The 56389-nt window shown below is 71.5% G+C and carries 52 protein-coding genes, 1 tRNA gene and 1 riboswitch (2 of these 54 running past the window's edge); of the genes, 23 read left to right on the forward strand and 30 right to left on the reverse strand.

What is annotated here, in order from left to right:
• Nucleotides 1-194 carry the 5' end (the start) of an MATE family efflux transporter gene (locus SCK26_RS18925; protein ID WP_318202485.1) on the reverse strand. It extends 1144 nt beyond the left edge of the window, so the window shows 194 of its 1338 coding nt (coding positions 1-194); it begins with the start codon at nucleotides 192-194; the stop codon falls past the left edge of the window.
• 482 nt (nucleotides 195-676) lie between these two features.
• Between SCK26_RS18925 and dnaB the strand changes: the two genes are divergently transcribed.
• Together dnaB and SCK26_RS18935 are read left to right on the forward strand one after the other, a co-directional pair.
• Nucleotides 677-2155, forward strand: a complete 1479-nt coding sequence (gene dnaB, locus SCK26_RS18930; protein WP_249457384.1) for a replicative DNA helicase — start codon at nucleotides 677-679, stop codon at nucleotides 2153-2155.
• Nucleotides 2156-2307: 152 nt separating this feature from the next.
• Nucleotides 2308-3693, forward strand: a complete 1386-nt coding sequence (locus SCK26_RS18935; protein ID WP_318202486.1) for a serine hydrolase domain-containing protein — start codon at nucleotides 2308-2310, stop codon at nucleotides 3691-3693.
• Between the two features lie 72 nt (nucleotides 3694-3765).
• Here the strand turns inward: SCK26_RS18935 and SCK26_RS18940 are convergent, their stop codons facing one another.
• Together SCK26_RS18940 and SCK26_RS18945 are read right to left on the reverse strand one after the other, a co-directional pair.
• Nucleotides 3766-4218, reverse strand: coding sequence for a GNAT family N-acetyltransferase (locus SCK26_RS18940; RefSeq protein WP_318202487.1), 453 nt, complete (start codon nucleotides 4216-4218; stop codon nucleotides 3766-3768).
• 9 nt (nucleotides 4219-4227) lie between these two features.
• Nucleotides 4228-4686, reverse strand: a complete 459-nt coding sequence (locus SCK26_RS18945) for a MarR family winged helix-turn-helix transcriptional regulator (protein ID WP_318202488.1) — start codon at nucleotides 4684-4686, stop codon at nucleotides 4228-4230.
• 143 nt (nucleotides 4687-4829) lie between these two features.
• Between SCK26_RS18945 and SCK26_RS18950 the strand changes: the two genes are divergently transcribed.
• Complete coding sequence (locus SCK26_RS18950; RefSeq protein ID WP_318202489.1) at nucleotides 4830-6038, forward strand: MFS transporter; 1209 nt, start codon at nucleotides 4830-4832, stop codon at nucleotides 6036-6038.
• 108 nt (nucleotides 6039-6146) lie between these two features.
• Nucleotides 6147-6566 (forward strand): heme-binding protein, encoded by a 420-nt coding sequence (locus SCK26_RS18955; protein WP_318202490.1) that lies wholly within the window; start codon nucleotides 6147-6149, stop codon nucleotides 6564-6566.
• A 70-nt stretch (nucleotides 6567-6636) separates the two neighbouring features.
• On the opposite strand, the gene SCK26_RS18960 is transcribed toward SCK26_RS18955, so the two are convergent.
• Complete coding sequence (locus tag SCK26_RS18960) at nucleotides 6637-7503, reverse strand: GNAT family N-acetyltransferase (RefSeq protein ID WP_318202491.1); 867 nt, start codon at nucleotides 7501-7503, stop codon at nucleotides 6637-6639.
• Nucleotides 7504-7655: 152 nt separating this feature from the next.
• On the opposite strand from SCK26_RS18960, the gene SCK26_RS18965 reads away from it, so the two are divergent.
• Both SCK26_RS18965 and SCK26_RS18970 read left to right on the forward strand, forming a co-directional pair.
• Nucleotides 7656-8288 (forward strand): HAD-IB family phosphatase, encoded by a 633-nt coding sequence (locus SCK26_RS18965; RefSeq protein ID WP_318202492.1) that lies wholly within the window; start codon nucleotides 7656-7658, stop codon nucleotides 8286-8288.
• 45 nt (nucleotides 8289-8333) lie between these two features.
• A complete protein-coding gene (locus SCK26_RS18970) occupies nucleotides 8334-9551 on the forward strand; it encodes a globin domain-containing protein (RefSeq protein WP_318202493.1) in 1218 nt (405 codons plus the stop codon).
• Nucleotides 9552-9557: 6 nt separating this feature from the next.
• Here the strand turns inward: SCK26_RS18970 and SCK26_RS18975 are convergent, their stop codons facing one another.
• From SCK26_RS18975 to SCK26_RS18995, 5 genes are all read right to left on the reverse strand, one after another.
• Entirely contained in the window at nucleotides 9558-10040 is a 483-nt protein-coding gene (locus tag SCK26_RS18975; protein WP_318202494.1) for an NUDIX hydrolase, read from the reverse strand.
• An 87-nt stretch (nucleotides 10041-10127) separates the two neighbouring features.
• Nucleotides 10128-11033 carry a LysR family transcriptional regulator gene (locus SCK26_RS18980; RefSeq protein WP_318202495.1) on the reverse strand — a complete coding sequence of 302 codons (906 nt, stop codon included), beginning with the start codon at nucleotides 11031-11033 and terminating at the stop codon, nucleotides 10128-10130.
• Nucleotides 11034-11261: 228 nt separating this feature from the next.
• Nucleotides 11262-12410 carry a cystathionine gamma-lyase gene (locus SCK26_RS18985; RefSeq protein ID WP_318202496.1) on the reverse strand — a complete coding sequence of 383 codons (1149 nt, stop codon included), beginning with the start codon at nucleotides 12408-12410 and terminating at the stop codon, nucleotides 11262-11264.
• Nucleotides 12407-12898 carry a low molecular weight protein-tyrosine-phosphatase gene (locus tag SCK26_RS18990; RefSeq protein ID WP_318202497.1) on the reverse strand — a complete coding sequence of 164 codons (492 nt, stop codon included), beginning with the start codon at nucleotides 12896-12898 and terminating at the stop codon, nucleotides 12407-12409. Before SCK26_RS18990 ends, SCK26_RS18985 begins: the two co-directional genes overlap by 4 nt.
• Before the next feature lie 7 nt (nucleotides 12899-12905).
• The gene (locus SCK26_RS18995) at nucleotides 12906-13283 is read right to left on the reverse strand and encodes a phage holin family protein (protein WP_318202498.1); all 378 of its coding nucleotides are present in this window, start codon (nucleotides 13281-13283) and stop codon (nucleotides 12906-12908) included.
• A gap of 103 nt (nucleotides 13284-13386) precedes the next feature.
• Here SCK26_RS18995 and SCK26_RS19000 point away from each other — a divergent pair, with 103 nt between their 5' ends.
• From SCK26_RS19000 to SCK26_RS19015, 4 genes are all read left to right on the forward strand, one after another.
• Complete coding sequence (locus SCK26_RS19000; RefSeq protein ID WP_318206044.1) at nucleotides 13387-13704, forward strand: cupin domain-containing protein; 318 nt, start codon at nucleotides 13387-13389, stop codon at nucleotides 13702-13704.
• A 132-nt stretch (nucleotides 13705-13836) separates the two neighbouring features.
• A complete protein-coding gene (locus tag SCK26_RS19005; protein WP_318202499.1) occupies nucleotides 13837-14049 on the forward strand; it encodes a DUF5326 family protein in 213 nt (70 codons plus the stop codon).
• 194 nt (nucleotides 14050-14243) lie between these two features.
• Complete coding sequence (locus SCK26_RS19010) at nucleotides 14244-15182, forward strand: IclR family transcriptional regulator (RefSeq protein WP_412080759.1); 939 nt, start codon at nucleotides 14244-14246, stop codon at nucleotides 15180-15182.
• Between the two features lie 99 nt (nucleotides 15183-15281).
• Complete coding sequence (locus tag SCK26_RS19015; RefSeq protein WP_318202501.1) at nucleotides 15282-15719, forward strand: SsgA family sporulation/cell division regulator; 438 nt, start codon at nucleotides 15282-15284, stop codon at nucleotides 15717-15719.
• An 84-nt stretch (nucleotides 15720-15803) separates the two neighbouring features.
• Here SCK26_RS19015 and SCK26_RS19020 read toward each other — a convergent pair whose 3' ends face one another.
• A complete protein-coding gene (locus SCK26_RS19020) occupies nucleotides 15804-17234 on the reverse strand; it encodes a YibE/F family protein (RefSeq protein ID WP_412080859.1) in 1431 nt (476 codons plus the stop codon).
• An 81-nt stretch (nucleotides 17235-17315) separates the two neighbouring features.
• A riboswitch (TPP riboswitch) is annotated at nucleotides 17316-17493 on the forward strand.
• On the opposite strand from SCK26_RS19020, the gene thiC reads away from it, so the two are divergent.
• Nucleotides 17486-19270, forward strand: a complete 1785-nt coding sequence (thiC, locus tag SCK26_RS19025; RefSeq protein ID WP_318202503.1) for a phosphomethylpyrimidine synthase ThiC — start codon at nucleotides 17486-17488, stop codon at nucleotides 19268-19270. It overlaps the preceding riboswitch by 8 nt.
• Before the next feature lie 36 nt (nucleotides 19271-19306).
• Here the strand turns inward: thiC and SCK26_RS19030 are convergent, their stop codons facing one another.
• The 3 genes from SCK26_RS19030 to SCK26_RS19040 form a co-directional block, all read right to left on the reverse strand.
• Nucleotides 19307-20176: a DUF4126 domain-containing protein gene (locus SCK26_RS19030; RefSeq protein WP_318202504.1), complete on the reverse strand. Its 870-nt coding sequence runs from the start codon at nucleotides 20174-20176 to the stop codon at nucleotides 19307-19309.
• A gap of 182 nt (nucleotides 20177-20358) precedes the next feature.
• The gene (locus SCK26_RS19035) at nucleotides 20359-21438 is read right to left on the reverse strand and encodes a metallophosphoesterase (protein ID WP_318202505.1); all 1080 of its coding nucleotides are present in this window, start codon (nucleotides 21436-21438) and stop codon (nucleotides 20359-20361) included.
• A 340-nt stretch (nucleotides 21439-21778) separates the two neighbouring features.
• A complete protein-coding gene (locus SCK26_RS19040) occupies nucleotides 21779-22891 on the reverse strand; it encodes a LacI family DNA-binding transcriptional regulator (protein WP_318202506.1) in 1113 nt (370 codons plus the stop codon).
• A gap of 456 nt (nucleotides 22892-23347) precedes the next feature.
• Here SCK26_RS19040 and hisC point away from each other — a divergent pair, with 456 nt between their 5' ends.
• Nucleotides 23348-24427, forward strand: a complete 1080-nt coding sequence (hisC, locus tag SCK26_RS19045) for a histidinol-phosphate transaminase (RefSeq protein ID WP_318202507.1) — start codon at nucleotides 23348-23350, stop codon at nucleotides 24425-24427.
• 50 nt (nucleotides 24428-24477) lie between these two features.
• Here hisC and SCK26_RS19050 read toward each other — a convergent pair whose 3' ends face one another.
• Nucleotides 24478-24855: a cyclophilin-like fold protein gene (locus tag SCK26_RS19050; RefSeq protein ID WP_318202508.1), complete on the reverse strand. Its 378-nt coding sequence runs from the start codon at nucleotides 24853-24855 to the stop codon at nucleotides 24478-24480.
• Between the two features lie 209 nt (nucleotides 24856-25064).
• Between SCK26_RS19050 and SCK26_RS19055 the strand changes: the two genes are divergently transcribed.
• The 3 genes from SCK26_RS19055 to cydD are packed head-to-tail and all read left to right on the forward strand — an operon-like array spanning nucleotide 25065 to nucleotide 31174.
• Nucleotides 25065-26573 carry a cytochrome ubiquinol oxidase subunit I gene (locus SCK26_RS19055; RefSeq protein WP_318202509.1) on the forward strand — a complete coding sequence of 503 codons (1509 nt, stop codon included), beginning with the start codon at nucleotides 25065-25067 and terminating at the stop codon, nucleotides 26571-26573.
• Between the two features lie 15 nt (nucleotides 26574-26588).
• A complete protein-coding gene (cydB, locus tag SCK26_RS19060) occupies nucleotides 26589-27596 on the forward strand; it encodes a cytochrome d ubiquinol oxidase subunit II (RefSeq protein WP_318202510.1) in 1008 nt (335 codons plus the stop codon).
• Between the two features lie 59 nt (nucleotides 27597-27655).
• Nucleotides 27656-31174 carry a thiol reductant ABC exporter subunit CydD gene (cydD, locus tag SCK26_RS19065; protein ID WP_318202511.1) on the forward strand — a complete coding sequence of 1173 codons (3519 nt, stop codon included), beginning with the start codon at nucleotides 27656-27658 and terminating at the stop codon, nucleotides 31172-31174.
• 115 nt (nucleotides 31175-31289) lie between these two features.
• On the opposite strand, the gene SCK26_RS19070 is transcribed toward cydD, so the two are convergent.
• The 4 genes from SCK26_RS19070 to SCK26_RS19085 form a co-directional block, all read right to left on the reverse strand.
• A complete protein-coding gene (locus tag SCK26_RS19070; RefSeq protein ID WP_318206045.1) occupies nucleotides 31290-32177 on the reverse strand; it encodes an HAD-IIB family hydrolase in 888 nt (295 codons plus the stop codon).
• A gap of 78 nt (nucleotides 32178-32255) precedes the next feature.
• On the reverse strand, nucleotides 32256-33158 hold the full coding sequence (locus SCK26_RS19075; RefSeq protein WP_318202512.1) for an LLM class flavin-dependent oxidoreductase: 903 nt from the start codon (nucleotides 33156-33158) through the stop codon (nucleotides 32256-32258).
• Between the two features lie 210 nt (nucleotides 33159-33368).
• Nucleotides 33369-35123, reverse strand: coding sequence for an SDR family oxidoreductase (locus SCK26_RS19080; RefSeq protein ID WP_318202513.1), 1755 nt, complete (start codon nucleotides 35121-35123; stop codon nucleotides 33369-33371).
• Entirely contained in the window at nucleotides 35120-35962 is an 843-nt protein-coding gene (locus tag SCK26_RS19085) for a M24 family metallopeptidase (RefSeq protein WP_318202514.1), read from the reverse strand. The genes SCK26_RS19080 and SCK26_RS19085 overlap by 4 nt, the downstream gene beginning before the upstream one ends.
• A gap of 239 nt (nucleotides 35963-36201) precedes the next feature.
• On the opposite strand from SCK26_RS19085, the gene SCK26_RS19090 reads away from it, so the two are divergent.
• The 5 genes from SCK26_RS19090 to SCK26_RS19110 all read left to right on the forward strand — a co-directional run bounded on the left by SCK26_RS19090 (nucleotide 36202) and on the right by SCK26_RS19110 (nucleotide 40078).
• Nucleotides 36202-37167: an ABC transporter ATP-binding protein gene (locus tag SCK26_RS19090; RefSeq protein WP_318206046.1), complete on the forward strand. Its 966-nt coding sequence runs from the start codon at nucleotides 36202-36204 to the stop codon at nucleotides 37165-37167.
• The gene (locus SCK26_RS19095; RefSeq protein WP_318202515.1) at nucleotides 37157-38065 is read left to right on the forward strand and encodes an ABC transporter permease; all 909 of its coding nucleotides are present in this window, start codon (nucleotides 37157-37159) and stop codon (nucleotides 38063-38065) included. Before SCK26_RS19090 ends, SCK26_RS19095 begins: the two co-directional genes overlap by 11 nt.
• Nucleotides 38062-38973 (forward strand): ABC transporter ATP-binding protein, encoded by a 912-nt coding sequence (locus tag SCK26_RS19100; protein WP_318202516.1) that lies wholly within the window; start codon nucleotides 38062-38064, stop codon nucleotides 38971-38973. The genes SCK26_RS19095 and SCK26_RS19100 overlap by 4 nt, the downstream gene beginning before the upstream one ends.
• Nucleotides 38974-38983: 10 nt before the next feature.
• Nucleotides 38984-39703, forward strand: coding sequence for an ABC transporter permease (locus tag SCK26_RS19105; RefSeq protein WP_318202517.1), 720 nt, complete (start codon nucleotides 38984-38986; stop codon nucleotides 39701-39703).
• Nucleotides 39704-39991: 288 nt separating this feature from the next.
• Nucleotides 39992-40078, forward strand: a tRNA-Ser gene (locus tag SCK26_RS19110).
• Between the two features lie 160 nt (nucleotides 40079-40238).
• Here the strand turns inward: SCK26_RS19110 and SCK26_RS19115 are convergent.
• The 9 genes from SCK26_RS19115 to SCK26_RS19155 form a co-directional block, all read right to left on the reverse strand.
• Entirely contained in the window at nucleotides 40239-41036 is a 798-nt protein-coding gene (locus tag SCK26_RS19115; protein WP_318202518.1) for an HAD family hydrolase, read from the reverse strand.
• Nucleotides 41033-42310 (reverse strand): serine--tRNA ligase, encoded by a 1278-nt coding sequence (gene serS / locus SCK26_RS19120; RefSeq protein WP_318202519.1) that lies wholly within the window; start codon nucleotides 42308-42310, stop codon nucleotides 41033-41035. The genes SCK26_RS19115 and serS overlap by 4 nt, the downstream gene beginning before the upstream one ends.
• A gap of 552 nt (nucleotides 42311-42862) precedes the next feature.
• Nucleotides 42863-43795 carry a prephenate dehydratase gene (gene pheA / locus SCK26_RS19125; RefSeq protein ID WP_318202520.1) on the reverse strand — a complete coding sequence of 311 codons (933 nt, stop codon included), beginning with the start codon at nucleotides 43793-43795 and terminating at the stop codon, nucleotides 42863-42865.
• A gap of 100 nt (nucleotides 43796-43895) precedes the next feature.
• On the reverse strand, nucleotides 43896-45176 hold the full coding sequence (efeB, locus tag SCK26_RS19130) for an iron uptake transporter deferrochelatase/peroxidase subunit (RefSeq protein WP_318202521.1): 1281 nt from the start codon (nucleotides 45174-45176) through the stop codon (nucleotides 43896-43898).
• A gap of 8 nt (nucleotides 45177-45184) precedes the next feature.
• A complete protein-coding gene (locus tag SCK26_RS19135) occupies nucleotides 45185-47218 on the reverse strand; it encodes a copper resistance protein CopC (protein WP_318202522.1) in 2034 nt (677 codons plus the stop codon).
• Nucleotides 47219-47231: 13 nt separating this feature from the next.
• Nucleotides 47232-47696 carry a copper chaperone PCu(A)C gene (locus tag SCK26_RS19140; RefSeq protein ID WP_318202523.1) on the reverse strand — a complete coding sequence of 155 codons (465 nt, stop codon included), beginning with the start codon at nucleotides 47694-47696 and terminating at the stop codon, nucleotides 47232-47234.
• The gene (locus tag SCK26_RS19145) at nucleotides 47693-48349 is read right to left on the reverse strand and encodes an SCO family protein (protein ID WP_318202524.1); all 657 of its coding nucleotides are present in this window, start codon (nucleotides 48347-48349) and stop codon (nucleotides 47693-47695) included. The genes SCK26_RS19140 and SCK26_RS19145 overlap by 4 nt, the downstream gene beginning before the upstream one ends.
• A gap of 101 nt (nucleotides 48350-48450) precedes the next feature.
• Complete coding sequence (locus SCK26_RS19150) at nucleotides 48451-49179, reverse strand: YcnI family protein (protein WP_318202525.1); 729 nt, start codon at nucleotides 49177-49179, stop codon at nucleotides 48451-48453.
• Nucleotides 49180-49353: 174 nt separating this feature from the next.
• Nucleotides 49354-50196, reverse strand: a complete 843-nt coding sequence (locus tag SCK26_RS19155; protein ID WP_318202526.1) for a hypothetical protein — start codon at nucleotides 50194-50196, stop codon at nucleotides 49354-49356.
• Between the two features lie 206 nt (nucleotides 50197-50402).
• Between SCK26_RS19155 and SCK26_RS19160 the strand changes: the two genes are divergently transcribed.
• A complete protein-coding gene (locus tag SCK26_RS19160; RefSeq protein WP_318202527.1) occupies nucleotides 50403-50846 on the forward strand; it encodes an ATP-binding protein in 444 nt (147 codons plus the stop codon).
• 58 nt (nucleotides 50847-50904) lie between these two features.
• Here the strand turns inward: SCK26_RS19160 and SCK26_RS19165 are convergent, their stop codons facing one another.
• Both SCK26_RS19165 and SCK26_RS19170 read right to left on the reverse strand, forming a co-directional pair.
• Nucleotides 50905-52389 carry an aminopeptidase P family protein gene (locus tag SCK26_RS19165; protein ID WP_318202528.1) on the reverse strand — a complete coding sequence of 495 codons (1485 nt, stop codon included), beginning with the start codon at nucleotides 52387-52389 and terminating at the stop codon, nucleotides 50905-50907.
• 161 nt (nucleotides 52390-52550) lie between these two features.
• Nucleotides 52551-54068 carry a PP2C family protein-serine/threonine phosphatase gene (locus SCK26_RS19170; protein WP_318202529.1) on the reverse strand — a complete coding sequence of 506 codons (1518 nt, stop codon included), beginning with the start codon at nucleotides 54066-54068 and terminating at the stop codon, nucleotides 52551-52553.
• A 492-nt stretch (nucleotides 54069-54560) separates the two neighbouring features.
• On the opposite strand from SCK26_RS19170, the gene SCK26_RS19175 reads away from it, so the two are divergent.
• Nucleotides 54561-55226 carry a bifunctional DNA primase/polymerase gene (locus tag SCK26_RS19175; RefSeq protein WP_318202530.1) on the forward strand — a complete coding sequence of 222 codons (666 nt, stop codon included), beginning with the start codon at nucleotides 54561-54563 and terminating at the stop codon, nucleotides 55224-55226.
• Nucleotides 55227-55281: 55 nt separating this feature from the next.
• Complete coding sequence (locus SCK26_RS19180) at nucleotides 55282-55857, forward strand: hypothetical protein (RefSeq protein WP_318202531.1); 576 nt, start codon at nucleotides 55282-55284, stop codon at nucleotides 55855-55857.
• A gap of 289 nt (nucleotides 55858-56146) precedes the next feature.
• On the opposite strand, the gene SCK26_RS19185 is transcribed toward SCK26_RS19180, so the two are convergent.
• Nucleotides 56147-56389: the final stretch of a DUF5926 family protein gene (locus SCK26_RS19185; RefSeq protein ID WP_318202532.1), read on the reverse strand. 720 nt of this gene lie beyond the right edge of the window; the window shows 243 of its 963 coding nt (coding positions 721-963); its start codon lies off the right edge, out of view — the gene reads right to left on this strand; it ends in the stop codon at nucleotides 56147-56149.

Here is a 56389-nt window from a genome sequence, read left to right on the forward strand (position 1 = left end):
GCGGTCGTCAGGAGCGCCGAGGCGATGCCGAGACCGGCGAGCTGGGCGGTCCCGAGGTGACCGACGATCGCACTGTCGGCCATGACGAAGAGTGGCTCGGCGACCAGGGCACCGAAGGCCGGAACGGCCAGCGCGACGATCTCTCGGTCGTGCCGCCGCCGGGTGGCCTGGGGGATCACTGGAGCCTGTGTCATGCGCATCAATCTAATCGTCCACAGGTAAGAGATGCAACCGTATAGTGATCCTTACTTCTTGTCTCGGGGTGTGTCCTTTCGCGCACCGTTCGAAGCGATCTTGGCCCGACTGGGAAAGTTTTTCTTCTGCACAGCCGGTGGATCACAAAAACGCAGGTCAGAGGTGTGGTGTCAGGAAGATCGAGGGCTTGTTCACAGGGCTGTCCACCGGGTCGTGCACAGGTTTCGGCGAGTTCTCCACAGCATCGGGCCGGTCGTCCACATGGCCTGTGGATAACCAGATTGGCTGACGGTGCCGACGGGCCTACCGTGGTGCGGCGCCCACTCCTTTCCACGGCCCGGCGAGTGACCCTCTTCCGGCTCGGGAACCGCCACAAATCCGACGCGCGAGAACCGGAGCAGGGCTTCTCGATTTGTCAGTGTCGTGCCGTACAAAAGAGGCCACGGCGAGGTCCGCCGTGCGGACGGGAGGAGGTGGCTCGGTGAGCATTTCCGAGCCCTTGGACGATCCGTGGGCCGACAGCGGTCCCAGTGATCGTCTGCCGGCCTCCCGTCGGCGGGGTGACGGCGGCCGGGGGCGGGACGAGCAGCACGACCGGGGCCGGGAGAGCGGTGCCTGGGACGGCGGCGCCTCCGCCTTCGAGCGCGTTCCGCCGCAGGACCTGGACGCCGAGCAGTCCGTGCTGGGCGGCATGCTGCTGTCCAAGGACGCCATCGCCGACGTCGTGGAGATCCTCAAGGGCCACGACTTCTACAAGCCCGCGCACGAGACGATCTACCAGGCCATCCTGGACGTCTACGCCAAGGGCGAGCCCGCGGACCCGATCACCATCGCCGCCGAGCTGACCAAGCGCGGCGAGATCAACAAGGTCGGCGGCGCCGCGTATCTGCACAGCCTCGTCCAGACCGTCCCCACGGCGGCCAACGCCGAGTACTACGCGGAGATCGTTCACGAGCGGGCCGTCCTGCGCCGCCTGGTCGAGGCCGGTACGCGCATCACACAGATGGGTTACGCGGCCGACGGCGACGTGGACGAGATCGTCAACCGCGCCCAGGCCGAGATCTACGCCGTCACCGAGCAGCGCACCAGCGAGGACTACCTCCCGCTCGGCGACATCATGGAGGGCGCCCTCGACGAGATCGAGGCGATCGGCTCGCGCAGCGGCGAGATGACGGGCGTGCCCACCGGGTTCACCGACTTCGACTCCCTCACGAACGGCCTCCACCCCGGTCAGATGATCGTCATCGCGGCCCGTCCCGCCATGGGTAAGTCGACCCTCGCGCTGGACTTCGCGCGAGCCGCGTCGATCAAGCACAACCTGCCGAGCGTGATCTTCTCGCTCGAAATGGGGCGCAACGAGATCGCGATGCGTCTGCTGTCCGCCGAGGCCCGCGTCGCCCTGCACCACATGCGCTCCGGCACGATGACCGACGAGGACTGGACGCGCCTGGCCCGCCGGATGCCGGACGTCTCTGCCGCGCCGCTCTACATCGACGACTCCCCGAACCTGTCGATGATGGAGATCCGCGCCAAGTGCCGGCGCCTGAAGCAGCGCAACGACCTGAAGCTGGTCGTCATCGACTACCTCCAGCTGATGCAGTCCGGCGGCTCCAAGCGCGCCGAGAGCCGGCAGCAGGAGGTCTCGGACATGTCCCGTAACCTCAAGCTGCTCGCCAAGGAGCTGGAGATCCCGGTCATCGCGCTCTCCCAGCTCAACCGTGGCCCCGAGCAGCGCACCGACAAGAAGCCGATGGTCTCCGACCTGCGTGAGTCCGGCTCCATCGAGCAGGACGCCGACATGGTCATCCTGCTGCACCGCGAGGACGCGTACGAGAAGGAGTCCCCGCGCGCGGGCGAGGCCGACCTGATCGTCGCCAAGCACCGAAACGGCCCCACGGCCACCATCACGGTCGCCTTCCAGGGCCACTACTCCCGCTTCGTGGACATGGCCCAGACCTGACCGGCCGACGCGTAGGTTCCCGACTCCTGTGTCTTTTCCGGCGGGCAACGGTATAGACGGGCCGGCACGGAGGGCGACCTCGGCATGCGCGGTCGCCCGGACATGGGGAAATGGATTCGACGGCCGTCGCTGTCACCGGGTGGACTAGGGACATGACGACACATCAGGAAGCCCTGTTGCCGGGTACCCGGCGGGCGCTGCTGCATCGGATCGCTGTCGCACAGGCCGAAGGGCGGGCTCCGTCGCTGGTGGCCGCCGTGGTGCGGGACGGGCAGGCGGTGTGGCACGGGGCGCGGACCTGCGTGGGCGGGCACGCACCGGACGAGAGCGTGCAGTACCGGATCGGGTCCATCACCAAGACCTTCACCGCCGTGCTGGTGCTGCGGTTGCGCGACGAGGGGCTGCTCGACCTCGGTGATCCGCTGGAGAAGCATCTGCCGGGCACCGGCGTGGGAGAGGCGACCATCGCGGAGCTGCTCGCCCACACCGCGGGGCTGGCGGCCGAGACCCCCGCGCCCTGGTGGGAGCGGACACCCGGCTCGCTGCGGCCCGAGTTGAGCGATGTGCTGGGCGACCAGCCCCTGCTGCATCCCGCCGGCCGGCGGCACCACTACTCCAATACGGGCTACACCCTGCTCGGCGCCCTGGTGGAGGAGATGCGCGGTGCGCCTTGGGAGGACGTGCTGCGCGACGAAATTCTGGAGCCGCTCGGCCTGCGCCGGACGAGCACGCGGCCCCAGGCTCCGCACGCGGGCGGATGGGCCGTGCATCCGTGGGCCGACGCGCTGCTGCCGGAGCCGGCGGAGGACCTGGGCCGGATGGCGCCGGCCGGCCAGCTCTGGTCGACCACCGGGGATCTGGCGCGGTTCGCCGCGTTCCTGGCCCGGGGAGACGACCGGGTCCTCGGCGCGCGTTCGGTGGCGGAGATGCGGACCCCCGCGGCCCCGGCCGAGAGCGCGGACGTGGTCGACGGGGTCACGTACGGCCTCGGGATGCAGATCCAGCAGCGGGACGGCCGGCTGCTCGTCGGGCACTCCGGTTCGCTGCCGGGCTTCCTGGCGAACCTGACCATCAGCGTGGAGGACGACGTCGCCGCGGTGGTGCTCACCAACTGCACCAGCGGGCCGCTGCCGGGTGCCGTGGCGGCGGACCTGGTCCGGATCGTCGCCGAGGCGGAACCCCGTATCCCCGCACCCTGGCGGCCTCTGCGCGAGGTCGACCCGGCGGTGCTGGAGCTGGTGGGGCAGTGGTACTGGGGCACTCAGGCGTTCGGCCTGCGTGCGACCGCCGACGGTCTGCTCTCCCTGGCACCGCTGACCGAGGGCGGCCGCAAGGCGCGCTTCCGTGCGAACGGCGACGGCACCTGGACCGGACTGGAGGGCTACTACGCCGGTGAGCCACTGCGGCCCGTACGGCGTCCGGACGGCTCCCTGAGCCATCTCGACCTCGGCTCGTTTGTGTTCACCCGGCAGCCGTACGACCCCGAGGCCCCGGTGCCCGGTGGCGTGGACCCGGAGGGGTGGCGGGGCATCGGCTAGCCCTCGACCGGGCAGGGGGTGTGTTTCACGTGAAACACACCCCCTGGGTCGTTCTGGCGTCGTGCGGCATGGTCAGAGCGGCAGCTTGAAGCCCTCGTGCGAGGCCGTGAACCCCAGCCGTTCGTAGAAGCGGTGCGCGTCGGTGCGCGTCTTGTCGGACGTGAGCTGCACCATCCGGCAATCCAGCCGCCGGGAGGTGCCGATCGCCCACTCGATCAGCCGACTGCCCAGTCCACTGCCCCGCTCGTCGGCGTGGATGCGGACGGCCTCGATCAGCGCGCGGGTCGCGCCCCGGTGCGAGAGCCCCGGGATGATCGTGAGTTGGAGGGTCCCGATCACACGGCCTTCGCGCACGGCGACGACGAGGTGCTGGTTAGGGTCGGCGGCGAGCCGTTCCAGCGCGGTCCGGTACGGCGTCAGGTCGTCGGGCGACTCGCGCTGGGCACCGAGCGGATCGTCGGCGAGCATCCCGACGATCGCCGGGAGGTCGTCGGCGGTCGCGGCGCGTATTTCAAGATCTCCCATGCGCGCACCCTATGCGGGCACGTTCAGCGACTCCACCACCCGGACCAGTGGGGCCAGTTCGGGGTTCTGCGCGGCGGCGTCCAGAGCCTCGCGCAGAGCGGCGTCGTTGGTGGGCCGCGCCTCCTCCAGCAGGCGCAGGCCGGCCTCCGTGACGTTGGTGTAGATGCCGCGCCGATCGGTGGGGCAGAGGTAGCGCTCCAGCAGGCCGCGGTTCTCCAGCCGGGTCACCAGACGGGTGGTGGCGCTCTGGCTGAGGACGACCGCGTCGGCGACCTGCTTCATCTGCAGATGCCCGCCTTCACCGGTGTGCTGCCTGCTGAGCACGTCCAGCAGTGAGTACTCGCGCACGCTGAGGTCGTGCTTGGCCTGCAGGGCGCGCTCGATGTGCGCCTCGATCCTTCCGTGCAGAGCGGAAAGGGCGCACCAGCCTTGCGCGAGGGCGGTGAGCGCGGGGTCCGTCGCTGTCATTGGCGTTTCCTCCGTCCCGGAGCGGCTCCACCACAAGAGTAGAGCACCGCCGCAATAGTCGGCAGTTGCATATAGCCAGCGTCTGCAATTATTGTGAAGACACGAAAAGCGCTCCTGCAATCATTTGGGAAGGTGTACCCCACATGCCTCTCGCGCTCCTGGCCCTCGCGATCGGGGCCTTCGGAATCGGAACGACCGAGTTCGTGATCATGGGCCTGCTGCCCGAGGTCGCGGGCGACTTCGGGGTCTCCATCCCCACGGCGGGCCTGCTCGTGACCGGCTACGCCCTCGGCGTGGTCATCGGTGCCCCGATCATGACCGTGCTCGGTACCAAGGTCCCGCGCAAGCGCATGCTGATGCTGCTGATGGGCCTGTTCATCGCCGGAAACCTGCTGTCCGCCATCGCCCCGGCCTTCGCGGTCATGCTCCTCGGACGAGTGATCGCCTCCCTCGCCCACGGCGCCTTCTTCGGCATCGGCTCGGTCGTCGCGTCGGAACTGGTCGCACCACACAAGAAGGCCGGCGCCATCGCCATGATGTTCACCGGCCTGACCGTCGCCAATGTCGTCGGCGTCCCGCTGGGCACGCTCATCGGGCAGAGCATCGGGTGGCGCGTCACCTTCGGCATCGTCGCCGGCCTCGGCGGCATCGGGCTCGCCGGCATCGCCAAGCTCGTACCCGAACTGCCCAGCCCTGAGGGCGTGCGGCTGCGCCACGAGCTGGCCGCCTTCAAGAACGCCCAGGTCCTGCTGGCCATGGCGATGACCGTCCTCGGCTTCGGAGGCGTCTTCGCGGCCATCACCTACATCGCGCCGATGATGACCCGCATCGCCGGGTTCTCCGACGGCTCGGTGACCTGGCTGCTGGTCCTGTTCGGCCTCGGCATGGTCGGCGGCAACCTCGTCGGCGGCAAGTTCGCCGACCGCGCCCTGATGCCGATGCTGTACGTCTCCCTGGGCGCCCTCGCCGTCGTCCTGGCGCTGTTCACGCTCACCGCGCACAACAAGATCGCGGCCGCGGTGACCATCGCGCTGATCGGCGCCCTGGGCTTCGCCACCGTGCCGCCGCTGCAGAAGCGCGTCCTCGACCAGGCGCACGGTGCCCCGACGCTCGCGTCGGCCGTGAACATCGGTGCCTTCAACCTGGGCAACGCCCTGTCCGCCTGGCTCGGTGGCGTGGTGATCTCGGCCGGCTTCGGTTACACCTCCCCCAACTGGGTCGGCGCCGTCCTCGCCGCCGCCGCCCTGCTCCTCGCCGTGCTCTCCGCCGGCCTGGAGCGCCGCGACGGCGCGCGCCGCAACGTGGCCGCCTCCGCGACGCCGACGGACCACCGGACCCCCGTCCACCACTGAGCCGCCCGGCTGCGCAGGCACCTCACCCCGTAACCCCCACAGACGTCCGTGCCGGGCTCCCCTGCTCCGGTACGGCCACATCCCAGCACCCTCCAAGGAGACAGTTCCATGAGCACCACCGCCGTCGCCCCGCTCACCACCGAGGACGCCGAACTGCTCGTCGCCACGGCCCGTCGGGCGGCCGAGGACGCCGGAGTCACCGTCAGCGTCACCGTCCTGGACGCGGGCGGCCATCCGCTCGCCTTCCGCCGGGACGACCGGGCCGTGCTGATCTCCGGCGAGACCAGCACCCGCAAGGCCTACACGGCGCTCCAGCTGGACGCGCCCACCGCCGACCTCGTCGACGCCGTCCAGCCCGGCGGCCTGTTCCACACCCTGCCCACGGCCCTCGACCGGCCCCTGCTGTTCATCGCGGGCGGCCTTCCCGTCCGCCGGGACGGCCGGCTGATCGGCGCCATCGGTGTCGGCGGTGGTGCGCCGGAACAGGACCACGGCTTCGCCGCCGCGGCCGTACAGGCACTCGCCTGACCCGTCGGCCGGACCCGGTGACACCGGCCCCGTCACTCCCGAGCGGCGGGGCCGGCGCGCGTCGTACGGCTCAGCCGGCGGCGACCGTCAGCGGGGCGAACCGCCGGGTCCAGTCCCCCGGCAACTCGGTGATGCCGTAGGTCATCACCGAGTTGAAGGCCACCGATGCCAGCCCCCGTTCCTTCGTCCAGTCCAGCAGCTCCTCGTGACGCACGTCGATGTCGGTGCGCAGCGGACGCTCGGTACGGGCCGCCAGCGAGGTGATCAGCGCCTTGGCGGTCTCCGTGTCCCGGGCGATCAGCGGGCCGACGACATGGGTGTCCATGTTGGGCCACGCGGCGGTGTAGCCGATGAGCCGGCCGTCTTCCTCGGCGACCCGCAGCTGATCGGCGAAGGCGGGCAGCCGGGTGATGAGAGGCGTGCGATCGGTGCCGAACACCTCCTCGTCGAGGCGCACGATCGCCGGGAGGTCATCCGCGGTGGCGGCGCGCGTGACGACCTCGGACTTCGGGCCGCCGGGAGTGAAGCGGCCCCTCAGCATTTCGGCCCGGCCCGTCACCTTGAAGCCCAGTTCCTCGTAGAGAGGCCGGCCGTCGGGAGTGGCGTGCAGGGTCAGCGGGGTGCTCCCCATGACGGAGACGACGTGCCGCATCAAGCGGCGGCCGACCCCTTGGCGCGCATGACGCCCGGCCACCAGGACCATGCCGATGGCGCCGAGTTCCGGCCGCCCCCACCCGCCGTATTCCGTGACGACGCACGCGGCGACCAGACCGCCCTCGGGGTCGTCGATGCCGTATCCCTTCCCGGCGGTGAGGAGGAAGCCCCACTTGTGTTCCTCGCGTGGCCACCCCCGGTCTTCGGACAGGTCGGCGCAGGCGATGAGATCGCGGTGCGTCAGGCGACGGATGGGCAGAGTGGTGAGGGAAGGAGTTGGCACGCAGGTCAGGCTGTCCGAACGGCGCCCTCGCCGTCCACCTGTTTCGATGCAGACGCACGTTCTTTTGGCCATCTCATGGGCATCCGTACAGCCGTCGGACAGCTGTGCGGTGTTTCACGTGAAACATCACCCGGCCCACTAGCCTCGGCGCCATGACGAGACTTCATCTCTTCGATTTGGACGGCACTTTGCTGCACGGGACCACCGCTCCCCTGGAGATATCGCGTCAGTTGGGCCTGGAGACCGAGACGATGGCGCTGGAGCGGGCGATCGCGGCCGGACGGATCGGTCCGCCGGAATACGCCGCGCGGGTATACGACCTGTGGTCCGGTCTGACCGAGGAGCATGTGCGGGCCGCGTTCGAGGCGGCGCCCTGGCTGGCACGGATCCGCGAGGTCTGGGCGGAGATCAGGAGCGCGGGCGAATACTGCGCGGTGGTGTCCCTCTCGCCCTCCTTCTTCGTCGAACGCCTGCTGGACTGGGGTGCCCACGCAACCCATGGCTCCCGTTTCCCGGCCGTGCCGTTCGCCGAGCCCGTCGACCCGACCGGGGTGCTCAACGCCGCGGCCAAGGTGACCATCGCGGAGCGGCTCTGCGCGGAGTTCGGAGTGACCCGGGCGGACTGCGTGGCGTACGGCGACTCGTCGTCGGACAAGGATCTGTTCGCCGCCGTACCGGTGTCCGTGGCGGTCAACGCCGATGCCCACCTGGCGGGTCTCGCCACCCACTCCTACAGCGGACGAGACCTGTGGGGAGCCTATGAACTGGTGGGACTGACACGGTAGTCGCCGTACTTACCGACCAGACGACGTTCGAGGCGAGGGCACACCATGGACGCTGTGAGCAGCACGCCGGGGGAGAACGGCAAGCCGGACGGGGACGGCTGGTTCACGCCGCGCACGGCACCTCCGTCGCCGCCGCCGGACGCTCAGCAGAGCGCGGACGCCCGTCTCGTCCGTCGCACCCTGACCGAGATCACCCCCGTCGCCGACCAGGTCACCTCCTACTTCTACGCGCTCCTCTTCGTCCGACACCCGGAACTGCGCTCCCTGTTCCCGGCCGCGATGGACATCCAGCGGGAGCGTCTGCTGAAGGCGCTGCTCACCGCGGCCGAGCACCTGGACGACACCCCGGTCCTCCTCGGTCACCTGCGCACCCTGGGGCGCGGACACCGCAAGTACGGGGCGCGTGCCGAGCACTATCCGGCCCTGGGCGAGTGCCTCATCGACGCGCTGGGCAGGTATGCCACCGCGGTCTGGAGTCCCGAGACCGAAGCCGCCTGGGTACGGGCCTACACCCGGTTCTCCCAGGTCATGATCGACGCGGCGGCGGAGGACGAGCTGCGCGGCCCGGCCTGGTGGCAGGCCGAGATCGTCGGCCACGAGCTGCGCGGCCCCGACATCGCGGTCCTCACCGTCCGCCCCGACCAGCCCTATCCCTTCCTCGCCGGCCAGTACACCGGCGTGGAGACCCCCTGGTGGCCCCGGGTGTGGCGGCACTACTCCATCGCCTGTGCGCCCCGCTCGGACGGGCTGCTCATGTTCCACGTGAAGGCCGTCCCGGCGGGCTGGGTGTCCAATGCCCTGGTGCGCCGGGCCAGGCCCGGAAACGTGATCCGCCTCGGGCCGCCGACCGGCTCGATGACCGTCGACCACACCTCCGACAGCGGCCTGCTCTGCCTGGGCGGTGGCACCGGGATAGCCCCCATCAAAGCCTTGGTGGAGGACGTGGCCGAGCACGGCGAACGCCGGCCGGTCGAGGTGTTCTACGGCGCTCGCACCGACCACGGCCTGTACGACCTGGACACGCTGCTCAGGCTCCGGCGGATCCACCCCTGGCTGTCGGTCCGGACCGTCACGGACCAGCAGACCCGCGGCCGGCTCCCCGATGCCGTCCGGGCGTACGGACCGTGGCCCGGGTACGACGCCTATCTCTCGGGGCCGCCCGCGATGATCCGCAGCGGTGTCGACACGCTCCGAGACATCGGCATCCCGCCGGGCCGCATACGGCACGACTCGGTGGAGGATCTGCTCGTCGGTGCGTACTGAGGCCGCTCAGCCGAGATCGGGGGCGTGCATGGCACGTACGCCCTCGATGTTCCCGTCCAGATAGTGGCGCAGGGACAGCGGGACGAGATGGACGGAGGCGATGCCGACCCGCGTGAACGGGACGCGGACGATCTCGTACTCCCCGGCCGGCTCCTCCACTTCGGGGCCGTGCCGCAGGGCCGGGTCCATCGACTCCAGCCGGCAGACGAAGAAGTGCTGCACCTTCACGCCGGTCGTGCCGCAGTCCTCGCCGATGTGCTCCACCGTGTCCACGAAACACGGCACCACGTCGGTGATCTTGGCGCCGAGTTCCTCGTACACCTCCCGGTGCAGGGCGTCCACGACGGTCGAGTCTCCGGGTTCGACCCCGCCACCGGGAGTGACCCAGTAGGGATCGACGCCGGGCTTGGTGCGCTTGATCAGGATCAGGTCGTCACCGTCCAGGAGAACGGCGCGGGCGGTGCGCTTGACCACGGGTCGGACGGTCATGGGAGAAATGTGGCCCCGCTGGTTCCACGTGAAACATCGCGAAGCGCCACCTGCCGACCGCTGTGCGTGCACCCCACCCGAGCGGCGTCAGCACCAGGCTACGGCCGCGCGCTGGAGCCACTCGTGGGCCCGCGCGACAGCGGGCAGGGAGAGGGCGCCCGTCCGCACCACCAGGAAGTACGTGCGCAGCGGCGGTACCACCGGGTCGAACAGGGTGACGATCGTGGCCCGCTCCAGGGCCGGCGCGCACAGATAGCGGGGCAATACCGCGAGCCCGGCACCGGCGATCACACAGGAGAGCACGGCCCGCAGATCGGGGGCGATCACCGTGCCCGTGGTGGCCGGACGGCAGTCGAAGACCGAGGCCCAGTAGCGCGAGACCAGCGGCAGCGACTCGTGGACCTCCACGACAGGCAGGTCGTCCAGGGCCGGCGCGCCCTTCAGCCGCACGCTGTCCGGCCCGATGCGCTCCGCCCAGTGCGGGGCCGCCACCAGGACATGCTCCTCGTCGCACAGCGGAGTGGCGGCGAGCAGGTCCCCGCGCGGCCGGGCCGTGCTGACGGCCAGGTCGTGCCGGCCGCAGGCCAGTCCCTCGAGCGTCTCCTCGGCGGTGCCGAAGGAGACGCGCAGCGCGAGGGCACGGCCGTCGTCGCCGGTCAGCCCGGTGAGGGCGGGCAGCACGCGTTCGGCGGTGAACTCCGGCGGGCCCGCCAGATGCAGCGTCCGCGACGCCGAGACGTCGTCCAGCCCGCCTTCGGCTATCTCCACCAGGGCGTCGAGATGCGGCGCGGCCCGGTGCGCCAGCTCGTCGCCGAACGTGGTCGGGGTCACCCCGCGCGCCTGACGGAGGAAGAGAGGCCTGCCGAGCTGGCGCTCCAGCGTGCGGATCTGCGAGGTGACGGCGGGCTGGGAGAGGCCGAGCAGGGCGGCGGCGCGGGTGAAGGAACCAGCCCGGTGCACGGTGACGAAGGTCCGCAGCAAGGCCAGATCCATGGCGTGCCCTCCCCTGTACCTGCCTCCCCGCCCCTCCGCCGGCCGCCGGGCAGGCACCAACTATAAATATGCCGATAGGCCCCTGTCGCTACCGTGATTGGACACTGACGCAGAGTCAACTAGCCTGGTTCGGGCGGTCTTGCCACCCGAGAACCGCAGACGGTCCGAGCCACGAGGGGGGGAGGCTCGGACCGTCCCGGCAGCCGCGGCGGACCGCGGTGCCCGGGGTCAACCGGCGGACTCGTCCAGGGCGCGCAGAACGTCGGCCACCAAGTCCTCCGGGTCCTCCGCACCGACGGACATCCGGACGAAGCCCTCCGGGACGTCGTCCCCGCCCCAGCGGCGGCGCCGCTCGGCCGTGGACCGCACCCCGCCGAAGCTCGTCGCGTCCTCCACCAGGCGCAGGGCCGCGAGGAAGCGCTCGGCATGGGCACGCGTGGGCAGCGTGAAGGAGACGACACAGCCGTAGCGGCGCATCTGCCGCGCCGCGACCGGGTGCGAGGGGTCGTCGGGCAGGCCCGGGTAACGCAGTCCGGAGACCTCGGGCCGCTGCCGCAGTGCCTCGGCGACCGCGAGAGCGGTGGCGTTCTGCCGGTCGACGCGCAGCTGGAGCGTGGCGATGGACCGGTGCGCGAGCCAGGCCTCCATGGGACCGGAGATCGCGCCGACGATCTTGCGCCAGCGGCGTACGGCGGCCATCGCCTCGGCGTCGCGGCCGGCGACATAGCCCAGCAGCACGTCACCGTGTCCGGTGAGCTGCTTGGTCCCGCTGGCCACGGAGAAGTCCGCACCCAGCTCCAGCGGGCGCTGCCCGAGCGGGGTGGCGAGGGTGTTGTCCACGGCGACCAGCGCGCCACGCGCGTGTGCCGCCTCCGCCAGCCGCCGGATGTCGCAGACGTCGAGCCCGGGGTTCGACGGGGACTCGATCCACAGCAGCCGCGCCCCGTCGAGCGCCTCCAGCTGGCCGTCGCCGCCGGTCGGCGCGGTACGCACCTCGATGCCGTAGGCCTCCAGCTGCGCGCCGACCAGCGGCAGCACCTGGTAGCCGTCGGAGGGCAGCACGACCGCGTCACCGGCGCGCAGCTGGGAGAACAGGACGGAGGAGATCGCCGCCATGCCGGAGGCGAACACCAGCGTCTCGACGTCCTCCCGACCCGGCGCCTCCAGCTCGCCTATGGCGCGCTCCAGCAGGGTCCAGGTCGGATTGTCGTCACGGCCGTACAAGTACGGTCCCGACACCTCGCCGGGCAGGTGGAAGTGGGCCGCGAACACCGGTCCGGGCAGGGTCGGCTCGTGCTTGACCGGCTCGGGCAGCCCCGCCCGTACCGCGCGCGTGCCGTCGCCCGTGCGGTCCTCGCTCCTCGTGCCCTCGCTCATGCGGCCCGTCCTTCCAGTTCGTCCTGTACGGCGGCGAGCAGCCCCGTGCTCGCCGCCTCCACCATCTCAAGGCACTCCTCGAAGCCGTCCCGGCCCCCGTAGTACGGGTCCGGTACGTCGAGGTCGCGGCCGGCACCGGGGTCGTAGGAGCGCAGCAGGCGGATCTTGCGCGCGTCCTCCTCGGTGGGTGCGAGACGGCGCAGGGCCCTGAGGTGGGAAGCGTCGAGAGCTATCACGAGGTCGAGCCGGGCGAACCACGACGGCAGGAATCGGCGGGCCCGGTGCGCGCTGTCGTAGCCGTGCTCTTCCAGGACGGAGACGGTGCGCGGGTCGGCCGGCTCCCCCTCGTGCCAGCCGCCCGTGCCGGCGCTGTCGACCGCCACCAGGTCCTCCAGACCGGCCTCCGCCACGCGCGCGCGGAAGACGGACTCGGCCATCGGGGAACGGCAGATGTTGCCGGTGCACACGAAACACACGCGGTAGGTCATGACGCGCTCAGTCCTCGTCCGGCAGGACGACGTGCAGCGCCCAGGAGACGACGGAGATGATCAGACCACCGAGGACGGCCGTCCAGAAGCCCTCCACATGGAAGCTCAGATCGAGCTTTCCGCACACCCAGGAGGTCAGCAGCAGCATCAGCGCGTTCACGACCAGGGTGATCAGCCCCAGGGTCAGGATGAACAACGGGAAGGTGAGCACCTTCACGATCGGCTTGACCAGCCAGTTGACCAGGCCGAAGATCAACGCGACGACGACCAGCGTGCCGGCCTTCTTGGCGGTGCCGTCACCGGTCAGTGTGATCTTGTCGAGCGCCCATACCGCGACCGCCAGGGCACCGGCGTTGGCGATCGTCTTGACTAGGAAATTCCTCATGTGTCTGATCGTGGCAGACCGGACGGAACCCGGCCGGGTGACGGCGGACGCGGCCATGGGGCGCAGGGGAGCGGCGAGCAGTGAGGCGAGGACGGCGGCGGCGATGAAGGCATTCCGGCTGGACGACCTGGAGGCGGAACGCGCCGCCAACGAGGGCGCTTACCTGCAGTTCCTGCGCGAGCGGAACATGTCGGTCGGCCTGTACGCCCTCGACGCGGGCGGGCACGACCCGCAGAAGCCGCACAACCAGGACGAGGTGTACCTGGTGGTCAGCGGCCGGGCCTCGCTCACGGTCGGCCTGGAGACGACCCAGGTGGCGCGGGGCAGCGTCGTGTACGTGCCCGCCGGGGTCCCGCACAAGTTCCACCACATCAGCGAGGACCTCAGGGTGCTCGTCGTGTTCTCTCCACCCGAGGCGTGAGCCCGGCCCCCGTGTTCCCTAGGGGACGGGTCAGGGCAGGACAAGGGATGCGAAAGCCCCGCTCAGACCCCTCGCGGCCCTAGCATCGAGTGCGTACCACAGACAACGCACGAGAACGCAAAGGACGAGGCGATGCGAGAGATCTTCGCGGGGCTGCCGTGGTGGGTGAAGTGGGTCGCGGTGCCGGTCATCGCCCTGGTCGTGTTCGGGGGCCTGATAGCGAGCGTGGTCGGGTTCGTGATCGGCCTGCTGTTCAAGGCACTGGTCTTCGTCGCCCTCGTCGGCGGGCTGATCTACGTCGTGCGCCGGTTCTCGGGGAACTCCTCGTCGCGCAGCGGGTGGTGAGGCACCCGGCCGCCGGTCAGCGGTGACGAGGGCGGTTCCCTCGGGGGAGGGAAGTTTCGGTCCGGAGCGGTCCGGGCGCGGTGGCGGGCCCGTTAAAGTCCGGAACCCCCCGCGGACTCCGGCTCCGTGGGAGGCGCAGACCCCGTGCTCCACCCCTCGCACGGGTTCCCCCCTCGCGCTTCGGGAGTGACCCCTTGGCCATGGTTGACACCGCACCGGCAGCACCCCACGCACCCGCCGTCGCACCGCGCCCCCGCGCATCCGCCTACCAGCGACCACCGTCCCCACTCGTCCCCAGCCAGGCCGGCGCGCCCGCGGCCGGTGCCGGCCTCTGTGAGCCCGCGCCCTCCGCCGGCCGGCCGGCACCGCGACCCCCGGCCACGCCCGCCGCCACCCTCATCGGATCCGTCCAGCGCGCCATGCGCCTGCTGGAGACGGTCGCCTCGCACCCCTACGGCGCCCCCGCCAAACAACTCGCGCGCGAGACCGGCCTCGCGCTGCCCACCGCCTACCACCTGCTGCGCACACTGGTGCACGAGGGCTATCTGCACCGGGACAAGGGACTGTTCTTCCTCGGTGACGCCGCGGAGCGGCTGGCCCGCGGCGGAGCACAGCAGAAACGTCGCAGCATGGTGGCGGACATCCTCGCCCACTGGCGCGATTCCATCGGTGTGCCGGTGTACTACGCGAGATACCGGGAGGGCGAGATCGAGGTCATGTGCGTCTCCGCCTCGCCCCAGGCACCGGCGGTCGAGGAGTGGGCGGACTTCCGCGAGACCGGCCATGCGCACGCGATCGGGCAGTGCCTGCTCTCCCAGCTGGACGAGGACGCGCGCCGCGACCATCTCGCCCGCTACCCCGCGCGGCCCGTCACCCCGTACACCGTGCGGGACAACGACGCGCTGCTACGGCGGCTGGCCCGGACCGGCCGGATGGAACCGACGGTGGAGCGCCAGGAGTACGCCGTCGGGACGGTCTGCGCGGCGATTCCCATCACGGTCGGCGCCACCGCGGCCACCATGGCCATGTCGATGCCCGCCCACCAGGCCGACCGGCTGCTGCCCGCGGCCCGTCGGCTGCAGACGGAGATCGGGCGGCACCTGGGATCGCTCACGCTCTCTATCAGTATCTGAAAACTCACTCCTTGTGATCCACTGTGTACGTTCAGCAAGATTTGACCACGGTCAGAGGGATCGATCCCGGCCAGTCGACGTCATATGACGGGGTAGGCAATGCGCGAGTCCGTACAGGCAGAAGTCATGATGAGCTTTCTCGTGTCCGAGGAGCTCTCCTTCCGCATCCCGGTGGAGTTGCGCTACGAGACCAGTGATCCCTATGCCGTGCGGCTCACCTTTCATCTTCCAGGTGACGCACCCGTCACCTGGGCCTTCGGGCGCGAGCTGCTGATCGACGGGGTCGGCCGTCCGTGCGGGGAGGGAGACGTGCGTATCTCCCCCGTCGACTCGGAGGTGCTGGGAGAGGTGCTGATCCGGCTTCAGGTCGGTGGTGACCATGCCCTCTTCCGCTCGTCGGCGCCTCCGCTCGTGGCCTTCCTCGACCGCACGGACAAACTGGTGCCGCTCGGTCAGGAGGCGGCACTGGCCGATTTCGACGCGCATCTGGACGAGGCCCTGGACCGCATCCTGGCCGAGGAGCAGAGCGCCGGCTGAAGCGTCACGGCAAGGGGGCTCCGCCGTCGGGTGCGGGGTCGTGCAGGAACGCTTCTGCACAGCGGGCGGCGGTGCCGCCGGCGCTCACCGCTTCCGGCGCCGGCCCCGGCCGCCGCGCGCCGGGGCGGTCCGGGCACCGGCGGATGCCGTGGCCGCCGCGGCGGCCGGTCCGCCCCGGTCGGCCGACACCACCAGCGCGGCCAGCGCCGTGGTGACCGGGACCGAGGCGACCAGACCGATCGAGCCCACCAGCGTGCGCACGATCTCCTCGGCCACCAGCTCGCTGTTGGCCACGGTCCCCACGCTGCTCTGCGCGATCGAGAACAGCAGCAGCAACGGCAGCGCGGCACCGGCGTAGGCGAGCACCAGGGTGTTGACCACGGACGCGATGTGGTCGCGGCCGATCCGGATGCCCGCCCGGTACAGCCCGCGCCAGCCCATCGACGGGTTGGCCTCGTGCAGTTCCCAGACGGCCGACGTCTGGGTCACCGTCACATCGTCCAGCACGCCGAGCGATCCGATGATGACCCCGGCCAGCAGCAGACCGCTCATGTCGATCGACGGATACAGGCCGTGGATCAGACCCGTGTTGTCGTCCGTGTTGCCCGTCAGCGCGGCCCAGCCGATGAACAGCGACCCGAGCACACCGATCAGCGCCAGCGATATCAGCGTGCCGAGCACCGCCACCGACGTGCGGGCCGACAGACCGTGGCACAGGTACAGGGCGATCAGCATGATGGCACTCGATCCGACGACGGCCACCAGCAGCGGATTAGATCCCTGGAGGATCGCCGGCAGGATGAACAGCGTCAGCACCAGGAAGCTGACGGCCAGGGCGACCAGAGCCATGACCCCGCGCAGCCGGCCCACCACGACCACGGCCACCGCGAAGATTCCGGCGAGCAGTGTCATGGGGAACTTGCGGTTCACATCGGTCACCGCGTACTGCAGGTTCTTCGGTGCCGAGGGCTCGTAGGCGACCACGACCTTCTCGCCCTGGGAGAGCTGGCGCGACTGGTCCGGCTGCACGATCTCGGTGAAGGTACGGCCCTTGTCCTGACCGGTGTCGACCCGGATCGTGGCCTTCTTGCAGGTGCCGTCGGCCTGTTGCCGGGCCGAGCTGCCCTCGGCGGTGGAGGTGTCGCCGGTCGGGGGCACTCCGGAGGCGTTCGCCGACGCGCAGCTCAGCTCGACGACCTGGGTGACCGTGGCCTGCTGGGTCTGACGGTCGAAGCCGACGCCGGTGCGCTTGTGGGCCGGGGTCTGTCCGGGCCAGAGCACCACGAGGCCGACCAGGACCGCCGCGGTGAAGGGGACCAGGACCGCCGCGATGACTTTGCGCAGGTGCAGGGAGACGGGAGCGGCGGGGCCGTGACTGTGGCTGTGGCCGTGCGAGTGACCGTGCCCGGGAGCGGCGGCACGGCCGCCCTCGGAGGCTGCGTGGCCGTGCCCGGCGGCCTGCTCCGAGCCGTCTCGGCGGTGCGGCTCGGAAGGCTGATGGGGGTACTGCTCCATGCTGGTCACCGCCCGATCATCCCAAGAACGCGAGGGGGCCCACTGTTCACCGCGCCATACATGGCGCTAGCGTGGAGGCACCTTTGCACACGCGGGAGCTCGGAGCACCGGGCTGAGAGGGCGCTGACCTCCGTGGTGGCGATGTTTCACGTGGAACAAGCGATGTTCCGCGGGAAGCGTCGGCCTACGGGAACCGCTGCGTCGACCGCCGAACCTGTTACCGGGTAATGCCGGCGTAGGGAGTAGGTCTCATGACCAACAAGGACGCACGCACGCCTGCCTCCGCTCAGGACGACAAGTCCGCGGAGGCCGGGAAGTCCATCGGCTGGCACAAGGCATATGTCGAGGGCTCGCGCCCCGACCTACGGGTGCCGGTCCGTCAGGTGCATCTCACGAACGGGCAGTCGGTCACGCTGTACGACACATCGGGCCCGTACACCGATCCGCTCGCCGATACGGACGTCCGCAGGGGCCTGCCGCCGCTGCGGGAGAACTGGATCATCGCCCGCGGCGACACCGAGGAGTACACGGGCCGGCCGGTCCGTCCCGAGGACGACGGGATCAAGCACACCTCGCCGCGCGGCGGGCTGCGCAACCTGGACGCGGTCTTCCCCGGACGCCCGCGCCAGCCGCGGCGCGGACGTGACGGCCAGGCGGTGACCCAGCTCGCGTACGCCCGCCGGGGCGAAATCACGCCGGAGATGGAGTTCGTGGCCCTCCGGGAGAACGTCTCGCCCGAGGTGGTCCGCGAGGAGATCGCGGCGGGCCGGGCCGTGCTGCCGGCCAACGTCAACCACCCGGAGATCGAGCCGATGATCATCGGCAAACGGTTCCTGGTGAAGGTGAACGCCAACATCGGCAACTCGGCGGTGACGTCCTCCATCGAAGAGGAGGTCGAGAAGATGACCTGGGCGACCCGCTGGGGCGCCGACACGGTCATGGATCTGTCCACCGGCCGCAACATCCACACCACCCGCGAGTGGGTGCTGCGCAACTCGCCCGTTCCCATCGGCACGGTGCCGCTCTACCAGGCGCTGGAGAAGGTCGACGGCAAGGCCGAGGAACTGACCTGGGAGATCTACAAGGACACCGTCATCGAGCAGGCCGAGCAGGGCGTGGACTACATGACGGTCCACGCGGGCGTCCGGCTGCCGTACGTCCCGCTCACCGCCAACCGCAAGACCGGCATCGTCTCGCGCGGTGGCTCCATCATGGCCGCGTGGTGCCTGGCGCACCACAAGGAATCATTCCTGTACGAGAACTTCGAGGAGCTGTGCGAGATCCTCGCCGCCTACGACGTCACGTACTCGTTGGGTGACGGCCTGCGGCCCGGATCGATCGCGGACGCCAACGACGAGGCCCAGTTCGCGGAGCTGCGGACGCTCGGGGAACTCAACCGGATCGCCAGGCGCTTCGACGTACAGACGATGATCGAGGGCCCCGGGCACGTCCCGATGCACAAGATCAAGGAGAACATCGACCTCCAGCAGGAGATCTGCGATGAGGCTCCGTTCTATACGCTCGGCCCGCTGACCACGGATGTCGCGCCGGCGTACGACCACATCACCTCCGGCATCGGTGCCGCGATGATCGCCTGGTGGGGCACGGCGATGCTCTGCTACGTCACGCCCAAGGAGCACCTGGGCCTGCCCAACAGGGACGACGTCAAGACCGGCGTCATCACCTACAAGATCGCGGCGCACGCGGCGGACCTGGCCAAGGGGCATCCCGGTGCGCAGGAGTGGGACGACGCGCTGTCCGACGCCCGCTTCGAGTTCCGGTGGGAGGACCAGTTCAACCTCGCCCTGGACCCCGACACGGCACGGGAGTTCCACGACGAGACCCTGCCGGCCGAACCCGCCAAGACGGCCCACTTCTGCTCCATGTGCGGCCCGAAGTTCTGCAGCATGAAGATCTCCCAGGACATCCGGCGGGAGCACGGCGGCAGCCGGGCCGAGATCGAGGAGGGCATGGCCCAGAAGTCGAAGGAGTTCGCGGAGGCCGGCAACCGGGTGTATCTGCCCCTCGCCGACTGAGCCTTCGGAGGCCGGGTGGCCCGGCGTACGGCCGGGCTACTCGGGGCGGTGCTCCGGGCCTCCGAAGTCCGGGCTCGTGTAGTCGGGGCTGGTGTAGCTGGGGCGGCCGGACGCCGTGCCGTCGCCGGGACTGCTGAAGCCCGGCCGGTCGTAGCCCAGGCGCGGTATGCGGCCGGTCGGCGCGGGCGGGACCGGGTGCCGTGCGGCGGCCGGGCCGGACTCGGCCAGCGCCTCCCGGAGGAAAGGCAGGATGCCGCGCTCCAGCAGGGCGTCCCGCCAGGCCTCTCTGGCCCTCGCCAGTTCCTCCTCGCCCGCGGCGTCCCGGGCCCGGGTGTCCGCCGGGGTGCGGTTGCGCAGGGCGGCGAGCAGCAGTCCGACGGCGGCGACCAGGGTCGCCGCCGCGGTCAGCGCGCCGAACACCCAGCCGGTGGCGAGCAGGGTCCGGGCGAGGGTCTGCCCGGGGCTCAGCGCCCGCAGGACGTAGCCGGTGAGCAGGAAGATCACCGCCGCGGTGGCGGAGAGGACGGGGGCCAGCACGGCGATGACCGCGACGGCGCCCGCGCCGGTGTCCTCGGCGGTGGTGCCGCCGGGCGCGGCGGCCGGGACCGTGTCCGCCGAACCAGGTTCTGGTGAGGAGGAGTTGCCCGTGGGTACCCGGGCGGACAGCGCCGGTTGGCGCCGGGCGTCGCGGAGTTCGGCGTAGTGCCGGTACTCGGCCGCCGCGGCAGCCGTGATCAGGGCGGAGGCGTCGAGTGCCAGGGCGCGCAGTTGCGCGGTGGTGAGCCGCTGTGCGGCAGCGGCCGATTCCGGTCGGTGCGGGGCGGAGCGCAGCGCCTCGTCGAGCAGCCGCTCGAATTCCCGGAGATCCTCGCTCTTCAGTTGCTGCGGAACGCTGTTCATGTGCATCCCCCGATGCTCCGTAGGGCTTGTGGCTCCCACGTCGGCGGCCGTCGGGCTGAAACGGAGGGAAGCCTGCTACGGACAAGCCGATGGTAGAGCCGTGACGGCGCGCGGTGACAGGGGATTGCCGGAAATTGCCGTCCGGCCTGCGCGTACGCGGTCTGGAGGGATGCCTGCCCGGCGGACCGTCAGATATCCAGGGGGAGCTGTCGGACCAGCAGCTTTCCGGCCATGGTCACCCCGCCGTCCATGGCGATGGCGAGCCCGTCGGCGTAGACGTGCGGTCCTTCGACGGCCGGGCCGGTGTCCTCCTCGCTGTCCTCGGAGCCGACCTCGCCGAGGAGGTAGGGGATGGGGCTGTGCCCGTGAACGACTCGGGTGCCGCCGTACGTATCGAGCAGGGAGCGCACGGCGTCGGCGCCGCCCTCGTCGCGGAAGGAGAAGCGCTTGGTGAACTTGCGGAACAGGTCCCAGACCTCGTCGGCGTCGTTGCGGGTCAGGGTCTCGCGGACGGTGTCGTTGACGGCCTCGATGGAGTCGCCGTAGTCGAGGTAGGCGGTGGTGTCGGAGTGGACGAGCAGATAGCCGTCGACCATCTCCACGGCGTCGAGGCGGGCCATCCACTGCAGGTGGTGGTCCTGGAGGCGGTCCATGTCGGTCTTCTGGCCGCCGTTGAGCAGCCAGGCCGCCTGGAAGGTGGCGGTGCCCGCGCCGGAGTTGACGGGCGTGTCGCCGAACCGCTTGGCACCGAGCAGCAGCAGCTCGTGGTTGCCCATGAGGGCCTTGCAGTAGCCGCCTGCCGCGGCGGCCTCGGCGGACAGCCGCATGACCAGGTCGATGACGCCGATGCCGTCCGGGCCGCGGTCGGTGAAGTCACCGAGGAACCACAGCCGGGTGGTGCCGGCGCACCACTGGCCCGCGGCGTCGATCAGTCCCTGTTCCTGCAGGGCGGCCACCAGCTCGTCCAGATAGCCGTGGACGTCGCCGACGACGTAGAGCGGTCCGGGGCCGGTCGCGGGCTGCGGGACCGGCGCGGCGGGGACCGGTTCGACGGGGACCTGAAGGGTGTCGCCGCGGTTGATGACCGGCAGGTCGCGCTGAGTGGGGGTGTAGCCCTCGGGATACGCCTCGTCGGCGGCCGGGACGGCGTTGCCGGGGTGGACGCCGCCGACGTACGGACCGGTCTCGTGCACGTACGCGGGTACCCGGAAGTCGCGCAGCGTCGCCGTCCGCTCCGCCTCGGGTCCCTGACCGGCCCCCTGAGTCATCAGACCCCTCCACCATCGCGCCGCATCTGCACCGCTTCGGACTGCCTGGTCGCAGCGGTCCGCGGTGTCGTGGGGCCCATCATAGGAATGCGCGTCGCGCCGTGTGATGACCCAGGGGTGGTGAATCGGAACAAGACTCCAGTTCACCGCGGCTTTCGCCCCGTTTGGGCAGATGTTCGACCAGCTCTCGGCCGATTGATCCCTCGTCCGGCCGGTTCTCGTGCCGTACCGGGCGCCCGCGCCGGACGCGCCCCGTGACGCGCCCGCCGGGCCCCGTGCCCCGCCGGCCGGCCCCGTGCTGCCCCGTGCCGCTCCGTGTCGCCCGGGGCGGCACGGAGCGCTACCGGTCGTCCGGTGTCCGCGGCGGGCTGACCGTCGTGCGCGGGGAGCGCCGCTGCGAGGAGGTACGCACGATCAGCTCCGTCGGTATCACCTGCTCGACCGGCTGCTCGGACTCGACGCCCTCGATGGCGTCGATGAGGAGCTGGACGACGGCGGTGCCGATACGGCGCGGCTTCAGCGAGAGCGTGGTGATGGGCGGCTCGGTGCTGGCGTACATGGTCGACTCGCTGCAGCACACGAGCAGCAGGTCGTCGGGCACGCGCAGGCCGTAGCGGCGGGCGGCGGCGAGCAGATCGGTGCCGTTGGGATCGAACAGCCCGTACACCGCGTCGGGCCGGTCGGGGCGGGCGAGCAGCCGGTCGGCGGCGACGGCACCCGCGCACGGGTCGTGCGCCGGGTACGCCTCGTAGACCGGGTCCTGGCCGACCCGTTCGCACCAGCGCAGATAGGCGGTGGTCGACAGATGTGTGTAGGTGTCCGTCGAGGTGCCCGTCAGCAGGCCGATGCGGCGGGCGCCGGCGGCGGCGAGATGGTCGAGGATGCCGAGCACGGCGGCCTCGTGGTCGTTGTCGACCCAGGCGGTGACGGGAAGGGAGCCGGCCGGCCGTCCGTCGGAGACGACGGGCAGTCCCTGCCGGACGAGTTCGCTGACGACCGGGTCCTGGTCGGAGGGGTCGATGACGACCGTGCCGTCCAGGGCCACATTGGACCAGACGTCGTGGCGGGAGGTCGCGGGCAGGATGACCAGGGCGTAGCCGCGGGCCAACGCGGCCGAGGTCGCGGCCCGGGCCATCTCCGCGAAGTACGCGAACTCCGTGAAGGTGAAAGGTTCATCCCCGTATGTCGTCACGGTCAGGCCGATCAGGCCCGACTTGCCGGTACGGAGGGTCCGGGCGGCGGCCGAGGGCCGGTACCCGAGGCGGTCGGCCACCTCGCGGACATGGCGCCGGGTGGCATCCGGGAGCCGGCCCTTGCCGTTGAGGGCGTCGGACACGGTCGTGATGGAGACCCCGGCGGCGGCGGCTACGTCTCTGATGCCCGCCCGGCCCGGTCGGCTGCCTCGACGTGAGGTTTCCGCTCGGCTCACCTGGTGCTTCCCTGCTGCTGTCATGGCGAGCCGATAGTAGGGCTCATGCGGTGGGGTAGTGCGGACGCATATGCACTCCTCGGGAGGCACGTTTCTGCATGGCCATTTGGCGTCAAGTGCCTTAGAAACAAAGGCAGTTACGGCATCAAGTCGCAGGACGTGACCTGCCGGGGCGGATGGACCTGTCGAGGGTCCGATGTTTCGAAGAGGTCTCAACTCACCTGCACGGGCGACGCGCGCCAGGGCGCAAGCCACCGGCGCATAGATATATGTACGGCGCGCCCCCCGAAACGCACGCCTTCGTGCGGTGATGCCCCCGATGGCGGCGCGGGCCGCGGAATCCATGCCCTCACGGGACCGGTGCCCCGGGGCCGCCGGGCGTCCCGGACCTGTACGCAGCGGGGCCGAATCCTCTTAAGGTGTGGAGTATTGGAAGCCGGCGGTGTCGACGGTCCGCCGGTGGTCGCGAGGAGGACTGCGGTGAGCGAGACAAGCCCCAAGCTGCGCGCCGAGCTGGAGGGTATCCCCACCTACAAGCCGGGCAAGCCGGCCGCGGCCGGCGGGACGGTCGCCTACAAGCTGTCCTCCAACGAGAACCCCTATCCGCCGCTGCCGGGCGTGCTGGAGAGCGTGACCGCGGCGGCCTGCGACTTCAACCGCTACCCGGACATGGGCTGCACGGGGCTGATGAACGAGCTGTCCGATCGCTTCGGGGTGCCGCTGTCCCACCTGGCGACCGGGACCGGCTCGGTCGGGGTCGCCCAGCAGCTCATCCAGGCCACCAGCGGCCCCGGTGACGAGGTGATCTACGCCTGGCGGTCGTTCGAGGCCTACCCGATCATCACGCAGGTCAGCGGTGCCCGGTCGGTGCAGGTGCCGCTGACGCCGGGTGACGTGCACGACCTGGACGCGATGGCGGACGCGATCACGGACCGGACGCGCCTGATCTTCGTCTGCAACCCCAACAACCCGACCGGCACGGTGGTGCGGCGGGCCGAGCTGGAACGGTTCCTCGACCGGGTGCCCGGAGATGTGCTGGTGGTGCTGGACGAGGCCTACCGGGAGTTCATCCGCGACCCCGAGGTGCCCGACGGCGTCGAGCTGTACCGGGAGCGGCCCAACGTCTGTGTGCTGCGGACCTTCTCCAAGGCGTACGGGCTGGCCGGGCTGCGGGTCGGTTTCGCGATCGCTCACGAGCCGGTGGCGGCGGCGCTGCGCAAGACGGCGGTGCCGTTCGGTGTGAGCCAGCTCGCTCAGGAGGCGGCGATCGCCTCGTTGCGGGCCGAGGACGAGCTGCTGGGCCGGGTCGGCTCGCTGGTGTGTGAGCGCACGCGCGTGGTCGACGCGCTGCGGGACCAGGGCTGGACGGTGCCGGAGACGCAGGCCAACTTCGTGTGGCTGCGGCTGGGCGAGCGCACCATCGCGTTCGCGCAGGCCTGTGAGGAGCACGGGGTGGTGGTCCGGCCGTTCCCGGGCGAGGGTGTGCGGGTAACGGTCGGCGAGGCCGAGGCGAACGACATCTTCCTGAAGGTGGCGGAGGCGTTCCCCAAGGGGCAGTGATTCCGCGGTAGCGCCGGAGTGCCGCGAGGAGCTGTGACGCCGCGGTGGCGCTACTCCTCGACCAGTTCCACACGGATGGGGTCGCCGGCCCGTACGGTCGCCAGGAGGCCGGCGTCCCCGTCCAGGCTGCCGAGGATGTTGCACGGACTCGCGAGGCGGCACTCCCGGCCGCGCGAGATCGGCGTGGGGCCGTAGGGGAGGGCGAGGGCGTCGCCCTCTGTCCAGAAGGCCACCGTGCCCGGTTCCACGACCTGGCGGGCGTCCGTTTCACGTGAAACAGAGACGCCTGTGTCGAAATACACCTCCTCACCCCATGTGCGCGCGGTCGAGGCGAGCGGCAGTGCCTCGGCGAGGGCCTGTGCCGTCGGGGTGCCTCCGTCGAGGGTCGCGGTGATGTTGCCCGCGGGCCAGGAGATGCGTATCTGCATGGGGCGCAATTCAACAAGATGTTGAAGTCGCCGCCAAGGCCTTGACGTGTCGGCGGAGGAGGCACCCCCCTGCTTCGGCTGAAAATCAGTGCGTCATAATGGCTTGTGAATGTGAACGCGTTCACAAGCGCGTCCCGTTTGCTCCTGTATGTGGGCAACAAACAGGGGCAAACCGCCGCTGACCACGCCGTAGTAAGGAGAGTGACGACGTGGACCTGGCTTTGGCGCCGGAAACACTGGCGCGCTGGCAGTTCGGCATCACCACCGTCTACCACTTCCTGTTCGTGCCGTTGACGATCTCCCTGGCCGCGCTCACGGCCGGGCTGCAGACGGCCTGGGTGCGCACGGAGAAGGAGAAGTACCTCAGGGCGACCAAGTTCTGGGGCAAGCTCTTCCTGATCAACATCGCCATGGGCGTGGTCACCGGCATCGTGCAGGAGTTCCAGTTCGGCATGAACTGGTCGGACTACTCGCGCTTCGTCGGTGACATCTTCGGCGCCCCGCTCGCCTTCGAGGCGCTGATCGCGTTCTTCTTCGAGTCCACGTTCATCGGGCTGTGGATCTTCGGCTGGGACAGGCTGCCGAAGAAGATCCACCTGGCCTGCATCTGGATGGTCTCGATCGGGACGGTCCTGTCGGCGTACTTCATCCTCGCGGCCAACTCCTGGATGCAGCACCCGGTCGGTTACAAGATCGACAAGGCGAGGGGACGGGCCGAGCTGACCGACTTCTGGGCCGTCCTGACCCAGAACACCGCCCTCACCCAGGCGTTCCACACCCTGTCGGCGGCCTTCCTGACCGGCGGCGCCTTCATGGTGGGCATATCCGCCTACCACCTGGCCCGCAAGAAGCACATCCGGGAGATGAAGACCTCGCTGCGGCTCGGTCTGATCACCGTCGTCATCGCCGGTCTGCTCACCGCGATCAGTGGCGACACCCTCGGCAAGGTGATGTTCAAGCAGCAGCCGATGAAGATGGCCGCCGCGGAGGCGCTGTGGGACGGCCAGAAGCCGGCTCCGTTCTCGATCTTCGCCTACGGCGACGTGGACAAGGGCCACAACTCCGTGGCCATCGAGATCCCGGGCCTGTTGTCCTTCCTCGCCGACGACAACTTCAGCTCGTACGTCCCCGGCATCAACGACGTCAACAAGGCCGAGCAGCAGAAGTTCGGGCCCGGCGACTACCGGCCCAACATCCCGGTGGCCTTCTGGGGCTTCCGCTGGATGATCGGCTTCGGCATGGCCTCCTTCGCCATCGGGCTGGCAGGGCTGTGGCTGACCCGCAAGAAGTTCATGCTGCCGCAGCACCTCAGGGTCGGCGAGGACGAGGTGCCGCACCTGGTGCTGTTCAAGAACAAGGCGCTCAGCCCGAAGCTCACCCCCTGGTACTGGCGCATCGCGACCTGGACGATGGCCTTTCCGCTGATCGCCAACTCCTGGGGCTGGATCTTCACCGAGATGGGCCGCCAGCCGTGGGTCGTCTACGGCGTGCTGCGGACCCGGGACGCGGTCTCCCCCGGTGTCTCCCAGGGCGAGGTCGTCACCTCGATGGCCGTCTTCACCGCGCTCTACGCGATCCTCGCCGTGGTCGAGGTCAAGCTGCTCGCGAAGTACGTCAAGGCCGGCCCGCCCGAACTCACCGAGGCCGACCTCAACCCGCCCACGAAGATCGGCGGCGACACCCGTGACGCCGACAAGCCGATGGCCTTCTCGTACTAGGCCGGGGGAACAGTCATGCAACTTCACGACGTCTGGTTCGTCCTGATCGCCGTCCTGTGGACCGGCTACTTCTTCCTGGAGGGCTTCGACTTCGGAGTCGGCATCCTCACCAGGCTGCTGGCCCGGGGCCGGGCCGAGCGCCGGGTGCTGATCAACACCATCGGCCCGGTCTGGGACGGCAACGAGGTGTGGCTGCTCACCGCGGGCGGCGCGACCTTCGCCGCCTTCCCCGAGTGGTACGCCACCCTTTTCTCCGGCTTCTACCTGCCGCTGCTGCTCATCCTGGTCTGCCTGATCGTCCGGGGTGTCGCCTTCGAGTACCGGGTCAAGCGGCCCGAGGAGAACTGGCAGCGCAACTGGGAGACGGCGATCTTCTGGTGCTCGCTCCTCCCGGCGTTCCTGTGGGGGGTGGCCTTCGGGAACATCGTGCGGGGCGTGAAGATCGACCAGCACTTCGAGTACGTCGGCAATGTCTGGGACCTGCTCAACCCCTACGCCCTGCTCGGCGGTCTGGTGACGCTCACGCTGTTCACCTTCCACGGCGCGGTCTTCACCGCGCTCAAGACCGTCGGTGACATCCGGGTGCGGGCAAGGAAGCTGGCCCGCTGGGTCGGTCTGGCCGCGGCCCTCGTGGCGCTCGCCTTCCTGCTGTGGACGCAGGCCGACAGTGGAGACGGCAAGAGCCTGGTCGCCCTGGTCGTGGCCGTCGTCGCCCTGGTCGCCGCGCTGGTGGCCAACCAGGCCGGACGGGAGGGCTGGGCCTTCTCGCTGTCCGGCGTCACCATCGTGGCCGCCGTGGCGATGCTCTTCCTCTCGCTCTTCCCGAACGTCATGCCGTCCACGCTGAACGGGGACTGGAGCCTGACGGTCACCAACGCCTCGTCGAGCCCCTACACCCTCAAGATCATGACGTGGCTGGCGGCGATCGCCACCCCGCTCGTCGTGCTCTACCAGGGCTGGACCTACTGGGTGTTCCGCAAGCGGATCGGCACGCAGCACATCGCTCCCGACGCCGCTCACTGAGTCCGCCGAGGGTGTGTTTCACGTGAAACACACCCTCTGGGCCGAAGGGCATGTTTCACGTGAAACCAATCGATCCACGCCTGCTGCGGTACGCCCGCGCCACCCGGCTCTTCCTCGTGGCCGTCGTCGGTCTGGGGGCCGTGGGAGCCGGACTGGTCATCGCGCAGGCGATGCTCGTCGCCGAGATCGTCGTCGGCGCGTTCCAGCACGGCCACTCGGCCGGTGATCTGCGCACTCCGCTGCTGCTGTTGGCCGCCGTGGCCGTGGGGCGGTCGTCGGTCGCGTGGCTCACCGAACTCGCGGCCCATCGGGCCGGCGCGGCGGTGAAGTCGGAGCTGCGCGGGCGGCTGCTGGACCGGGCGGCGGCGCTCGGCCCGGACCGGCCGGCCGGGCAGCGGACCGGCTCGCTGGTCACCCTGGCCACGCGCGGGGTCGATGCCCTGGACGACTACTTCTCGCGCTACCTCCCGCAGCTGGGACTGGCCGTGGTCGTGCCGGTGGCGGTGCTGGCGCGAATCGTCACCGAGGACTGGGTGTCGGCGGCGATCATCGTCGGCACCCTGCCGCTGATTCCGCTCTTCATGATGCTGATCGGCTGGGCGACCCAGTCCCGGATGGATCGTCAGTGGCTGCTGTTGTCCCGGCTGTCCGGCCACTTCCTGGACGTGGTCGCGGGACTGCCGACGCTGAAGGTGTTCGGCCGGGCCAAGGCACAGGCCGCGTCGATCCGGCGGATCACCGGGGAGTACCGGCAGGCCACCCTGCGCACCCTGCGGATCGCCTTCCTCTCCTCCTTCGCGCTGGAGTTGCTGGCCACGCTGTCCGTCGCGCTGGTCGCCGTGACGATCGGGATGCGGCTCGTGCACGGGGACATGGACCTGTACGTCGGGCTGGTGATCCTGGTGCTGGCGCCCGAGGCGTATCTGCCGTTGCGGCAGGTGGGGGCGCAATACCACGCGGCGGCGGAAGGGCTGGCCGCCGCGGAGGAGATCTTCTCCGTGCTGGAGACGCCCGTGCCGGTAACGGGCACCGGCGCGGTGCCCGCGGGCGCCATGGCCTTCGAGGACGTCACCGTCCGCTACCCGGGGCGCTCTTCGGACGCGGTGACCGGAGTGTCGTTCCGCGTGGAGCCCGGTGAGACCGTCGCGCTGGTCGGGCCGAGCGGGGCGGGCAAGTCGACGCTGCTCAGCGTGTTGCTGGGCTTCGTACGGCCCGCCCAGGGGCGGGTGCGGATCGGGGACGCCGATCTCGCCGGCCTCGACCTGGAGGAGTGGCGGTCACGGATCGCGTGGGTGCCGCAACGGCCTCATCTGTACGCCGGGACCATCGCGGAGAACGTGCGGCTGGCCCGGCCCGGGGCCGACGACGACGCCGTGCGGCGTGCTCTGCGGGACGCGGGTGCGTGGGAGTTCGTGGCGGAGCTGCCGGAAGGGGCCGGCACCGTGCTCGGGGAGGACGGGGCGGGGCTGTCGGCGGGACAGCGGCAGCGGATCGCGCTGGCCCGGGCGTTCCTCGCGGACCGGCCCGTGCTGTTGCTGGACGAGCCGACGGCCGCGTTGGACGGGGCGACGGAGGGGGAGGTCGTGGCGGCGGTGCGGAGGCTGGCCGCCGGGCGGACCGTGCTCCTGGTCGTGCACCGGCCGGCGTTGCTGGCGCTGGCCGACAGGGTCGTACGGCTGGGTGGCGCGGATGTCGCGGAGCACCCGGGGGACGGCCGGACATCCGAGGCGCTCCGCACCCTGGATCCCCGGCCTCGTCCCTCCGCCGCCCGGCTCGATGGGCCGGAGGAGGAACCGCGTGGGGTCGGTCCGTCGGGCGGGGTCCGGAGGCGGAGTGTGCTGGCCCGGGTCCGAGAGCTGGGCGGAGGGGCGCGCGGGCGGCTGATCGGGGCCCTGGTGCTGGGGAGTCTGGCCCTGGGGAGTGCCGTCGGGCTGATGGCGACCTCCGGCTGGCTCATCTCGCGGGCCTCGCAGCAGCCGCCGGTGCTCTATCTGATGGTGGCCGTGACCGCCACCCGTGCCTTCGGGATCGGGCGGGCCGTCTTCCGCTATGCCGAACGGCTGGTCTCGCACGACGCCGTCCTGCGGATGCTGGCCGACACCCGGGTGGCGGTGTACCGGCGCCTGGAACGCCTCGCCCCCGCGGGTCTGCGCGGCGCCCGGCGCGGCGATCTGCTCACCCGGCTGGTCGCGGACGTGGACGCCTTCCAGGACTACTGGCTGCGCTGGCTGCTGCCCGCCGGAGCCGCCGTCGCCGTCTCGGCCGCCTCCGTCGCCTTCACGGCCTGGCTGCTGCCCGAGGCCGGTGCCGCGCTCGCGGCGGGCCTGCTGGCGGCGGGCGTCGGCGTGCCCCTGCTCACCGCGGCCGTGGCCCGGCGGACCGAGCGGCGGCTGGCGCCCGCCCGTGGTGTGCTCGCCACCCGGGTGACCGACCTGCTCACCGGCACCGCCGAGCTGACCGTCGCCGGCGCGCTGCCGGCCCGCATGGACGCTGCCCGGCGGGCGGACGGCACCCTCACCCGGATCGCCGCGCGCGCCGCAGCCGTCACCGGACTCGGTGACGGCCTCACCGCGCTGATCTCCGGGCTGACCGTCACGGCCACCGCGGTGTTCGGCGCCCAGGCGGTGGCGGCCGACCGGCTCGGCGGCGTGGCGATGGCCGTCGTCGTACTGACCCCGCTGGCCGCCTTCGAGGCCGTCCTCGGGCTGCCGCTCGCCGTGCGGTACCGGCAGCGGGTGCGGCGCAGCGCGGAGCGGGTGTACGAGGTCCTGGACGCCGCCGAGCCCGTACGTGAGCCGGAGCAGCCCCGGCCGGCACCCGTGTCGCCGTTCCCGGTGGTCCTCAAGGGCGTGGTCGCGCGCCATGAGGGGCAGCGGCGGGAGGCGCTCGCCGGAGTGGACCTGACGCTGGAGCGGGGGCGCCGGATCGCGGTGGTGGGGGCCTCCGGTTCCGGCAAGACGACGCTCGCGCACGTGCTGCTGCGGTTCCTGGACCCGCGGGCGGGCTCGTACACGCTCGCCGGTGTGGACGCGTGCGCGGTGGCGGGGGACGACGTACGGCGGCTGGTCGGGCTGTGTGCGCAGGACGCGCATCTCTTCGACAGCTCGGTGCGCGAGAACCTGGCCCTGGCCAGGAAGGACGCCTCCGAGGCCGAGCTGCGCGGCGCGCTGGCCCGGGCCCGGCTGCTGGACTGGGTGGAGTCGCTGCCCGACGGTCTGGACACGCTCGTCGGCGAGCACGGGGCCCGGCTCTCCGGCGGGCAGCGGCAGCGGCTGGCACTGGCCCGCGCGCTGCTGGCCGACTTCCCGGTGCTGGTCCTGGACGAGCCCGCGGAGCATCTGGACCTGGCGACGGCGGACGCGCTGACCGCCGATCTGCTGGCCGCCACCGAGGGCCGCACCACGCTGCTGATCACTCACCGGCTGGCGGGACTCGACGCGGTGGACGAGGTGATCGTCCTCGACGCGGGCCGGGTGGCGCAGCGCGGACCGTACCGGCGGCTGCTGGCCGAGGAGGGCCCGCTGCGGGAGATGGCGGCCCGGGAGGCCGAGGCGGGGGAGCCGGCGGGGGTGCGGTGAGGCCGGTGGGGTGAGGCGGGGGCCGACGGGGTGCGAGGAGCCTCGCCGGCCGCCGCTCCCAACCCGCGGCGCTCGCGCTCGCGTCACCCGTCCCATGCCGCGGGAGCCGCTCCCGCTATCCCCGGTCCGCCAGGAGCTGTTCGATCACCACCGCCACGCCGTCCTCGTTGTTGGCGACCGTGCGGCCCGAGGCGGCGGCGATGGCGTCCGGGTGGGCGTTGCCCATCGCGTACGACTGACCGGCCCAGGTCAGCATCTCCACGTCGTTGGGCATGTCCCCGAAGGCCACGACCTCCTCGTGCGAGATGCCGCGCTCGGCGCAGCACAGGGCGAGGGTGCTGGCCTTGGAGACGCCGGGCCCGCTCAGTTCCAGCAGGGCGCTGGGGCTGGAGCGGGTGACGTTGGCGTGGCCGTCGACCGTCAGGCGGGCCAGCGTGAGGAAGGCGTCGGGGTCGAGGGAGGGGTGGTAGGCGAGGATCTTGAGCACGGGCTGGTCGGCGGTCGGACCGTCGGGGGCGAGCAGTTCCTCGGCGGGCAGGAGGGTGTCCGGTATCTCCATGTGCAGCTTGGGATAGTCCGGCTCCTGGTGGAAGCCGTAGGTCTGCTCGATCGCGAACACCGTGCCGGGGGCCGCCTCGCGCAGCAGCCGTGCGGCGGCCAGGGCGTTCTCCCGGGCCAGCTCGCGGACCTTCACGAACCGGTGGGCGCCGGGGCCGCCGTGCAGGTCGACCACGGCGGCGCCGTTGCCGCAGATCGCCAGGCCGTGACCGTGGACGTGGTCGCTGACCACGTCCATCCAGCGGGCCGGCCGGCCGGTGACGAAGAAGACCTCGATGCCCGCCTCCTCGGCGGCGGCCAGCGCGGCCACGGTCCGCGCGGAGACCGACTTGTCGTCGCGCAGCAGGGTGCCGTCGAGGTCGGTGGCGATCAGCCGCGCCGGCAGGGCGGCGGCAGGGGTTCCGGACTGTCTGGTCGCTGAGGTCACCCGGCCATTCTCGCGCAGGCCCCGCACGGCCGTGCGGGGCCGTGCACGGATGAGACACAGGCGACGCGGACGAGGGACGGCCGGGACGGCGAGGAGTCAGTCCAGCTGGGGGAGCGCCTCCATGGCGATCCGCTCGAAGGTCTTCTCGTCCGCCGCGAAGCCGGAGTCCGGGACGGGCCAGTGGATCACGATCTCCGTGAAGCCCAGCTCACGGTGGCGGCCGGCGAAGTCCACGAAGGCGTCCAGGGACGACAGGGGCCGGCCGCGGTCGGGCGTGAAGCCGGTGAGCAGGATCTTGTCCAGCCCGGCCAGGTCCCGCCCGGCGGCCTCGCAGGCCTCGGACAGCTTGCCGATCTGTCCGCGCAGGGCCTCGACGGACTGCTCCGGCGTGCCGGTCTCGTACAGCTTCGGGTCACCGGTGGTCACCCACGCCTGGCCGTGGGCGGCGGCGAGCTTGAGACCGCGCGGGCCGGTGGCCGCCACGGCGAACGGCAGCCGGGGGCGCTGGACACAGCCCGGGATGTTCCGGGCCTCGTGGGCCGAGTAGAACCGTCCCTCGTGGGACACCGCGTCCTCGGTGAGCAGCCGGTCCAGCAGGGGGACGAACTCGGCGAACCGGTCCGCGCGCTCACGCGGGGTCCAGGGCTCCTGGCCGAGGGCGGTCGCGTCGAAACCGGTGCCGCCGGCGCCGATGCCGAGGGTGATCCGGCCGCCGGAGATGTCGTCCAGGGAGATCAGTTCCTTGGCGAGGGTCACCGGGTGGCGGAAGTTCGGCGAGGTGACCAGCGTGCCCAGGCGCAGTCGCTCGGTGACCGCCGCGGCGGCCGTCAGTGTCGGTACGGCGCCGAACCAGGGGCCGTCACGGAAGCTGCGCCAGGACAGGTGGTCGTAGGTGTACGCCGTGTGGAAGCCGAGTTGTTCGGCGCGCTCCCACGCCGAACGGGCGCCTTCGTGCCAGCGGCGGTACGGAAGGATCACGGTGCTCAGACGCAGACTCATGCGTCCGAGAGTAAGCGGCTCCGCCGACGGCCAGGGAAACGGTCACCGTGCGCACGCGCCCGGCCGCCGCACACGGAAGAGACGCGGATCACGCAGGTTTTTCCGTTCGGGGGTTTGATCCACAACGAAGTGGGGTTATCCACAGGCGAAGGAACGAAACTGTGGACAACCGGGGGGTGTGGTGCCCGCGGACACCACGTCCCCTCCTCCTCACAGCCGCGGTTCCAGCCGTGCGATCCGCCGCAGCAGACCCGGTGCGAGACGGGACAGCAGATGGGCGCCCTTGGCCTCCGGGGTCACCGGTGCCACCGGCTTGTCGCGGGCCACCGCGTCCAGGATCGCGTCGGCCACCTTCTCCGGCGGGTAGTTGCGCAGGCCGTACAGGCGGGCGGACCGCTGCCGGCGACGGCGCTGTTCGGCCTCGTCGACACCGGTGAAGCGGGCGGTGGCGGTGATGTTGGTGTTGACGATGCCCGGGCAGACCGCCGTGACACCGATCCCCTTCGGGGCCAGTTCGGCGCGCAGGCACTCGGAGAGCATCAGCACCGCCGCCTTGGAGGTGCTGTAGGCCGGCAGCAGGCGCGAGGGCTGGTAGGCCGCCGCGGAGGCCGTGTTGACGATGTGACCGCCCTGGCCGCGCTCGGCCATGCGGGCACCGAAGAGCCGGCAGCCGTGGATGACGCCCCACAGGTTCACGTCCAGCACCGTGCGCCAGTCGTCGGTCGTCGTGGTGAAGAAGGAGCCCGACAGGCCGATGCCCGCGTTGTTGACCAGCACGTCCAGCACGCCGCGCTCGCGGTGGACCTTCTCCGCGAGCTTCTCCATGGCCTGCTCGTCGGAGACGTCGGCCGGCTCGGCCCATGCCTCGGGCGCGCCGACCAGCCGGCACAGCTCGGCGGTGCGGGCCGCGGACTCGGCGTCGCGGTCGACGGCGATCACCCGCGCGCCGGCCTCCGCGAAGGCGAACGCCGTCGCCCGCCCGATGCCGCTGCCCGCGCCCGTGATCAGCACGAGCTGCCCGGCGAACCGTTCGGCGTGCCGGCCGGTGGGCCGCGGCGCGGGCCGGCCGCCCTCCACGGACGTGACGAACTCCGCGATCCACGCCGACAGCTGATCGGGCCGGGTACGCGGGACCCAGTGCCCGGCGGGCAGCGTGCGCCGGGTCAGCCGGGGCACCCACCGGTCCAGGTCGTCGTACAGCCGCTCCGAAAGGAACGCGTCCTCTTGGGGGGTGATGAGCTGCACGGGCGCGTGGGCGTACGCGTCCGGGCGGGGCCTGCGCAGCCGGGCACGGACGTTGTCCCGGTAGAGCCAGGCGCCGTGGGCCGCGTCCGAGGGGAGGGAGGCGGTCGGGTACTCGCCGGCCGGCACCCCTTCGGCCCGCTCCAGGATCCCCGGCCAGCGCTTGCCGAGCGGCCCGCGCCAGGCCAGCTCCGGCAGGGCCGGGGTGTGCAGCGCATAGACGTACCAGGACTTGGCGCCCTGGCCCAGCAGCTGGCCCACCCGCCGGGGCGTCGGACGCTTCACGCGCGCGTCGATCCAGTGCCCGAAGTGGTCCAGGGACGGGCCGGAGATCGAGGTGAACGAGGCGATGCGGCCCTCCGCGCGGCCGACCGTGACGAACTCCCAGGACTGCACCGAGCCCCAGTCGTGCCCGACGAGGTGCACCGGCCGGTCCGGGCTGACCGCGTCCGCCACGGCCAGGAAGTCGTCGGTGAGCTTGGCGAGCGTGAAGCCGCCGCGCAGGGGCCGCGGCGCCGTGGAGCGGCCGTGGCCCCGGACGTCGTAGAGCACGACGTGGAAGCGGCCGGCCAGCCGGACGGCGACCTCCGACCAGACCTCCTTGCTGTCCGGGTAGCCGTGCACCAGGACGACGGTCGGCTGTGCCGGGTCGCCCAGCTCGGCCACGCACAGCTCGATGCCGCCCGTGCGCACCCGGCGCTCGCGTGCACCCTTCAAGGTCACTTCTCCTCCGCCCAGCGCCGCACGTGCGGCAGATCGTCGTCCAGCCAGAACGCGCTCTCCTCGGCGTCCCGGGAGTCGGTGACCACCAGGATCTCCTCGAACTTCGCGCCCGTGCCCCGGAAACCGAGATGGGGTTCGACCGCCCACAGGCCCGGCCGCGGCGGGTGGTCCGAGAAGCGGTACGGCGACCACAGCGGCGACCAGCCCTCGCGGTGGCCGTGCAGCGCGTCGGAGGCCAGGCCCCTCAGGGACTGGGTGCCGAATCCGAACAGGTGGGGCGACCAGCGCCGCTGCCGTACCCGGTCCACCTTGTGGGCGATCACCCCGAAGGGGTAGGCGCGGTGCCGGTTGGCGTAGCCCTGGCGGACCATGAGCCGGTCCACGTCCTGGTAGATCTCCCGCAGCGGGCGCCGTTCGCGCACCTCGCGCAGGATCAGCTCCCGGTGAGCCTCCAGATCGGCCATCAGCCGGTCCTGCACCGGGTTCACGCCCAGCGAGCCGGAGTAGCCGACGTCCGCCGGACAGCCCTCGTACACCGGCGCCAGGTCCAGGATGAACGGCATCCCCGGCTCCAGGGCGCGGTCGGTGGGAAAGAACTGGAGCGGGACGCGGAAGTTCGTGAAGGCCGTGCGGTCCCCGAACCAGGCGAAGGGCAGATGGAACCAGTCCCGCACCCCGCGCCCGCGCAGCCACTCCCGCTGCATCCGCGCCGCCTCACGCTCGGTCACGCCCGGTTCGAGCCGGGCCGCGACCGCCTCCGCGCATTCGTAGGCCAGGCGCTGCACCCGTTTGAATCCCCGCAGGTCCACGGTGGCTCCGCTGCTCACTGCCGTCGTCATGCCGCCCCGTCCCGTCGAGCGCGCTACGCGTCCGTAACTTGACACAGGCGAATCTGGCACTTGTTAGAGGCAGCGTCAATAGGCGGGATCAAGGGCTGTGGACACGGCCCTCCGCCGCGCCCGGCCCTGCCCCTGGGTGGGAAACCCTTAGGGCCCCGTAATACCTGGGGCGGACGGCGAAACGGCTCTGAGGTCTGACGACGGACGTGGTCCGGATCACTACCGTCATAGGCGTGACTGTGATCGCGACCGAAAGCCTGAGCAAGCGGTTCCCCCGGGTGACCGCGCTCGACCGGCTGTCCGTGGACATCGGGCCCGGTGTGACCGGACTCGTCGGGGCCAATGGCGCCGGCAAGTCCACCCTGATCAAGATCCTGCTGGGGCTGTCCCCCGCCACGGAGGGCCGGGCCGAGGTGCTCGGCCTCGACGTCGCCGCCAAGGGCGCCGCCATCCGCGAGCGCGTGGGATACATGCCGGAGCACGACTGCCTGCCGCCGGACGTCTCGGCCACCGAGTTCGTCGTCCACATGGCCCGCATGTCCGGCCTGCCGCCCGCCGCCGCGCGCGAACGCACCGCCGACACCCTGCGCCACGTGGGGCTGTACGAGGAGCGCTACCGCCCCATCGGCGGCTACTCGACCGGCATGAAGCAGCGCGTGAAGCTCGCCCAGGCCCTGGTGCACGACCCGCAGCTGGTCTTCCTGGACGAGCCGACCAACGGCCTCGACCCGGTCGGCCGCGACGAGATGCTCGGCCTGATCCGCCGCATCCACACCGACTTCGGCATCTCGGTCCTGGTCACCTCGCACCTGCTCGGCGAGCTGGAGCGCACCTGCGACCACGTCGTCGTCATCGACGGCGGCAAACTGCTGCGCTCCAGCTCCACCACCGACTTCACCCAGACCACGACCACCCTCGCGATCGAGGTCACCGACAGCGACGCCCACCCCGACGGCACCCGCGCGGTCCGCGAGGCGCTGCACGGGCACGGCGTGGAGACCCACGCGGAGGCCGGCGGGCTGCCCGGCGCCGGACACATCCTGCTGCTGACCGCCACCGGCGAGGAGACGTACGACCTGGTCCGGGACGTGGTCGCCGGACTCGGCCTCGGCCTGGTGCGCATGGAACAGCGCCGGCACCACATCTCCGAGGTGTTCACCAGCAGCGACGAACAGCAGAAGGAGGCGGTCGGCCATGGCGGTTGAGCATCCCCTGGCAACGCCCACCGGCGACCAGAGCCGCATCCACGACATCGGCTACCGCGGCTACGACGGCCCCCGCCTCGGCCGCTCCTACGCCCGCCGCTCGCTGTACTCGCAGTCCCTGCGCGGCGCCTACGGCCTCGGCCGCTCGGTGAAGTCCAAGGTGCTGCCGATGCTGCTGTTCGCGGTGATGTGCGTGCCGGCCGCCATCATGGTGGCCGTCGCCGTCGTCACCAAGGCACACGAACTGCCGGTGTCCTACACCCGGTACGCGATCGTCACGCAGGCCGTGATCAGTCTGTACGTCGCCTCGCAGGCACCCCAGGCGGTCTCCCGCGACCTGCGCTTCAAGACCGTGCCGCTGTACTTCTCGCGGCCCATCGAGACCGCCGACTACGTCCGCGCCAAGTTCGCGGCGCTCGCCTCCGCGCTGTTCGTGCTCACCGGCGCACCACTGCTGGTGATGTACGCGGGCGCGCTCCTGTCCAAGATGGGCTTCGCCCACCAGACCAAGGAATTCGCCCAGGGACTGGTCTCCGTGGCTCTCCTCTCGCTGCTCTTCGCCGGCATCGGCCTGGTCATCGCCGCGTTCACCCCGCGTCGTGGCTTCGGCATCGCCGCCGTGATTGCCGTACTGACCATCTCCTACGGCGCGGTCTCCACCCTCCAGGCCATCGCCGACACCCAGGGCAGCAGCACCGCCGTGCCGTGGATCGGGCTGTTCTCGCCGATCACGCTGATCGACGGCGTGCAGTCCGCGTTCCTCGGCGGCACCTCCGCCTACCCCGGCGGCACCGGCCCGTCCGGCGCCCAGGGCGTGGTCCACGTCCTGTTCGTCCTGGGCCTGATCGCCGCCTGCTACGGCATCCTGATCCGCCGCTACCGGAAGGTGGGACTGTGACCACGCTGAACATCGACCACGTCTCCCGTTGGTTCGGCAACGTGGTCGCCGTCAACGACATCACCATGACCATCGGCCCCGGTGTCACCGGACTGCTCGGCCCCAACGGCGCCGGGAAGTCCACACTGATCAACATGATGGGCGGCTTCCTCGCCCCCTCCACCGGCACGGTCACCCTCGACGGCCGGCCGGTGTGGCGCAACGAGTCCATCTACAAGCACATCGGCATCGTCCCCGAGCGGGAGGCGATGTACGACTTCCTCACCGGCCGCGAGTTCGTCGTCGCCAACGCCGAACTGCACGGTCTCGGTGCCAAGGCCGCCCAGCGCGCCCTGGCCACGGTGGAGATGGAGTACGCCCAGGACCGGAAGATCGCCACGTACTCCAAGGGCATGCGGCAGCGCGTGAAGATGGCGAGTGCCCTGGTGCACGACCCGTCGCTGCTCCTGCTGGACGAGCCGTTCAACGGCATGGACCCGCGCCAGCGCATGCAGCTGATGGACCTGCTGCGCAGGATGGGCGACGAGGGCCGCACGGTGCTGTTCTCCTCGCACATCCTCGAAGAGGTCGAGCAGCTCGCCCGGCACATCGAGGTGGTCGTCGCCGGACGGCACGCGGCCAGCGGCGACTTCCGCCGCATCCGCCGCCTGATGACCGACCGCCCGCACCGCTATCTGGTGCGCTCCAGCGACGACCGCGCCCTCGCGGCCGCGCTGATCGCCGACCCCTCCACGGCCGGCATCGAGGTCGACCACACCGAGGGCGCCCTGCGCATCCAGGCCGTCGACTTCGGCCGCTTCACCGTCCTGCTGCCGAAGGTCGCCAAGGACCACGGCATCCGGCTGCTCACGGTCTCGCCGTCCGACGAGTCCCTGGAGTCCGTCTTCTCGTATCTGGTCGCGGCGTAGGAGGCCGAAGATGTACGACCCCACCGTCGCCCGACTCACCTACCGAGCCCTGCTCGGCCGTCGCCGGGCCCTCATCCTCGGCGCGCTGCCCCTGTTGCTGATCGTGATCTCCGTGGCCGTGCGCGCCCTGACCGGAGCCGACGACCAGACCGCGTCCGACGTCCTCGGCGGCTTCGCGCTCGCCACCATGGTGCCGATCGTCGGCGTGATCGCGGGCACGGGCGCCATCGGCCCGGAGATCGACGACGGCTCCGTCGTCTATCTGCTGTCCAAGCCGCTGAAGCGGCCCACGATCATCTTCACCAAGCTCATCGTCGCCATCGCCGTGACCATGGTCTTCTCGGCCGTGCCCACCCTGATCGCGGGCCTGATCCTGAACGGCAACGGCCAGCAGGTCGCCGTCGCCTACACGGTCGCCGCGCTGGTCTCCTCCATCGCCTACTCGGCGCTGTTCCTGCTGCTGGGCACGGTCTCCCGGCACGCGGTGGTCTTCGGGCTCGTCTACGCCCTGGTGTGGGAGGCGCTGTTCGGCTCGCTGGTGCCGGGCGCGCGCACGCTGAGCGTCCAGCAGTGGTCGCTGGCCGTGGCCCACAAGGTCGCCGACGGACAGCTGGTGACCTCCGACGTGAGCCTGCCGACGGCCACCGTGCTGCTGGTCGCGGTCACCGTCCTGGCCACCTGGTACGCCGGCCAGAAGCTGCGGTCGCTGACGCTCGCCGGCGAGGAGTGAGGAAGCCCGGTCCCTGTCTGGTACGGCCCGTCTCCACGCGCCTTTTATTCGGTGGCGTCCGATTCGGCGGCGGGGCACAGTGGTCGTGCCCCATCCGCCGGGATCGTCCCGGCGACACGAACCGGGAGTGGAGGCGGGCGATGTCCATGCACGGCAGTACGCCCGGCTCCCGTCAGGGCGGCCCGAGGCCGGCTCCGGAGTAGTCGCCATCTCTCCGTAGAGCCAGGGAACCGCCCGGGGCGGCCGCTTCGAGCACGCGAGCGCCATGCTCGCGTGGGCCGCCCACCCGGAGGATTGGCCGAGTGGCAAGGCACCGGCTTGCTGAGCCGTGGTCGGGTGTGAAAGCCCGCGCACGTTCGATCCGTGCATCCTCCGCGAGACATGGCCACGGGGACCTGGCCGTAACGGGCCGGGCCTCGTCGTCCAGCGCCGGTCCGGTGCGGCCGGTCGCGCCCGCGCGGCGGAACTGCAAGCCGGACACGGTCCCGGCGCCCCCTGGGGGCGCTCCCGCTGGGCGGCGGCGCGAGTGCGGCGGCTACGCCAGCAGGCGTTCCAGGACCACCGCGATGCCGTCCTCCTCGTGGGAGGCCGTGATCTCGTCGGCCACCGCCTTCAGTTCCGCGTGGGCGTTGGCCATGGCCACGCCCCGGGACGCCCAGGCGAACATCGGGATGTCGTTGGGCATGTCGCCGAAGGCGATCGTGTCGGCCGCCTTCAGGCCCAGCCGACGGGCCGCGAGCGACAGGCCCGTGGCCTTGGACAGGCCGAGCGGAAGCAGTTCGACGACGCCCGCGCCCGCCATGGCCACCGTGACGAAGCCGCCGGCCGCCTGCCGGGCCGCCTCCGCCAGCTCGTCGTCGCCGAGCGTCGGATGCTGTATGTAGATCTTGTTCAGCGGCGCCGCCCACAGGTCGGAGACGTCCGTGAACGGGGTGCCGGGCAGCCGGCCCGTGACCGCGTAGCCCGGGCCCACCAGCACCTCGCCGTCCAGGCCGTCCCGGCTGGCCGCCAGGTACAGCGGGCCCACTTCCGCCTCGATCTTGGCCAGGGCCACGCCCGCCAGCTGCCGGTCCAGGGTTACCGAGGTCAGCAGGCGGTGCGCGCCGGCGTCGTACACCTGGGCGCCCTGGCCGCAGACGGCGAGGCCGTCGTAGCCGAGGTCGTCCAGGATGTGCCGGGTCCACGGGACCGCGCGGCCGGTGACGACGATGTGGGCCGCGCCCGCCGCGACGGCCGCGGCGAGCGCGTCACGGGTGCGCTGCGAGATCGACTCGTCGGAGCGCAGCAGCGTTCCGTCGAGATCGGTGGCGATGAGCCCGTAGGGGAAGCTCACCGGGACACCGGCTCCAGCACCTCGCGGCCGCCCAGGTACGGGCGCAGCACCTCGGGGACGCGGACGGAGCCGTCGGCCTGCTGGTGGTTCTCCAGGATCGCCACGATGGTGCGCGGTACGGCGCACAGCGTGCCGTTGAGCGTGGCCAGCGGCTTGACCTGCTTGCCGTCGCGGACCCGGATAGACAGCCGGCGGGACTGGAACTCGGTGCAGTCCGAGGTCGAGGTCAGCTCGCGGTACTTGCCCTGGGTCGGGATCCACGCCTCGCAGTCGAACTTGCGGGCGGCCGAGGAGCCGAGGTCACCGGAGGCGACGTCGATGACGCGGAACGGCAGCTCCAGCGAGGTCAGCCACTGCTTCTCCCACTCCAGCAGGCGCTGGTGCTCGGCCTGGGAGTCCTCGGGCGCGACGTACGAGAACATCTCGACCTTGTCGAACTGGTGCACGCGGAAGATGCCCCGGGTGTCCTTGCCGTGCGAGCCGGCCTCGCGGCGGAAGCACGGGGAGAAGCCCGCGTACCGCAGCGGCAGCCGGTCCGCGTCGATGATCTCGTCCATGTGATAGGCCGCCAGCGCGACCTCGGAGGTGCCGACCAGGTAGAGGTCGTCCTTGTCGAGGTGGTAGACGTCCTGCGCGGCCTGGCCGAGGAAGCCGGTGCCGGCCATGGACTGCGGGCGGACCAGTGCCGGGGTCAGCATCGGGGTGAAACCGGCCGCGGTGGCCTGGGCGATCGCCGCGTTCACCAGGGCCAGCTCCAGCAGGGCGCCGACTCCGGTGAGGAAGTAGAAACGGGAGCCGGAGACCTTGGCGCCGCGCTCGACGTCGATCGCGCCCAGCAGCTGGCCCAGCTCCAGGTGGTCCTTGGGCTCGAAGCCCTCGGCGGCGAAGTCGCGGATCGCGCCGTGCGTCTCCAGCGTGACGAAGTCCTCCTCGCCGCCGACGGGCACGTCGGGGTGGACGAGGTTGCCGAGCCGGAGCAGCAGTTCCTGGGTCTCGGCGTCGGCCGCGTCGCGCTCGGCGTCGGCGGCCTTGACGTCGGCCTTCAACTGCTCGGCGCGCCCCAGCAGCTCGGCCTTCTCCTCGGCGGTGGCCTTGGGGATCAGCTTGCCGAGCTGCTTCTGCTCGGCGCGCAGCTCGTCGAAGCGGACGCCGGAGGACCTGCGCCGCTCGTCGGCAGACAGGAGGGAGTCGACGAGCGCGACGTCCTCTCCACGGGCGCGCTGGGACGCGCGCACACGGTCGGGGTCCTCACGAAGCAGGCGAAGGTCAATCACGAGGGCAAGGCTACCGGTGCCGGGTCGCGGCCCACGAATCACTATTACGGTGAGTTCCCATTCGCGGCCTACGTTCCGTTATGCGGTAATTGCCTGAGGTGTTCCCTCTCTCCCGCCGCAGGTCAAGGCGAAAGTGTCTCACTCCCTGGGACGGAGCAGACCCCGGGCGCCCGGTTGACCCGACTCCCTTGTGGGGAAGGGGATTTGGCGAGCCGGTTGTCCACAGGAATCCACATCCTCCGCAGAGTTATCCACAGGCTGTGTGGAAGATCTGTGGACTCTGGAATTGATCACCGCGGAAAGTCTCGGCGGGCCGAAGAATTCCCGGTCCAAACGCCGTCGACACCCACTTTCGGGTGGAAAACGGTCGCCCCAAAAGATGAACCAAAGGAGACGGGTGGACGAAGGGCGAGTCGGGGAACGGTGGCCGCGGCCAGGCGGCATAGGCCGATTTGTCGACCCTGTGCCTCCGCCCTGTCGACTTGTCCCCAGGTCGAGAAGGGCACCTGTGGATAACTTCTGTGGATAACGTTCGTCAGGCCGTATGACCGGTCAGAACCGGCCGTCCTGGCAGCGCGCCACCCAGTCCGCCGCCGCGATGAACTCCTCGTCCGACGTTCCCGGCGGGGTCGGCCGGGTCTCGCCCGGTGCGACGCCCGCCCGCGGATAGGAACCGAGGAAACGCACCTGGAGGCAGATCCGCCGCAGCCCCGTCAGCGCCTCCGCCATCCGCCGGTCGGCGATATGGCCCTCGGCGTCGATGCAGAAGCAGTAATTGCCGATGCCCGCACCGGTCGGCCGGGACTGGAGCAGCATCAGGTTGATGCCGCGCGAGGCGAACTCGCCGAGCAGATCGCGCAGCGCGCCGGGGTGGTCGTCCCGCTGCCACAGCACCACCGAGGTCTTGTCGGCACCGGTGGGCGCGGCCGGCCGGGCCGGGCGGCCGACCAGCACGAACCGGGTCTGGGCGTTCTCCGCGTCGTGGATCCCGGTCTCCAGCGCCTCCAGGCCGTACCGGGCGGCGGCGAACTCGCCCGCGAAGGCGGCGTCGTAACGGCCCTCCTGGACCAAGCGGGCGGCGTCCGCGTTCGAGGCGGCCGACTCCCAGACCGCGTCCGGGAGGTGGGCGCGCAGCCAGTTGCGCACCTGCGGCTGGGCCGCGGGATGGGCGGAGACCGTCTTGATGTCCGTGAGCTTCGTGCCGGGCCGGACCAGCAGCGCGAAGGTGATCGACAGCAGCACTTCGCGGTAGATCATCAGCGGTTCGCCCGCGACCAGCTCGTCCAGGGTGGTAGTGATGCCGCCCTCGACGGAGTTCTCGATCGGCACGAACGCGGCCTCGGCCTCGCCGGCCCGCACCGCGTCCAGCGCGGACTGCACCGACACGTACGGGATCAGCTCCCGGGTGGCGGCCTCCGGAAGCGTACGCAGGGCGACCTCCGTGAAGGTGCCCTCCGGGCCGAGATAGGCATAGCTCGCTGGCATGGTCCTCACCCTAATGGCCGTAGAGGAGCCTGAGGCGGGTGTCTCAGGAATGCCACTCGACCGGGTGGTTTGAACCCGGTTCCCCCTCAAGCAGCCGTGCTCATCCCTCAAGCAGCCGCTGACCCACGTACTCGCCCTTCGCCGCTCCGCCCGGCACCGCGAACAGGCCGCTCGCCTCGTGCCGGATGAACTGCGACAGCGCGTCGCCCCGGTCGAGCTTGCGCTGCACCGGGACGAAGCCGCGCAGCGGATCGGCCTGCCAGCAGATGAAGAGGAGACCGGCGTCCGGGGTGCCGTCCGCGGCGATGCCGTCGTGGTAGGAGAAGGGACGCCGCAGCATGGCCGCGCCGCCGTTCCGGTCGGGCCGGGTGATCCGGGCGTGCGCGTTGAGCGGGACCAGGTAGTCGCCCTTGGTGTCGGCCTTCTCCAGGTCCATCGGGGTCGTCTCGTCGCCGCCGGACAGCGGTGCCCCGTTGTCCTTGCGGCGCCCGATGACCTGTTCCTGGGCCGTGGTCGACAGCTTCTCCCAGTCGTCCAGGAGCATGCGGATGCGGCGGACGACGGCATAGGAGCCGTTCGCCATCCACGCCGGCTCGCCCGGAGCGGGTACGAAGATCCGCTTTTCGAAGTCGGCGTCGGACGGCTTCGGATTGCCGGTGCCGTCGAGCTGGCCCATGAGGTTGCGGGCCGTCATGGGGTGGGCGGTGGCGCCGGGGCTGCGGTTGAAGCCGTTCATCTGCCAGCGGATCCGCGCGGCCGACCCCGCGTCCTTCTGGACGGCGCGCAGGGCGTGGAAAGCGACCAGGGCGTCGTCCGCGCCGATCTGCACCCACAAATCGCCGTCGCTGCGGGCCTTGTCGAGCCGGTCGGAGGAGAAGTCCGGGAGCGGGTCCAGCGCGGCCGGCCGCTGCTTCTCCAGCCCGGTCCTGGCGAAGAAGCTGTGCCCGAAGCCGAAGGTGACGGTCAGCGAGGACGGCCCCGCGTCCCGGGCCACATCGGTGTCGTCGTGCGGCGCGGGTTCGCCCGCCATCAGCCGCTCGGCGGTCGCCGACCAGCGGCGCAGCAGGGCCGCCGCCTCCTTGCGGCCCGCGCCCGCCACCAGGTCGAAGGCGACGAGATGGCCGCGCGCCTGGAGGCCCTCGGTGATGCCAGGCTGATGTTTCCCGTGAAACATCGCCCGGCCGGAGCCCAGCGCGGTCAGCGGGGCGGCCCCGGCGGGCGCGGCGGCATATCCCACGGCGCCGCCGGCCGCGCCGAGCACGAGCCCGGTGGCGCCGGCGGTGCCGAGCAGGGCGCGCCGGGAGACGCCGCACGCGCGGGTCCCGGGCTCCGCCGCCGGCGCGTCGGAGGTACGGACCTGGGAGAGGGACTGGTCGGGCATGGTGTGGTTCAGCCGATCTGCGCGTTCTTGGAGACGGTCGCCTGGTCGATGTCGGAGGTGCGGACCGTGACGGCGACCCTCCAGTCGCCGGCCATGGGGAGCTGCACTCCGCTCGCCGACCAGTGGCCGGTGGTGATGTGGTCGGGGTTCACGGGGAGCGGGCCGATCTTCTTCGCCTCCAGGGTGAAGGAGACCTTCACCTCCGGGACGTCGAAGGCCCGGCCGTTGGGCCGCTGGACGTAGACGTGCATCTCGTTGCCGCCCGTGCGCGCGGGGTCGAGGTCGACGCGGACGACGCCCTTGCCGTCGGTGCCGCCGGTGTCGAACGGCATGTCCAGGGTGAGCGCGCCGGAGGCCGTGGAGGTGTTGGAGCCGGCCGGGGAGGAGGTGGCCGCCTTGGCTTCCTGCTCGGTGCGGCCCGGTTCGGTCTGGGTCAGCGCGGTGGTGACGGCGAGCAGTACGAGCGCGACACCGGCCTCGGCGAGCACCGAGCGGCGCAGTCCGAAGCGGTTCTCGTCGGCGTCGCGCAGCCGCTTGCGCCGGGCGGCGTCGACGGCCGCGCGCTGCCGGGCGAGCTGGGCGGCCCGCCGTGCGTCACCGGCGCCCCCGCCCGCGCCGCCGCCACCGGTCGTCACGGCGGGGACCTGCTCCTTACGGACCGCTCCGGACCGCCCGGCATCGGCGGCGCGGACCCGTTCGGCCGGGCCCTGCTCGGTGTCGGCCTCGGCGGCGCGGACCCGCTCGGTCCGTCGCCGCCCGGTGTCGGCGGTGGAGACCCGTTCCGTCCGTTCCCGCTCGGTGTCCGCGCCGCGGTCGGTGAGCCTGCCCGTCCACCGCCGGGACAGGCCCGCGATGCCGACCAGCACCGCCACCAGGAGGATCTTGGCCAGCAGCAGCTGCCCGTAACGGGTCTCGGTGAACGCCGACCAGGAGCCGAGCTGACGCCAGGACTGGTAGACACCGGTGCCGACGAGCGCGAGGACGGAGCCGAACGCCATCCGGGAGAAGCGCCGGACGGCGGCGGCCTCGACCGGGTGCTCGGCCGGCGCCCGGTACAGCGCGGTCAGCAGTGCGGCGAGCCCGCCCAGCCAGGCGGCGACGGCCAGCAGATGGACGACGTCCACCGGCATGGCGAGACCCGGCTGGAGCCCGGTGGAGGCGTGCTCGGCCATGGCCCAGCTGGTGGCGAGCCCGGCCGCGACGACCACTCCGCCGACCGCGAGCCCGAAGGTCAGGTCGCGCTTCTCGGTGACGTCCGTACGCCGGGTGTAGGTGCCGAAGAGGACGGCGACGAACAGCGCGGCGGCGGCGAGCAGCAGCAGCCGGGAGACCAGCGCGGCCCCGGTCTTGGTCTGGAGCACCTGGCCGAGCAGATCGAGGTCGAAGACGTCGGCGAACGTCCCGGAGGTGGTGTACGAACCGCGCAGGAGCAGCAGCCACAGGGTGGCCGCGGTCAGTGCGATCCAGCCGCCGACGACCAGCCGCTGCACGGCCCGTGCTCCCGCGCCGCGCTGCCAGCAGGCGAGCACGAAGGCCGCGCCGCCGGCGAGCACGATGAATCCGGCGTACGACGCGTACCGGCCGAACGCGTAGAGCCCGCCCACGACCCCGCCGCCCGCGGCCGGTCCGGCGCCGGTCACGACGGTGGGCGAGGGCGCGCCGACGGAGAAGGTGTAGGCACCGGCGACGGGGTGGCTGTCCGCCGAGACGACCTGGTAGGTGACGGTGTACGTGCCCTTGGCCAGGCCGCTCTCGAGTTTCACGGCGTACGTCGTCCCGCTCACGTTGGCGGGGCCGCCCGTCTGCACCGGCTTGCCGCGGGGATCGAGGACGCGTACGGAGTCGTCGCTCATGGCCACCTTCTCGGAGAAGGTGAGCGACACCTGGGTGGGTGCCTGTCCGGCCACCACCCCCTGCGCGGGGTCGCTGCCGGTCAGCGCCGCGTGGGCGGAGGCGGGTGAGGCCCCCGCCAACAGCGCGCCGGTGACGGCGAGGAGGAGCAGCAGCAGGGTCCGCAGACGGGGAGCGGTGGTCCGGGTCACGGTGGTCCCTCCCTCAGTGGCCGGTCGACGGGGTGTACGTCGCGGGCTTCACCGGCATCTCGACGGTGAGCGGCCCGGACTGGGCGAAAGTGAGCTTCACGGTGACCGTCTGGCCCTGCTTCGGCGCACGCTTCAGCTTCTCGAACATCAGGTGGTTGCCCCCGCTGCGGAACACCAGCCGGCCGTGCGCCGGTATGCCGAAGGAGGACTTCTCCGCCATGGCCCCGCCGGTGGTGCTGTGCATGGTGACCTCGCCGGCGACGTCACTGCTGACCGAGGTCAGCTCGTCGCCGGCCCCGCCGTCGTTGGTGATCGTCAGGAAGCCGGCGGCCATGTCGGCGGAGACGGGCTGCGGCATGTAGGGGGAGCTGACGGACAGGTCCGCCTTGCCGGCGTCCGCGCTCGCGGAGTCCGTGCAGCCGGTGAGGGCCAGGGCGGCGGCGAGCGCGCCCGCGGTCAGGACGGCCGGACGCCTCACGGGTTGGCTCCCTCGACGAGCTTGGGCAGGTCCTTGGCGTAGTCGTCGGCCGTGGCGCTCTCGCCGTAGAGGACGTACCCGGCGTCGGTCTTCGGGGAGAAGGCGACGACCTGCGTGCCGTGCATGGAGACGAGCTTGCCGTTCTCGTCCTTCTTCGTCGGCTCCACGGCGATGCCGAGGGACCGGGCACCGGCCTGGACCTTGGCGAAGTCGCCGGTCAGACCGATGAACTCGGGATCGATGCCCTTGAGCCACTTGCCCAGCTCGGCCGGGGTGTCGCGGCCGGGGTCGGTGGTCACGAACACGACCTTCAGATCGTCCCGTTCGGCCTTGGGCAGGGACTTCTTGGCGACCGCGATGTTGCTCATCGTCGCCGGGCAGATGTCCGGGCAGTGGGTGTAGCCGAAGTAGACGAGGGTCGGGTGGCCCTTGGTCTCCTTGCGGAGGTCGTACTTCTTGCCGTGGGTGTCGGTGAGGACCAGGGCCGGCTTGTCGAACGGCTGGTCGAGGACGGTGGCCGGCTTGTTCGAGTCGGAGCCGCCCGAGACCACGGCGACCGGCGACTCGTCGGCGTCGTTCCCGTTGCCGCAGGCGGAGAGGGTCAGGGTGGCGGCGGCGAGCAGCGCCGCCGCGGCGAACGTCTTCTTGCGCATAGGAAAATGTCCCAGATGTGTGAACTTCGGCGCGCACCGGGGTCGCCCGGCCGTGCGGGGACGGCCCCGCGCGACACCCGGCGCGCGCTGTGGAAGGAGGGTCAGGCGGCGGTGCGGCGGCGGCCGGCGAAGATGCCGTAGGCCACGCCCGCGACGCCGACGACGATGCCGGCCACGCCGAGCACCCGCGCGGTGGTGTCGGTGCCGTCACCGGAGTCCGCGGCGGCCGTCTTCTCGGTCCCGGCGTCCTTGCCGGCCGTGTTCGCCGCGCTCGCCGCGCCGTGCTCGTCGTCGGCGGCGGCGGCCAGCTTCAGCACCGGCGCGGGGTTGTCCGGCTCGTCCTGGCCCTCCTGCGGGATCTCGATCCAGCGCACCACTTCCTTGTCGGAGTAGGTCTGGAGGGCCTTGAATACCAGTTGGTCGGCGTTCTCGGGCAGGGCGCCCAGGGACACCGGGAACTTCTGGAAGAAGCCGGGCTCGATGCCCTTGCCGTCGGCGGTCCAGGTGACCTTGCTGACGGCCTCGTCGATCTTCTCGCCGTGCATGGTCAGCGGCTTGTCCAGCTTGGACTTGGTGACGGCGACCTTCCAGCCGGGCACCGGCTGCGGCATCACCGAGGCGATCGGGTGGTCGGCCGGCAGGCTGATCTCGACCTTGGTGGTCGAGGCGTCGTCGCGCTCGTTCGGGACCTTGACGTCCACGACCGCGTAGCCGCCCTTGGCCGCAGTGCCCTCCGGCTGCACGGTGACATGCGCGAACGCGGGGACGGACAGGGCGAGGACGGCGGAGCCGGCGACGACGGTCGCGGCGGCGATACGAGAAGCCTTCATGGCAGGGAGTACTCCACTCCGGGTGAGATTGCGTGGTGATCGGGAGTACGCGCGCGGGCGGCCGTGCCACTCGTGACGGCGGCGACCGGATGTGCGCACGCGCGCGTGCCGCACGACGGCGGCGCCTCCCGGCCGGCTCTCTTGCGTCCGGGCTGGAGTGGTCGTCGCGTCGTGTCAGGCGGCGAGGAGGAAGGCGGCGGCGGGCGGGCCGCGCCGGATCACCGTGTGCTGGAGTACGGCGGTGTGCGGGGCCGGGGTCTCGTCCCGGCCGGGGCGACGGCCGCGCGGGCCGGGCGCGGTGTCGGGAAGCAGTCCGGCGCACAGGGCGCGCACCAGCGCGAGCGCGGCGCGCAGGGACCGTACGAGCGCGGTCTCCGCGACGCCGTGCGCCGACAGCTCCATCAGCCGCAGCACGGCCAGGTCCCCGCGGCGCAGCAGCCAGCCGGCGGCCACGGCGGCGAGCACATGGCCGAGCAGCATCGGCAGCGAGGGGAGCAGCCCGGCGGAGGCGCCCGCGGCGTCGTGCACGTGTTCCATGCTGCCCGGGGACGCCGTGGGCCGGCCCGAACGGTCGATCAGCCGGGCGTCGAGCAGCAGCCGGTAGGCGTGGCCCGGGGTGAGGGACGACGGGGTCGATCCGCACACGAGCCGGGTGGCCTGCTCCACCAGCGCGCGGTCGCTCAGCGCCGCGCCCGTGGACCCGGCCGCGGGCATCGTCCCGCCGGCGGCCGCCGCGGCCCCGTGCTGGCCCAGCCCGAACAGCGTGTGCAGCACGGTCTGGCCGAGGGCGAGCAGTGCGGCGATGCCCGGCAGCGAGCGGGCCCGCCCGGCGAGCGGCACCACGAACAGCAGGCAGCCGAGAAAGCCCGCGCCGAGCGTCCACAGCGGCACGCCCGCGCAGGAGGCCAGGGTGTGCCCGGCCGCGGCCAGCGCGACACAGGCCGCGGCGAACACCGCGGCCCGCAGGATCCGGAGCCCGGCTCCGGGACGCGCCGTGCGCGGGTGGGGGGCAGTCATGGCGGGCCCATCATCCCACTGGCCGCACCCGCGGCATACGGCAGGTCGGCCGCGCCGTCCCCGTTCACCGGTTCGACCTGCCCATACACCGATTCCGGCCGCGGCGCATCGGCCGAATGGGCTCGTTCACGTCAATGGAGTGCTTACGGCCACCCGCCGGTGGCAATACGTAACGGTATGTCGAGCCGCGGCCAGGAGGCTGGAGCATGAGCATCTGGTGGTCACTCCAACTGCGGCGCGAGGCTGCGAGCGTTCCGCTCGCGCGACGGCTGCTCATCGGAACGATGGAGACGGCGGGTGTGGACCCCGATATCTCCTACGACCTGTCGGTGGCCCTGTCCGAGGCCTGCGCGAACGCCGTCGAGCACGGCGGTGACACCGCGCCCGGCGCCTCGCAGGCATACCAGGTGACGGCGTACCTCGACGGGGAGAGGTGCCGTATCGAGGTGGCCGACTCCGGGCCCGGTCTGCCCCGCGCCCAGGACTTCCGGCCCGCCCGTCCGGACGCCGAGCACGGGCGCGGCCTGTGGCTGATCCAGGAGCTGGCCGATCACGTGCACGTCGGGGCGAAGCCCGGCCGGAGCGGGACGGTGGTCAGCTTCGACAAGATCCTCAAGTGGACGAAGGACCCCTCGCTGCTCACCGCGTGAGCTGCGAGGGGTCCTTCGTCCGAGAACCAGCGGATCAGCGGATCGGCTGAAGGGCTGATCAGCCCTTCAGCGCGGCCATCCACGCCTCGACCTCGTCGGAGCGGCGCGGCAGCCCCGCGGAGAGGTTCCGGTTGCCGTCCTCGGTCACGAGGATGTCGTCCTCGATCCGGACGCCGATCCCCCGGTACTCCTCCGGCACGGTCAGGTCGTCGGCCTGGAAGTACAGACCGGGTTCGACGGTGAGCACCATGCCCGGCTCCAGGGTGCCGTCCACGTAGGTCTCGGTCCGCGCGGCGGCGCAGTCGTGGACGTCCATGCCGAGCATGTGCCCGGTGCCGTGCAGGGTCCAGCGGCGCTGCAGGCCCAGCTCCAGGACGCGCTCGACCGGGCCCTCGACCAGGCCCCACTCGACGAGCCGCTCGGCCAGCACGCGCTGGGCGGCGTCGTGGAAGTCGCGGTACTTTGCGCCCGGCTTGACGGCCGCGATCCCGGCCTCCTGGGCGTCGTACACGGCGTCGTAGATCTTCTTCTGGAGCTCGCTGTACGTGCCGTTGACGGGCAGCGTGCGCGTGACGTCGGCGGTGTACAGGCTGTGCGTCTCCACACCGGCGTCCAGCAGGAGCAGGTCGCCGGAGCGGACCGGGCCGTCGTTGCGGACCCAGTGCAGGGTGCAGGCGTGCGGGCCGGCCGCGCAGATGGAGCCGTAGCCGACGTCGTTGCCCTCCACGCGCGCGCGGAGGAAGAAGGTGCCCTCGATGTAGCGCTCGGAGGTCGCCTCGGCCTTGTCGAGGACCTTCACGACGTCCTCGAAGCCGCGCACGGTGGAGTCGACGGCCTTCTGCAGCTCGCCGATCTCGAACTCGTCCTTCACCAGGCGCATCTCGGAGAGGAAGACGCGCAGTTCCTCGTCGCGCTCGGCGGTGACCTTGTCGGTCAGGGCCGCCTCGATGCCGGCGTCGTGGCCGCGCACCACGCGGACCGGGCCGGTGGCCTCGCGGAGCTTGTCGGCCAGCTCGCGCACATCGGCGGCCGGGATGCCGTAGAGGGCCTCGGACTCGGTGAGGGAGTGGCGGCGGCCGACCCACAGCTCGCCCTGGCCGGAGAGCCAGAACTCGCCGTTCTCGCGGTCGGAGCGCGGCAGCAGGTAGATGGTGGCTTCGTGGCCGTCGCCCTCGGGCTCCAGCACCAGGACGCCGTCCTCGGTCTGGTTGCCGGTGAGGTACGCGTACTCGACGGAGGCGCGGAAGGGGTACTCGGTGTCGTTCGAGCGGGTCTTGAGGTTGCCCGCCGGGACGACCAGGCGCTCGCCCGGGAAGCGGGCGGAGAGCGCGGCGCGGCGGCGCGCGGTGTGCGCGGCCTGCTCGACGGGCTCCAGGTCACGCAGCTCCGTGTCGGCCCAGCCGGACTTCATGTTTTCGGCCAGCTCGTCGGAGACGCCCGGGTACAGGCCGTTCTTCCGCTGCTTGACCGGCTCCTCGGCCTCGGTCTCCGGGCCCTCCGCGGTAGCGGAGTCGGGCACAGCCGGGTTGAGCTCGTCGGACACGTGATCCTCCTCGATACGCCAGTGATCTCCCCCGGGGCCCGTGCGCTCCTGCTTGTGGCCGAGCGGGGCCTCCATCATCGTACGGTCGTACCGGGAGCGGGCGGGGTCGGATGACCTGTTATGCCCGGTCATACCGGCCGGCCGGGCCGCCGCCGGGCCGGTCAGTCGAAGCGGGCCGCCAGCAGCACCACGTCCTCCTCGCTGTCGGCCGCGTCCAGGCCGTCCGGCAGGACCGTGCGCAGGACGTGGTCGGCTACGGCGCCCGGGTCGTGCCGCAGCGCGCGCGGGACGCCCGCGGCGGCGGCGTGCAGCCGGGCGAAGGCGCGGTCGGCCGGGTCGCCGGTGCGGTGCAGCAGTCCGTCGGTGTAGAGCAGGACCGTCTCCCCGGGCTCCGTCTGCACCTCGGTGCTCGGCGCCTCCCAGCAGGCGAGCATGCCGAGCGGCGCGGAGACGGAGGTCTCGGCGTACTCGGTGCGCCGCTCGCCGGTCAGCAGCGGCGGGCTGTGCCCTGCGCCGGCCAGGGTGATCCGGCGCAGGGCGGGCTCGCAGTAGGCGAACAGGGCGGTGGCCGAGCGGGCGGGCTCGGTCAGCCGCAGCAGCAGCTCCAGGTCGGACAGGACGGCGACCGGGTCCTCGCCCTCCATCACGGCGTACGCGCGCAAGGAGGCGCGCAGCCGGCCCATGGCGGCCACCGCGCCGGGCCCGGAGCCGGTGACCGAGCCGACGGACAGGCCGAGCGCGGCGTCCGGCAGCGGCAGGGCGTCGTACCAGTCGCCGCCGCCGCGCGCGCTCGTGCGGTGCCGCGCGGCGAGCTGGACGCCGGGCACCCGGGGCAGCCGGGAGGGCAGCAGTTCACCGGTGAGGGTCGCCACGCACGCGCGCGTGCGTTCCACCTCCAGCAGCCGGGCCAGGTGCTCGGTGGCGTGCCGGACGTACAGCCCGGCGAGGTGGCGGCGGCGATCGTGCGGCTCGGCCGGCTCGTCGTAGAGCCAGACGGCGGCGCCGAGGCGGCCGGCGGACTCGGTGGCGAGCGGCAGGGCGTAGCTGGCGGCGTAGCCGAGGCGGACGGCCACCTCGCGGTGGCGCGGGTCGAGGCCGTCCTCGGCGAGCAGGTCGGGGTGGGCGATCTCGGCGGTGCCGCCGGTGTCGTACGGCAGTGAGCCGCGCGGCACGGTCTCGAGGTGGCCGAGGTCGGCGCGGCCCAGGCCGAGGCCGAGGCTGGTGCGGGGGCCGAGGCCGTCGGCGGGCTCGAAGGCGACCAGGCCGCGGCGGGCGCCGACCAGGGCGGCTCCGGCGCGCAGCAGTTCGTGCAGGGCGACTTCGAGCGCGCTGGTGCGGGAGAGCCGCTCGGTGAGTTCGTGGAGGGTCGTCAGATCGGAGACCCAGCCGGCCAGCCGGTCCTGGAGCAGGGTGCCGGGGGCGGGCGGGTGGGGGGCGGGGACGGTGGCGGCGCCCGGGACGCAGGAGGCGCCGGAGACGGGAGGGACGGGCGTCGCAGTGTGGGCTGGCGTGGGCACTGTGGGGTCGATTCCGGCCACTTTCGGAGGGTGCGGGGCGTTCATGGCGTCCGGCTTCCAGACCGGTGCGTATTGCAGGGAAGCATCGCAAACCCCCATGTCATTCTGCGCCGCTAGCAGTGCCTCCACATGTACACGCACTCGTGAGGGGATGTCCAGCATTGTCCTGCGGGGATTCCTGGTGTCCACGAGACGCGAGAGGGTTTGCCCGAACCCCTTGCGTTACCGGCAAGTTGGCTGAAAACTGCCTTAGGTATCGGCCCATTGCGGTCGACTGACCCTGCTCGACGGAGCGTCACACCGGTCGTGATGGGTACGTACTCGGAGAAGGCCAGGGGTGGTTGGGGGCCACCCGGAACCTGGCGACGGACCCGGGCGTCATAGCCACCGACGGCCGAGCCCCATCCTCCCGTGGCGGAGGCGGAGAGAAACACGCGCGACGGCAAAACGCCAGACTTCGCCACCCGCACGCCGCGGACGTGCTTTTGATAGACGCACTGCGGACGCGGACACGGCCCACGCCCGACCCCTGGGGTACCCATGCCGTGCGCGGGGGTGTGATGCGCCAACAGGTACGCACAGTGAAGTGATCGACACATGGTGTGATGTAGCCCACGGTGTTGCCAGCGGTGCAACGGAAAGGAACGAGCGCTCATGCGCGAGATCCTCAAAAGGCGACGCAGGCTCCTGTCCAGGCGGAACGGCGGGCGGCCCGAGCTGATCGGCGCGGCCCTGACCTTCGCGACCGAGTGGCAGTGGCCGGTACTCCCCGGTGTGGCGCCGGACCCGCAAGGCCGGGCCCGCTGCGCCTGCCCCGACCCGGAGTGCACGGTGCCCGGTGCGCACCCCTTCGACCCGGGGCTGCTCGCGGCCACCACCGACGCGCGCATGGTGCGCTGGTGGTGGACCAACCGGCCGGACGCTCCGATCATCCTGGCCACCGGGGACCGGGCGCCCTGCGCGGTCAGCCTGCCGGCCCTCGCCGCCTCCCGCGCCCTCGCCCTGCTCGACCGGCGCGGCATGCGGCTCGGCCCGGTGATCGCCTCGCCCACCCGCTGGTCGCTGCTGGTGAAGCCGTACTCCATGGAGCAACTCGGCGAACTGCTCTACGCCAAGGACTTCGTCCCCGGCTCCCTGCGCTTCCACGGCACGGGCGGCTATATCGCCCTGCCGCCGTCCGAGACCGGCCAGGGCGCCGTCCGCTGGGAGCGCGCCCCGCTGCCCGGCTCGGCCGCGCCCTGGGTGCCCGACGTGGAGGCCGTGGTGGACGCCGTGGTCGACGCCCTCACTCGTACGGGTGTGAGCGCGCCGGAGTTGTAGGGGTGTCGGGCGCGGCCGGGGCGGGCGGGGCCCGCCCTGTCGTTATCGTCCGGACATGCTGCGTCTTTCCGGCGGTCGCCGGGCCGCACGGCCGCGCCACGGCGGGCCGGGCCCGCGCAGGCTGCGTCTGCTCGCCCTCGGGACCGTCGCGGCGGCCGTGGCCGCGCTGCCGCTGACGGTGGCCTCCGCGGGACAGGTGGGCGAGGCCGGCCGGACCGTCGTACCGGCCGCTTCCCGGGCCGACGCCAAGACCGGCGGGCACGGCGCCCGCCGCTCCCCCTTCCTGCTCGGCATCGGGCTCGCCACCGCCGCCCGCTGCGGCCCGGCCCTCACCTCGCCGGACGGCATCGAGGCCCAGACCTGTGTGCTGACCCAGGGCGAGGACACCTGGGCGCGCACCTACTACCGCAACACCACCGGCGGACCGCTGGACGCGCTGCTGAGCCTGATGGGACCGGATGGCCGGACCGTCCAGACGCACTGCGCCACCGGCACCGACGACGAGCCCGCCACCTGCGAGACGCCGCGCGAGCGCGTCCGGGGCGCGCCGGGCGCCTACACGGCCGTCACCGAGTTCGCCGCGCACGGACCGGACGGGGCCCTGCTGCTCCGCTCGGGCAGCAACTCCTGACGGCTCCCGGGCGGTTGACGCTCCTTCGCGCCGCGTGCGCCGGCATGGGCACGGACGCGGGGCGGCCCTGGAAAAGGGCATGGAAAGGCCCGGTTGCTGGCGACGGGGGATGCACCAGCAACCGGGCTACAGGAACGGTAACAAGAGATCGGCGGTTCGCAAATTCGGTCTTGCCGATTCGGACACCGATTTTCCTGGAGAAGGGCCGAGTTGTGACGCGAGTCACCCTTCGCGCGGTCCCGTGGCGCGGTCGCCCGGCCGGCCGGCCGGGCTCCTCGCGTACGACGCGTCAGCTGAGCGTGACCTGCCGGTTGGTCAGTCCGCCGCGGGCCCGGCGCTCCTCCGGAGTGAGCGGTTCCGTGGCCGCGAGGGCGGCGGCGAGGCGCTCGGCGAACTCGGCGGCCGGCTGCTCCACGTCCTTGGCCGAGATGCCGCTCGGCAGGTCCCAGACCGGAACGGTGAGGCCGTGAGCACGGAAGGAGCCCACGAGCCGGGTGCCCTCGCCGAGGCTGGAGCGGCCGGCCGCGTGCAG

The organism is Streptomyces sp. SCL15-4, from assembly GCF_033366695.1.
Taxonomy (GTDB): domain Bacteria; phylum Actinomycetota; class Actinomycetes; order Streptomycetales; family Streptomycetaceae; genus Streptomyces.

Coding starts and splice junctions, on each gene's coding strand:
- SCK26_RS18935 (WP_318202486.1), top strand. CDS start 2,308: ATGACGACACATCAGGAAGCCCTGTTGCCGGGTACCCGGCGGGCGCTG.
- SCK26_RS18940 (WP_318202487.1), bottom strand. CDS start 4,218: ATGGGAGATCTTGAAATACGCGCCGCGACCGCCGACGACCTCCCGGCG.
- SCK26_RS18945 (WP_318202488.1), bottom strand. CDS start 4,686: ATGACAGCGACGGACCCCGCGCTCACCGCCCTCGCGCAAGGCTGGTGC.
- SCK26_RS18950 (WP_318202489.1), top strand. CDS start 4,830: ATGCCTCTCGCGCTCCTGGCCCTCGCGATCGGGGCCTTCGGAATCGGA.
- SCK26_RS18955 (WP_318202490.1), top strand. CDS start 6,147: ATGAGCACCACCGCCGTCGCCCCGCTCACCACCGAGGACGCCGAACTG.
- SCK26_RS18965 (WP_318202492.1), top strand. CDS start 7,656: ATGACGAGACTTCATCTCTTCGATTTGGACGGCACTTTGCTGCACGGG.
- SCK26_RS18970 (WP_318202493.1), top strand. CDS start 8,334: ATGGACGCTGTGAGCAGCACGCCGGGGGAGAACGGCAAGCCGGACGGG.
- SCK26_RS18975 (WP_318202494.1), bottom strand. CDS start 10,040: ATGACCGTCCGACCCGTGGTCAAGCGCACCGCCCGCGCCGTTCTCCTG.
- SCK26_RS18980 (WP_318202495.1), bottom strand. CDS start 11,033: ATGGATCTGGCCTTGCTGCGGACCTTCGTCACCGTGCACCGGGCTGGT.
- SCK26_RS18985 (WP_318202496.1), bottom strand. CDS start 12,410: ATGAGCGAGGGCACGAGGAGCGAGGACCGCACGGGCGACGGCACGCGC.
- SCK26_RS18990 (WP_318202497.1), bottom strand. CDS start 12,898: ATGACCTACCGCGTGTGTTTCGTGTGCACCGGCAACATCTGCCGTTCC.
- SCK26_RS18995 (WP_318202498.1), bottom strand. CDS start 13,283: ATGAGGAATTTCCTAGTCAAGACGATCGCCAACGCCGGTGCCCTGGCG.
- SCK26_RS19000 (WP_318206044.1), top strand. CDS start 13,387: ATGAAGGCATTCCGGCTGGACGACCTGGAGGCGGAACGCGCCGCCAAC.
- SCK26_RS19005 (WP_318202499.1), top strand. CDS start 13,837: ATGCGAGAGATCTTCGCGGGGCTGCCGTGGTGGGTGAAGTGGGTCGCG.
- SCK26_RS19015 (WP_318202501.1), top strand. CDS start 15,282: ATGCGCGAGTCCGTACAGGCAGAAGTCATGATGAGCTTTCTCGTGTCC.
- SCK26_RS19020 (WP_412080859.1), bottom strand. CDS start 17,234: ATGGAGCAGTACCCCCATCAGCCTTCCGAGCCGCACCGCCGAGACGGC.
- thiC (WP_318202503.1), top strand. CDS start 17,486: ATGACCAACAAGGACGCACGCACGCCTGCCTCCGCTCAGGACGACAAG.
- SCK26_RS19030 (WP_318202504.1), bottom strand. CDS start 20,176: ATGCACATGAACAGCGTTCCGCAGCAACTGAAGAGCGAGGATCTCCGG.
- SCK26_RS19035 (WP_318202505.1), bottom strand. CDS start 21,438: ATGACTCAGGGGGCCGGTCAGGGACCCGAGGCGGAGCGGACGGCGACG.
- SCK26_RS19040 (WP_318202506.1), bottom strand. CDS start 22,891: ATGACAGCAGCAGGGAAGCACCAGGTGAGCCGAGCGGAAACCTCACGT.
- SCK26_RS19050 (WP_318202508.1), bottom strand. CDS start 24,855: ATGCAGATACGCATCTCCTGGCCCGCGGGCAACATCACCGCGACCCTC.
- cydB (WP_318202510.1), top strand. CDS start 26,589: ATGCAACTTCACGACGTCTGGTTCGTCCTGATCGCCGTCCTGTGGACC.
- SCK26_RS19075 (WP_318202512.1), bottom strand. CDS start 33,158: ATGAGTCTGCGTCTGAGCACCGTGATCCTTCCGTACCGCCGCTGGCAC.
- SCK26_RS19085 (WP_318202514.1), bottom strand. CDS start 35,962: ATGACGACGGCAGTGAGCAGCGGAGCCACCGTGGACCTGCGGGGATTC.
- SCK26_RS19095 (WP_318202515.1), top strand. CDS start 37,157: ATGGCGGTTGAGCATCCCCTGGCAACGCCCACCGGCGACCAGAGCCGC.
- SCK26_RS19105 (WP_318202517.1), top strand. CDS start 38,984: ATGTACGACCCCACCGTCGCCCGACTCACCTACCGAGCCCTGCTCGGC.
- pheA (WP_318202520.1), bottom strand. CDS start 43,795: ATGCCAGCGAGCTATGCCTATCTCGGCCCGGAGGGCACCTTCACGGAG.
- efeB (WP_318202521.1), bottom strand. CDS start 45,176: ATGCCCGACCAGTCCCTCTCCCAGGTCCGTACCTCCGACGCGCCGGCG.
- SCK26_RS19145 (WP_318202524.1), bottom strand. CDS start 48,349: ATGCGCAAGAAGACGTTCGCCGCGGCGGCGCTGCTCGCCGCCGCCACC.
- SCK26_RS19150 (WP_318202525.1), bottom strand. CDS start 49,179: ATGAAGGCTTCTCGTATCGCCGCCGCGACCGTCGTCGCCGGCTCCGCC.
- SCK26_RS19155 (WP_318202526.1), bottom strand. CDS start 50,196: ATGACTGCCCCCCACCCGCGCACGGCGCGTCCCGGAGCCGGGCTCCGG.
- SCK26_RS19160 (WP_318202527.1), top strand. CDS start 50,403: ATGAGCATCTGGTGGTCACTCCAACTGCGGCGCGAGGCTGCGAGCGTT.
- SCK26_RS19170 (WP_318202529.1), bottom strand. CDS start 54,068: ATGCTGGACATCCCCTCACGAGTGCGTGTACATGTGGAGGCACTGCTA.
- SCK26_RS19175 (WP_318202530.1), top strand. CDS start 54,561: ATGCGCGAGATCCTCAAAAGGCGACGCAGGCTCCTGTCCAGGCGGAAC.
- SCK26_RS19180 (WP_318202531.1), top strand. CDS start 55,282: ATGCTGCGTCTTTCCGGCGGTCGCCGGGCCGCACGGCCGCGCCACGGC.